At 68.9% G+C, this 54,437-nt stretch carries 59 protein-coding genes (1 of these 59 running past the window's edge); 37 read left to right on the plus strand and 22 right to left on the minus strand.

Going from position 1 to position 54,437, the window contains the following annotated elements; translation table 11 throughout:
* Positions 1-381: 381 nt before the first annotated feature.
* From OXS49_RS00005 to OXS49_RS00015, 3 genes are all read left to right on the plus strand, one after another.
* Positions 382-855, plus strand: coding sequence for a response regulator (locus OXS49_RS00005; protein ID WP_243921057.1), 474 nt, complete (start codon positions 382-384; stop codon positions 853-855).
* A gap of 110 nt (positions 856-965) precedes the next feature.
* Positions 966-2,048: a Ppx/GppA phosphatase family protein gene (locus tag OXS49_RS00010; protein WP_244003060.1), complete on the plus strand. Its 1,083-nt coding sequence runs from the start codon at positions 966-968 to the stop codon at positions 2,046-2,048.
* 25 nt (positions 2,049-2,073) lie between these two features.
* Positions 2,074-2,799 carry an RlmE family RNA methyltransferase gene (locus OXS49_RS00015; protein ID WP_244003058.1) on the plus strand — a complete coding sequence of 242 codons (726 nt, stop codon included), beginning with the start codon at positions 2,074-2,076 and terminating at the stop codon, positions 2,797-2,799.
* A 286-nt stretch (positions 2,800-3,085) separates the two neighbouring features.
* On the opposite strand, the gene OXS49_RS00020 is transcribed toward OXS49_RS00015, so the two are convergent.
* The 5 genes from OXS49_RS00020 to OXS49_RS00040 form a co-directional block, all read right to left on the minus strand.
* Positions 3,086-4,204 carry a DUF4167 domain-containing protein gene (locus tag OXS49_RS00020; RefSeq protein ID WP_267420909.1) on the minus strand — a complete coding sequence of 373 codons (1,119 nt, stop codon included), beginning with the start codon at positions 4,202-4,204 and terminating at the stop codon, positions 3,086-3,088.
* A gap of 494 nt (positions 4,205-4,698) precedes the next feature.
* The gene (gene prmC, locus OXS49_RS00025) at positions 4,699-5,613 is read right to left on the minus strand and encodes a peptide chain release factor N(5)-glutamine methyltransferase (RefSeq protein WP_267420760.1); all 915 of its coding nucleotides are present in this window, start codon (positions 5,611-5,613) and stop codon (positions 4,699-4,701) included.
* A gap of 7 nt (positions 5,614-5,620) precedes the next feature.
* On the minus strand, positions 5,621-6,706 hold the full coding sequence (prfA, locus tag OXS49_RS00030) for a peptide chain release factor 1 (protein WP_267420761.1): 1,086 nt from the start codon (positions 6,704-6,706) through the stop codon (positions 5,621-5,623).
* A gap of 213 nt (positions 6,707-6,919) precedes the next feature.
* Positions 6,920-9,181, minus strand: a complete 2,262-nt coding sequence (gene ptsP / locus OXS49_RS00035) for a phosphoenolpyruvate--protein phosphotransferase (RefSeq protein ID WP_244003051.1) — start codon at positions 9,179-9,181, stop codon at positions 6,920-6,922.
* Positions 9,182-9,370: 189 nt separating this feature from the next.
* Entirely contained in the window at positions 9,371-10,606 is a 1,236-nt protein-coding gene (locus OXS49_RS00040) for an aspartate kinase (RefSeq protein WP_267420762.1), read from the minus strand.
* Between the two features lie 189 nt (positions 10,607-10,795).
* Here OXS49_RS00040 and ubiG point away from each other — a divergent pair, with 189 nt between their 5' ends.
* The 6 genes from ubiG (at position 10,796) to OXS49_RS00070 (ending at position 14,956) form a co-directional block, all read left to right on the plus strand.
* Positions 10,796-11,557 carry a bifunctional 2-polyprenyl-6-hydroxyphenol methylase/3-demethylubiquinol 3-O-methyltransferase UbiG gene (ubiG, locus tag OXS49_RS00045; RefSeq protein WP_267420910.1) on the plus strand — a complete coding sequence of 254 codons (762 nt, stop codon included), beginning with the start codon at positions 10,796-10,798 and terminating at the stop codon, positions 11,555-11,557.
* 46 nt (positions 11,558-11,603) lie between these two features.
* Positions 11,604-12,173 (plus strand): YbhB/YbcL family Raf kinase inhibitor-like protein, encoded by a 570-nt coding sequence (locus OXS49_RS00050; protein WP_244003222.1) that lies wholly within the window; start codon positions 11,604-11,606, stop codon positions 12,171-12,173.
* Positions 12,174-12,308: 135 nt separating this feature from the next.
* Positions 12,309-12,917 carry a PAS domain-containing protein gene (locus OXS49_RS00055; protein ID WP_267420763.1) on the plus strand — a complete coding sequence of 203 codons (609 nt, stop codon included), beginning with the start codon at positions 12,309-12,311 and terminating at the stop codon, positions 12,915-12,917.
* Between the two features lie 164 nt (positions 12,918-13,081).
* Entirely contained in the window at positions 13,082-13,207 is a 126-nt protein-coding gene (gene ykgO, locus OXS49_RS00060) for a type B 50S ribosomal protein L36 (RefSeq protein ID WP_003601867.1), read from the plus strand.
* Between the two features lie 124 nt (positions 13,208-13,331).
* Positions 13,332-13,943 (plus strand): tetratricopeptide repeat protein, encoded by a 612-nt coding sequence (locus OXS49_RS00065; protein WP_244003045.1) that lies wholly within the window; start codon positions 13,332-13,334, stop codon positions 13,941-13,943.
* A 5-nt stretch (positions 13,944-13,948) separates the two neighbouring features.
* The gene (locus OXS49_RS00070; RefSeq protein ID WP_267420764.1) at positions 13,949-14,956 is read left to right on the plus strand and encodes an alpha/beta hydrolase; all 1,008 of its coding nucleotides are present in this window, start codon (positions 13,949-13,951) and stop codon (positions 14,954-14,956) included.
* Positions 14,957-15,015: 59 nt separating this feature from the next.
* On the opposite strand, the gene pyk is transcribed toward OXS49_RS00070, so the two are convergent.
* The 3 genes from pyk to OXS49_RS00085 form a co-directional block, all read right to left on the minus strand.
* Positions 15,016-16,452, minus strand: a complete 1,437-nt coding sequence (gene pyk / locus OXS49_RS00075) for a pyruvate kinase (protein WP_244003041.1) — start codon at positions 16,450-16,452, stop codon at positions 15,016-15,018.
* A 108-nt stretch (positions 16,453-16,560) separates the two neighbouring features.
* The gene (locus OXS49_RS00080) at positions 16,561-16,983 is read right to left on the minus strand and encodes a DUF1036 domain-containing protein (RefSeq protein ID WP_244003219.1); all 423 of its coding nucleotides are present in this window, start codon (positions 16,981-16,983) and stop codon (positions 16,561-16,563) included.
* A 127-nt stretch (positions 16,984-17,110) separates the two neighbouring features.
* On the minus strand, positions 17,111-18,430 hold the full coding sequence (locus tag OXS49_RS00085; protein WP_267420766.1) for a glycerate kinase: 1,320 nt from the start codon (positions 18,428-18,430) through the stop codon (positions 17,111-17,113).
* A gap of 178 nt (positions 18,431-18,608) precedes the next feature.
* Here OXS49_RS00085 and OXS49_RS00090 point away from each other — a divergent pair, with 178 nt between their 5' ends.
* The 3 genes from OXS49_RS00090 (at position 18,609) to OXS49_RS00100 (ending at position 20,120) form a co-directional block, all read left to right on the plus strand.
* The gene (locus OXS49_RS00090; protein WP_267420767.1) at positions 18,609-19,373 is read left to right on the plus strand and encodes an N-formylglutamate amidohydrolase; all 765 of its coding nucleotides are present in this window, start codon (positions 18,609-18,611) and stop codon (positions 19,371-19,373) included.
* Positions 19,374-19,429: 56 nt separating this feature from the next.
* Positions 19,430-19,738 (plus strand): DUF1244 domain-containing protein, encoded by a 309-nt coding sequence (locus tag OXS49_RS00095; protein WP_267420912.1) that lies wholly within the window; start codon positions 19,430-19,432, stop codon positions 19,736-19,738.
* A gap of 103 nt (positions 19,739-19,841) precedes the next feature.
* Complete coding sequence (locus tag OXS49_RS00100; RefSeq protein ID WP_243921361.1) at positions 19,842-20,120, plus strand: DUF2312 domain-containing protein; 279 nt, start codon at positions 19,842-19,844, stop codon at positions 20,118-20,120.
* A 58-nt stretch (positions 20,121-20,178) separates the two neighbouring features.
* Here OXS49_RS00100 and OXS49_RS00105 read toward each other — a convergent pair whose 3' ends face one another.
* Both OXS49_RS00105 and OXS49_RS00110 read right to left on the minus strand, forming a co-directional pair.
* Positions 20,179-22,011, minus strand: coding sequence for a nucleotide pyrophosphatase/phosphodiesterase family protein (locus OXS49_RS00105; protein ID WP_267420768.1), 1,833 nt, complete (start codon positions 22,009-22,011; stop codon positions 20,179-20,181).
* A gap of 351 nt (positions 22,012-22,362) precedes the next feature.
* Positions 22,363-23,400, minus strand: a complete 1,038-nt coding sequence (locus OXS49_RS00110; RefSeq protein WP_243921087.1) for an aspartate-semialdehyde dehydrogenase — start codon at positions 23,398-23,400, stop codon at positions 22,363-22,365.
* Positions 23,401-23,768: 368 nt separating this feature from the next.
* Between OXS49_RS00110 and OXS49_RS00115 the strand changes: the two genes are divergently transcribed.
* From OXS49_RS00115 to OXS49_RS00125, 3 genes are all read left to right on the plus strand, one after another.
* On the plus strand, positions 23,769-24,569 hold the full coding sequence (locus OXS49_RS00115) for a hypothetical protein (protein WP_267420769.1): 801 nt from the start codon (positions 23,769-23,771) through the stop codon (positions 24,567-24,569).
* A 136-nt stretch (positions 24,570-24,705) separates the two neighbouring features.
* Positions 24,706-25,122 (plus strand): hypothetical protein, encoded by a 417-nt coding sequence (locus OXS49_RS00120; RefSeq protein ID WP_244003030.1) that lies wholly within the window; start codon positions 24,706-24,708, stop codon positions 25,120-25,122.
* Positions 25,123-25,277: 155 nt separating this feature from the next.
* Entirely contained in the window at positions 25,278-26,897 is a 1,620-nt protein-coding gene (locus OXS49_RS00125) for a gamma-glutamyltransferase family protein (RefSeq protein WP_267420770.1), read from the plus strand.
* A gap of 4 nt (positions 26,898-26,901) precedes the next feature.
* On the opposite strand, the gene OXS49_RS00130 is transcribed toward OXS49_RS00125, so the two are convergent.
* From OXS49_RS00130 to ruvA, 7 genes are all read right to left on the minus strand, one after another.
* Positions 26,902-27,864, minus strand: a complete 963-nt coding sequence (locus OXS49_RS00130) for a hypothetical protein (protein ID WP_267420771.1) — start codon at positions 27,862-27,864, stop codon at positions 26,902-26,904.
* An 88-nt stretch (positions 27,865-27,952) separates the two neighbouring features.
* Positions 27,953-28,627, minus strand: coding sequence for an alpha-ketoglutarate-dependent dioxygenase AlkB (locus OXS49_RS00135; RefSeq protein ID WP_267420772.1), 675 nt, complete (start codon positions 28,625-28,627; stop codon positions 27,953-27,955).
* A complete protein-coding gene (locus OXS49_RS00140) occupies positions 28,628-29,263 on the minus strand; it encodes a 2,3-bisphosphoglycerate-dependent phosphoglycerate mutase (RefSeq protein ID WP_244003021.1) in 636 nt (211 codons plus the stop codon).
* An 11-nt stretch (positions 29,264-29,274) separates the two neighbouring features.
* The gene (gene dapB / locus OXS49_RS00145) at positions 29,275-30,072 is read right to left on the minus strand and encodes a 4-hydroxy-tetrahydrodipicolinate reductase (RefSeq protein ID WP_244003019.1); all 798 of its coding nucleotides are present in this window, start codon (positions 30,070-30,072) and stop codon (positions 29,275-29,277) included.
* A 328-nt stretch (positions 30,073-30,400) separates the two neighbouring features.
* Positions 30,401-30,898 (minus strand): bacterioferritin, encoded by a 498-nt coding sequence (gene bfr / locus OXS49_RS00150; RefSeq protein WP_267420773.1) that lies wholly within the window; start codon positions 30,896-30,898, stop codon positions 30,401-30,403.
* A 43-nt stretch (positions 30,899-30,941) separates the two neighbouring features.
* Positions 30,942-31,214 carry a (2Fe-2S)-binding protein gene (locus OXS49_RS00155; protein WP_244003215.1) on the minus strand — a complete coding sequence of 91 codons (273 nt, stop codon included), beginning with the start codon at positions 31,212-31,214 and terminating at the stop codon, positions 30,942-30,944.
* Positions 31,215-31,421: 207 nt separating this feature from the next.
* Positions 31,422-32,039, minus strand: a complete 618-nt coding sequence (ruvA, locus tag OXS49_RS00160) for a Holliday junction branch migration protein RuvA (RefSeq protein WP_244003015.1) — start codon at positions 32,037-32,039, stop codon at positions 31,422-31,424.
* Between the two features lie 147 nt (positions 32,040-32,186).
* On the opposite strand from ruvA, the gene OXS49_RS00165 reads away from it, so the two are divergent.
* The 17 genes from OXS49_RS00165 (at position 32,187) to OXS49_RS00250 (ending at position 46,744) form a co-directional block, all read left to right on the plus strand.
* Positions 32,187-32,816 (plus strand): YceI family protein, encoded by a 630-nt coding sequence (locus OXS49_RS00165; protein ID WP_244003013.1) that lies wholly within the window; start codon positions 32,187-32,189, stop codon positions 32,814-32,816.
* A 163-nt stretch (positions 32,817-32,979) separates the two neighbouring features.
* A complete protein-coding gene (locus OXS49_RS00170; protein ID WP_244003011.1) occupies positions 32,980-33,345 on the plus strand; it encodes a hypothetical protein in 366 nt (121 codons plus the stop codon).
* A 193-nt stretch (positions 33,346-33,538) separates the two neighbouring features.
* Positions 33,539-33,853: a 50S ribosomal protein L21 gene (rplU, locus tag OXS49_RS00175; protein WP_238286425.1), complete on the plus strand. Its 315-nt coding sequence runs from the start codon at positions 33,539-33,541 to the stop codon at positions 33,851-33,853.
* Between the two features lie 86 nt (positions 33,854-33,939).
* Positions 33,940-34,206, plus strand: coding sequence for a 50S ribosomal protein L27 (gene rpmA / locus OXS49_RS00180; protein WP_243921109.1), 267 nt, complete (start codon positions 33,940-33,942; stop codon positions 34,204-34,206).
* A gap of 186 nt (positions 34,207-34,392) precedes the next feature.
* Positions 34,393-35,004 (plus strand): GNAT family N-acetyltransferase, encoded by a 612-nt coding sequence (locus OXS49_RS00185; protein ID WP_267420774.1) that lies wholly within the window; start codon positions 34,393-34,395, stop codon positions 35,002-35,004.
* A gap of 86 nt (positions 35,005-35,090) precedes the next feature.
* Complete coding sequence (gene obgE, locus OXS49_RS00190; RefSeq protein ID WP_267420775.1) at positions 35,091-36,119, plus strand: GTPase ObgE; 1,029 nt, start codon at positions 35,091-35,093, stop codon at positions 36,117-36,119.
* A 51-nt stretch (positions 36,120-36,170) separates the two neighbouring features.
* Positions 36,171-36,488 carry a hypothetical protein gene (locus OXS49_RS00195; RefSeq protein ID WP_267420777.1) on the plus strand — a complete coding sequence of 106 codons (318 nt, stop codon included), beginning with the start codon at positions 36,171-36,173 and terminating at the stop codon, positions 36,486-36,488.
* Between the two features lie 438 nt (positions 36,489-36,926).
* Positions 36,927-38,042, plus strand: a complete 1,116-nt coding sequence (proB, locus tag OXS49_RS00205) for a glutamate 5-kinase (RefSeq protein WP_244003003.1) — start codon at positions 36,927-36,929, stop codon at positions 38,040-38,042.
* Positions 38,043-38,201: 159 nt separating this feature from the next.
* Positions 38,202-39,500: a glutamate-5-semialdehyde dehydrogenase gene (locus OXS49_RS00210; RefSeq protein ID WP_267420778.1), complete on the plus strand. Its 1,299-nt coding sequence runs from the start codon at positions 38,202-38,204 to the stop codon at positions 39,498-39,500.
* Positions 39,501-39,552: 52 nt separating this feature from the next.
* The gene (locus OXS49_RS00215; RefSeq protein ID WP_244003213.1) at positions 39,553-40,194 is read left to right on the plus strand and encodes a nicotinate-nucleotide adenylyltransferase; all 642 of its coding nucleotides are present in this window, start codon (positions 39,553-39,555) and stop codon (positions 40,192-40,194) included.
* A 60-nt stretch (positions 40,195-40,254) separates the two neighbouring features.
* Positions 40,255-40,641, plus strand: a complete 387-nt coding sequence (rsfS, locus tag OXS49_RS00220) for a ribosome silencing factor (RefSeq protein WP_267420913.1) — start codon at positions 40,255-40,257, stop codon at positions 40,639-40,641.
* A gap of 8 nt (positions 40,642-40,649) precedes the next feature.
* The gene (gene rlmH / locus OXS49_RS00225; protein ID WP_244002999.1) at positions 40,650-41,144 is read left to right on the plus strand and encodes a 23S rRNA (pseudouridine(1915)-N(3))-methyltransferase RlmH; all 495 of its coding nucleotides are present in this window, start codon (positions 40,650-40,652) and stop codon (positions 41,142-41,144) included.
* A gap of 200 nt (positions 41,145-41,344) precedes the next feature.
* Entirely contained in the window at positions 41,345-42,697 is a 1,353-nt protein-coding gene (locus tag OXS49_RS00230) for a peptidoglycan DD-metalloendopeptidase family protein (protein ID WP_244002997.1), read from the plus strand.
* Positions 42,697-44,037 carry a S41 family peptidase gene (locus tag OXS49_RS00235; protein ID WP_267420780.1) on the plus strand — a complete coding sequence of 447 codons (1,341 nt, stop codon included), beginning with the start codon at positions 42,697-42,699 and terminating at the stop codon, positions 44,035-44,037. Before OXS49_RS00230 ends, OXS49_RS00235 begins: the two co-directional genes overlap by 1 nt.
* A 171-nt stretch (positions 44,038-44,208) precedes the next feature.
* Complete coding sequence (locus tag OXS49_RS00240) at positions 44,209-45,444, plus strand: divergent polysaccharide deacetylase family protein (RefSeq protein ID WP_267420782.1); 1,236 nt, start codon at positions 44,209-44,211, stop codon at positions 45,442-45,444.
* A gap of 95 nt (positions 45,445-45,539) precedes the next feature.
* On the plus strand, positions 45,540-46,091 hold the full coding sequence (locus OXS49_RS00245) for an RNA pyrophosphohydrolase (RefSeq protein WP_244002991.1): 552 nt from the start codon (positions 45,540-45,542) through the stop codon (positions 46,089-46,091).
* Between the two features lie 23 nt (positions 46,092-46,114).
* Complete coding sequence (locus OXS49_RS00250; protein WP_267420785.1) at positions 46,115-46,744, plus strand: DUF2939 domain-containing protein; 630 nt, start codon at positions 46,115-46,117, stop codon at positions 46,742-46,744.
* A gap of 47 nt (positions 46,745-46,791) precedes the next feature.
* Here OXS49_RS00250 and OXS49_RS00255 read toward each other — a convergent pair whose 3' ends face one another.
* The gene (locus tag OXS49_RS00255; RefSeq protein ID WP_244002987.1) at positions 46,792-47,148 is read right to left on the minus strand and encodes a photosystem reaction center subunit H; all 357 of its coding nucleotides are present in this window, start codon (positions 47,146-47,148) and stop codon (positions 46,792-46,794) included.
* 24 nt (positions 47,149-47,172) lie between these two features.
* A complete protein-coding gene (locus OXS49_RS00260; RefSeq protein ID WP_243921130.1) occupies positions 47,173-47,601 on the minus strand; it encodes a response regulator in 429 nt (142 codons plus the stop codon).
* 207 nt (positions 47,602-47,808) lie between these two features.
* Here OXS49_RS00260 and OXS49_RS00265 point away from each other — a divergent pair, with 207 nt between their 5' ends.
* The 4 genes from OXS49_RS00265 (at position 47,809) to OXS49_RS00280 (ending at position 51,429) form a co-directional block, all read left to right on the plus strand.
* Complete coding sequence (locus OXS49_RS00265) at positions 47,809-48,483, plus strand: YoaK family protein (protein WP_267420788.1); 675 nt, start codon at positions 47,809-47,811, stop codon at positions 48,481-48,483.
* Positions 48,480-49,493 carry a WD40 repeat domain-containing protein gene (locus OXS49_RS00270; RefSeq protein ID WP_267420789.1) on the plus strand — a complete coding sequence of 338 codons (1,014 nt, stop codon included), beginning with the start codon at positions 48,480-48,482 and terminating at the stop codon, positions 49,491-49,493. Before OXS49_RS00265 ends, OXS49_RS00270 begins: the two co-directional genes overlap by 4 nt.
* A 69-nt stretch (positions 49,494-49,562) precedes the next feature.
* A complete protein-coding gene (locus OXS49_RS00275) occupies positions 49,563-50,087 on the plus strand; it encodes a DUF2937 family protein (RefSeq protein ID WP_244002980.1) in 525 nt (174 codons plus the stop codon).
* Between the two features lie 103 nt (positions 50,088-50,190).
* Positions 50,191-51,429: a peptide ABC transporter permease gene (locus tag OXS49_RS00280; protein ID WP_244002978.1), complete on the plus strand. Its 1,239-nt coding sequence runs from the start codon at positions 50,191-50,193 to the stop codon at positions 51,427-51,429.
* Between the two features lie 4 nt (positions 51,430-51,433).
* On the opposite strand, the gene OXS49_RS00285 is transcribed toward OXS49_RS00280, so the two are convergent.
* Entirely contained in the window at positions 51,434-52,441 is a 1,008-nt protein-coding gene (locus OXS49_RS00285) for an alpha/beta hydrolase (RefSeq protein ID WP_267420790.1), read from the minus strand.
* 80 nt (positions 52,442-52,521) lie between these two features.
* Complete coding sequence (locus tag OXS49_RS00290; protein WP_267420914.1) at positions 52,522-53,823, minus strand: RsmB/NOP family class I SAM-dependent RNA methyltransferase; 1,302 nt, start codon at positions 53,821-53,823, stop codon at positions 52,522-52,524.
* 211 nt (positions 53,824-54,034) lie between these two features.
* On the opposite strand from OXS49_RS00290, the gene OXS49_RS00295 reads away from it, so the two are divergent.
* Positions 54,035-54,220 (plus strand): hypothetical protein, encoded by a 186-nt coding sequence (locus OXS49_RS00295; RefSeq protein WP_244002974.1) that lies wholly within the window; start codon positions 54,035-54,037, stop codon positions 54,218-54,220.
* An 11-nt stretch (positions 54,221-54,231) separates the two neighbouring features.
* On the opposite strand, the gene panE is transcribed toward OXS49_RS00295, so the two are convergent.
* A protein-coding gene (gene panE / locus OXS49_RS00300; RefSeq protein WP_267420792.1) for a 2-dehydropantoate 2-reductase crosses the window boundary here: on the minus strand, positions 54,232-54,437 show its 3' end. Its footprint extends 739 nt past the window's final position; 206 of the gene's 945 nt are visible here — the last part of the coding sequence; the start codon falls outside the window, past its right edge; its stop codon occupies positions 54,232-54,234.

The following is a 54,437-nucleotide window of genomic DNA, read 5'->3' on the forward strand; positions in this document are numbered from 1 at the left end:
CCATCTCGGCTCGCCACTCTCGTCGAAGCCACGCTTCTGCGGCCCCCTGAAATCACGACCACGTCCCATCGAAAGCTCGCAAAAACCGTCCGCCGCCCTTGTCTCGAATACCGCGTGCGCGCCATCCCAGACAGCCCACGCCCCGCACTATCATTACCCCAGGTCGCGGTAACCAAGAATAACGCCCCAGTCCTGACGCAATCGGGCCTTGACTGCAAGGACCTTGTTGTCTCAAACGCGCCCGTTCCGTTACTTTCTTGCGGTAAACAACGCAGATGCCGCAAGCGGCCTGCGTGACCTTTCACATGTGAGAGAATGCGTTAGCGAAACGCAAACGGTGTCCAGGTAGCGTCGACATCCTGTTCCGCACTGCGACAGGCCATGATCGCGACCCCGACCTTCCCCGATCTCTCGGCCCTCGTCGTCGACGAGAGCCTCTACATCCGTCGAATCGTGCGCGACATGCTGATGCGCGTGGGCATCAAACGCGTTCTGGAGGCGCCGGACGGCGCGGAGGCGCTCGGCGTCCTCGCGGAAAGCAAGCCCGATCTCAGCATCATCGACTGGGACCTGTCGATTCTGTCCGGCGAGGAGTTCATCCGGCTGGCCCGCACACCGACGACCTCGCCCTGCCCCACCATCCCGATCATCCTGATGCTGGCCCAGCCCCGCCGGAACGTCGTGGACCGCGCGGTCGCACTCGGCGTGAACGAGATCATCGCCAAGCCCTTCTCACCCAAGACGCTCTGGTCGCGTCTCGACGAGGTGATCAACCGACCCCGCCCCTACTCGCAGGTGAAGAGCCTATTGCGACCGATCCCGCGCCGGGTCGGCATGATGAAGGCCGTCGCCTGATCACGGCCGCGATCGGACGTTGCAGTTCCCCGCCGAGCCTGTAGGGTCGTAGATCAGCTCAGGCCGAGCACAGCGCTCCTGGCCGACCCGAAGGATCGACGGCCGCGCCGATGAGGGACGAGACCGCCGCGGCCGCGCCGTCCCGAATTCAGATCGGCGCAGGGCCGCATCAGACCTCCACCCCTCTCCCGGGCCGCGAGCGCCGTCGCCCGGCCTACGCCGCGCTGGACCTCGGGACCAACAATTGCCGTCTGCTCGTGGCGGAGCCGACCTTCAGCGGCTTCCGCGTGATCGACGCGTTCTCGCGGATCGTCCGGCTCGGCGAGGGTCTCGGGACATCGGATCGGCTGAACGAGGCGGCGATCGAGCGTACCGTGGAGGCCCTGCGCATCTGCCGGACCAAGATGCAGGCCCGCGGCGTGCAGCGCGCCAAAGTGATCGCCACGGAAGCGTGCCGCCTCGCGATCAACGGTGCGGCCTTCGTCGAGCGCGTCCGGCGTGGTGTGGGCCTCGACCTCGAGATCGTCGACCGCCAGACCGAGGCCTATCTCGCGGTGACCGGCTGCGCGGCGCTGGCCGATCCGCTCGCCGAATCGGTCGTGATCTTCGATATCGGCGGGGGCTCCACCGAGATCGCGTGGCTCGACGGCGCGGCCGCCAACCCCTCCACCGACCCGACGCTGCGGATCCGGGCCTGGGATTCGTTGCCCGTCGGTGTCGTGACCCTGGCCGAACGCCATGGCGGCGCCGAGGTCACGCGGCGCATGTTCGAGGGTATGGTCGAGGAAGTGGCCGAGAAGCTCTCGCCCTTCGCGATCCGTGCGGCCGCCGCCGCAACAGCGCCGAATTTCCACCTGCTCGGCACGTCCGGCACAGTCACGACGATCGCCGCGATGCATCTGAGGCTGGTGCGTTACGAGCGGCGGCGCGTCGATGGTCTGTGGATGAACGACGCCGCCGTCACCACCGCGATCGACGATCTGCTCGACACGCGGCTGGAGCAGCGGGCCGACAATCCCTGCATCGGTCGCGACCGGGCCGACCTCGTGCTGGCCGGCTGCGCGATCCTGGAGGCGATCCGCCGGGCCTTTCCGTCCGAGCGACTGCGCATCGCCGACCGAGGCCTGCGCGAGGGCCTGTTGATGAACATGATGCGGGAGGACGGGGTCTGGAACCGGAAGTCCGTGAGATGAAGGCCTTGCCGAACAGGGGATCACGATGAGCGACCGGCGCGGCGGCGCGAGTTCCGGCGGCGGCGTGCGCGGGGAGCTGAAGCAGCGGGTCAAGACCGGCCGCGGACGGACCCTCTCGCAGAAGCGCTGGCTGGAGCGACAGCTCAACGATCCCTACGTGGCCCGGGCCAAGCGCGAGGGCTATCGCTCCCGGGCGGCCTACAAGCTGCTGGAGATCGACGAGCGCTACAAGTTGCTGCGGCCCGGTCAGAGGATCGTCGACCTCGGCGCCGCCCCAGGCGGCTGGTCGCAGGTGGCTGCCCGTATCGTGGGGGCTTCCGGCAAGATCGTCGGCATCGATCTCCTCGAGATCGAGCCGATGGCCGGCGTCGACTTCATCACCCTCGACTTTCTCGATCCCGAAGCGCCGGCCACGCTGACCGCACTGCTGGGCGGCCCGGCCGACCTCGTGATGTCCGACATGGCGGCCAACGCCACCGGCCACAAGAAGACCGATCACCTCCGCATCATCGGCCTCGCCGAGACCGCGGCCGAATTCGCCCGCGAGGTGCTGGGGCCGGGCGGCGCCTATCTCGCGAAGGTGCTGCAGGGCGGCACCGAAAGCGCGCTGCTCAGCGACCTGAAGCGTGACTTCGCCACCGTCCGCCATGTGAAGCCAGCGGCGAGCCGGGCTGATTCGAGCGAACTCTACGTCCTGGCGACCGGCTATCGCGGGACGCCGGACGGTACCCGCGCCGCCGACGAGGACTGAGAGCACAGCCGGCGGGATCTACCTGATTACCGACACAGTCCAGTGCTTGGAGGATTGGGCCGGTCGGGTCACCGGCAGCTCCAAGCTGATATACGGGGTCGACCTGCAATCGCCGGACGCGGCGTGGGACGGGAAGATCGCGCCCTTTGGTGAGATCGGCTGGTCCATCGGATGGACGCCGATCGAGACCGGTGTGCTGCCCGGGCGTGACCAGCGAATACGAAAAAAGCCGCCCCGATTGTCCGGGACGGCTCTTCCAGATCGCCGATCGCGGTCGGCTATTCTTCTACTCGGTTGTCGTGTCGTCGGACGACGTCTGCGGTCCGCCCTCCTCCGCCACGCCCTCGAAGCGCGGACGGCGGCGGCGACGCGGCTTGGCGGCCGGGGCTTCCTCAGCGGCAACCTCCGGCTCCGGCGCTGTCGGCGGCTCGGCCGCAGCGACGGGGCGGGCCGGAGCCATCAGGAATGCCGGCAGGCCGGCGGGATCCTCGGCAACGACCGGTGCAGCCTCGCGCCGGCGTTCGCGCCGCGGGGCGGCCTCGCCACGCGGAGCCCGCTCAGGACGTGCGTCTGACCGGGGTTCCTGACGCGTCTCCGTACGCTGTTCGGCACGCACCGCCTCACCGCGACCGTTCTCGTAGCGCCCCTGATCGACACGGGCATCCTGCTGGCGGTTCTCTTGACGGTTCTCTTGGAACCCCTCCTGCCGGTTGTCGGCTTGCCGATTGTCCGGGCGATCCTGCCGGTAGTCCGGCCGGCTATACTCTTGGCGGTCCGGCCGGTTGGTCTGTCGATCCTGCCGATCCTGACGGTAGTCAGGGCGCTGATAATCCTGCCGCTGGTAGTCCTGCCGTTGCTGGTCCTGGCGCGGCTGATCGTGACGTTGCTGATCGTTGCGTTGCTGGTCCTGGCGCGGCTGATCCTGCCGGCGGTAATCCTGCCGGCCGTTGTTGTCGAAGCGGCGCTGGTCGCGGTTCTGGAACCGGTCGCGATTCTGGCGTCCGTCCTGGTTCGTGTCGCCACGGGTATCGTAGGGCTGAGGCTGCTGTCCCGGATCACCGTCGTCGTAGCCATTGTAGGCGTGACCGTTTTGGGACGTGCCGTTGCCCTGGCCGTCCTCATCACCCTCGTCCATCTCGTCGTCATCAGACCGGCTGGCGTAACCGCCGGTATTTGAGGGACGGGTCTGGTCTTGAGCACCAGACACGATCCGGAAGTAGTGCTCACCATGCTGGAAATAGTTCTCGGCAGCGACCGGATCGCCCGCCGCCAGAGCGTCACGCGCGAGCTGTGCGTACTTGTCGGCGATGTGCTGCGGGGTGCCGCGAATTTTGACGTCGGGACCGTTGGATTCGTACGAGCGCGTCAGTGGATTCGGACCTTTCGGCCGATTCCGGCCGCGCATCCGTCGATTCTGGTTTGGTCTCATCGGTCTGTAATGACCCTCGTTCACGCAAACGACTGTTTTCGGAGGCGCAGATCAGGACTTCATGACGCGTGCCGGTCAAGCGCACCCGGCGGCGCCACGCGTACGATCGCTGTTCGACCGTCGCGTCTGTCTGACCATCTCTCGCACCGCGTACCCGGGCAAGGCACCGGAGACCAGCTGATTGTCAGGTTCAAGCGCTGTTAAACCGCCGCGCCGTCACGCGCGCTCTGGTTCAACGGTTTGGGGATCAGCGAACCCATCAGCGACACACGATCGTCACCGACCCTAACGTTGTCCGACTTAACGAACCGTTCGCGATCTTCCATCCAACACTAGCGTTCCCCGGCTCGGGCAACAAGCATTTTTTCGATGCATCCACACTCCGTCGAGGTGAGGTTCGCATGAGCGTAAGAGCGCGGGTCAATAAAAGCGCTGCGGCGCGGCCACCGACGGCGCAATTGGGCGTAGACCTATCTGCTGTCTGACGACACGTGGGGATCCTCCGGGATTTTGGGAAGACCAAAACACAGCACACGATCATGACCCGCGAGGTCGCGGGTCAGGCCGCGATCCGCGAAGCCGGTCGCGACGGCGAGGTCGCGGACAGTCTCGGCCTGATCGTAGCCGATCTCCAGGGCGAGCGCTCCCCCCGGCGCGAGCAGGTTTCGGGTGCGGACACCATCGAGAATACGTCGATAGGCGTCGAGGCCGTCCGCGCCGCCGTCGAGGGCAGCCAGGGGATCATGCGTGCGCACCTCCCGGTGCAGGGTCTGGATGACGTCGCGCGCGATGTAGGGCGGGTTCGAGACCACGAGATCGAAGCCCCCCCGGATGGCGTCGCACCAATCCGACACCGCGAAGGCCGACCGACTGCCGAAACCGTTCGCCACGATATTGTGACGGGCTATTCTGAGGGCGGGCTCCGATCGGTCGAGACCGACGCCGAAGGCGGCGGGAAGCTCGCTCAGGAGCGCTGCTAGGATGCAGCCGGACCCCGTGCCGAGATCGAGGCAGCGCAGCGCTGCGCTCCGGTCCGAAACCGCGGCGAGCGCGGCTTCGATCAGGATCTCGGTGTCCGGCCGCGGGACAAGGGTCTCGGGTCCGAGGCGGATGGGTAGGCCCCAGAACTCCCACGCGCTAAGGATACGGGCCACGGGCTCGCCGGACAGACGTCGCGTCAGCGCAGCATCCAGGGCGGCCGCCTCGTGATCGTCCAGGCACTGATCTCCTGCGACGAGAAGGTCGCACGCCTCGATCCCGAGGAGGCCCATCAGCAGGAAGCGGGCATCGCCCGCTGCTTCTCCCAGGCCGCCCGCATGGAGCACGGCCGTGCTGTGCCGAAGGGCCGCGCGGCGGGACAGGCCGTGGCTCGATCCGGATGTCATGCGCCGCTCAGGCCATGCCCTCGGCGGCGAGGAGCTCCGCCTGATGCTCGGTGATCAGGGCGTCCACCACCTCGTCGAGGGCGGTGCCGGCCATCACCTCCTCCAGCTTGTAGAGAGTCAGGTTGATCCGATGGTCGGTCACCCGGCCTTGCGGGAAGTTGTAGGTGCGAATCCGCTCGCTGCGATCGCCCGAGCCGACCTGAGCCTTGCGATCGGCCGCCCGGACGGAATCCTTGGCGCTGCGCTCCGCCTCGTAGAGCCGGGCACGGAGCACCGCCATGGCGCGGGCGCGGTTCTTGTGCTGCGAACGCTCCTCCTGAACGAACACCACGATGCCGGTCGGCAGATGCGTGATGCGGATCGCCGACTCGGTCTTGTTCACGTGCTGGCCGCCCGCGCCCTGAGCGCGCATCGTGTCGATTTTCAGATCCGCGTCGTTGACGTGGATGTCGACCTCCTCGGCCTCGGGCAGCACCGCCACGGTGGCGGCGGAGGTGTGGATCCGCCCCTGCGTCTCGGTATCGGGGACGCGCTGCACCCGGTGGGCGCCGCTCTCGAATTTAAGGCGCGCGAACACGCCCCGCCCCTTAACCTCGGCGACGACTTCGCGGAAACCGCCGGCCGTGCCCTCGCTCTCCGAGATCACCTCGACGCGCCAGCCCTTCGACTCGGCATACTTCGCGTACATCCGGAACAGGTCACCGGCGAACAGGGCGGCTTCATCGCCGCCGGTGCCAGCCCGGACTTCCAAGATGGCACTTTTCTCATCGGCGGCGTCCTTGGGCAGCAGCAGGAGCTGCAGGTCGCGATGCGCCGATTCGAGGGCGGCCTGCGCCTCCGGTTTCTCCTCGGCGGCGAGCGCCCGCATCTCGGAATCCGTGCCGGGCTCATCGATCAGCGCCTCGACGCCGGACAGATTCTCCAGGGCCGCACGGTAGTGGCGGATCGCCTCCACCACGGGACCGAGGTCGGACAGCTCCCGCGAGAGCTGGACCACAATGTCCGGGTTGCCCTCGCCGGAGGCGAGCTGCGCGGTGACGATATCGTGCCGCGCCAGGATGGCGTCGAGGCGCTCGGTTGGAAAGGGGATCATCGCCCGTGTTTCTAGAGCTCTTCGCAAGGCGTCCCGGCCGGGACGCGGATCGCGTCTCGGACGCGGGGAAGCACGGTCCGCAGGGCTTGAGACCCGGCGCCCTGTCCTTCCCCCCGCCTCCCCCGTGTGGGAGCCGACACGGCGGCGTGCCGCCCGGGAACGTCGTGGCGTTGCCGTACAACTCCGGCCGAACGGTCGGCAAGAGTCGAGACCCTAGATAGGTACGCCGTGGGCGTGCGCGAAGGCTGTGAGAGCCGGGCGCAGGGAGTCGCCGTCGTGCATCCGCACCATTTCGCTGTCGATAAGCTCGGCCACTGCGCGGGCATCGAGGCTCAGCACCATCGCCTTGACCGGACCGATGGCAGCCGGCGACATCGACAGGTCGCGATAGCCGAGGCCGATCAGCGCCATCGCGTCCAGAGGGCGGCCGCCGATCTCGCCGCAGACCGTTACCGGACAGCCGGCTGCGTTCGACCGCTCGGCGATCAGCCGGAACGCCCTTAGCGCAGCGACGCTGAGCGGATCGAAGCGGTTGGCGACGCGGCGGTTCTCGCGATCCACCGCGAACAGGAACTGCATCAGGTCGTTCGAGCCCACCGACAGGAAATCCGCCTCCTTGGCGATCTCGTCGATCTGGAACAGGAGCGACGGCACCTCGATCATCGCGCCGAGGCGGCACTCGGCCGGGAGTTCGTATCCGTGGCGCTTGAGGTAGGCCTTCTCGCGCTCGACGATGCCGCGGGCGCGGACAAACTCGTCCACCGTGGCCACCATCGGAAACATGATCTTGAGCGGATCGCCGTTGGCCGCCTTCAAAAGCGCGCGAAGCTGCATCCGCAGCAAAGCCGGCCGGTCGAGGCCGATGCGGATCGCCCGCCAGCCGAGCGCGGGGTTCTCCTCCTCGAGCTTGGCCATGTAGGGCAGGATCTTGTCGCCGCCGATGTCAAGGGTGCGCACCGTCACCGGCTTGCCCTTCGAGGCGGCGAACACCTTACGGTAGAGCTCCTGCTGCTCGACCGCCGAGGGCATCCGCTGCGCCACCATGAATTGCAGCTCGGTGCGGAACAGGCCGACGCCCTCGGCGCCGGTTTCTTCGAGGTGGCTGAAGTCGACCAGGAGCCCGGCATTCAGATGCAACCCGACCCGCACCCCGTCACGGGTCTGGGCCGGCACGTCGCGCAGAGCCCTGTATTGCTCCTGCCGGCGGGCGCGCAGGCGCACCATCTCGGCATAGGCTGCCTCGACCTCTGGGCCGGGCCGGACATGGATTTCGCCGGCCACGCCGTCGACGATGATGGCATCGCCCGCGTCGCAGAGCGCGGTCGCGTTCTCCACCTCGCCCACCGCCGGGATGCCCAGCGCCCGGGCGACGATGGCGACGTGGCTGGTGGGACCGCCCTCCTCCAACACGATGCCGCGCAGCGTCGAGGCCTCGTAATCGAGGAGCGCCGCCGGCCCCATCGTCCGCGCCACCAGGATGGCGTTTTCAGGCAGGACAAGGACCCCCGCCGCGCCGGGGCCGATCAGCGCCCGCAGCAATCGGTTCGCGAGGTCGTCGAGATCGTGCAGCCGCTCGCGCAGGTACGGGTCGGACTGGCGCATCATCTTGGCGCGGTTGTCCGACTGGACCCGCTCGACCGCGGCTTCTGCGGTCAGGCCGGAAGCCACCGCTTCGCGCATCCGCCGGAGCCAGCCCTTGTCGTGGGCGAACATCCGGACGGTCTCCAGCACCTCGCGGGATTCCGCCGTGCCGATCCGGTCGCCGCGCTCCACCAGGGCATCGATTGCCGAGCGGACCTCCTCGATCGCCGCGTCGAGCCGGGCAACCTCGCGATCGACGTTCTCGGCAATCAGCGTCTTCACGACCACGCGGGGCTCGTGCAGCACCACGTAGCCGAGGCCGATCCCGTCGGCGAGGGCGATGCCCCGAGCCAGGACCGGGCGGCGGGCGGCCGTGCCGGCGTCGGGGGCCAAGCTCTCCAGCTCGCCGGAGGCGATCATCTCCGAGAGCACCATGGCGGTGGTCTGGAGCGCCTCGATCTCCTCCTCGGAGTAGACGCGGTAGGTCTTGTTCTGAACGGTCAGCACGCCGAGCGTGTTGCCGGCGCGGAGCAGCGGCACGCCCAGGAAGGCGTGGTAAGCCTCTTCACCGGTCTCGGGCCGGTACGAGAAGGCCGGGTGGTTCTGCGCGTCGGACAGGGAGAGCGGTTCGGCGGTGCGGGCGATCAGGCCGACGAGGCCCTCGTCGGCGCGCATGCGGGTCTCGTGGACCGCCTCGCGGTTCAAGCCCTCGGTGGCGAACAACTCTAAGGTGTTGTCATCCCGCAGCACGTAGACCGAGCAGACCTCGGCCACGACGTTGGCAGCGATCAGGACGACGATGCGGTCGAGGCGTGCCTGGGGGCTGACCGGCTCCGCCATCGCTTCGCGGAGGCGGCGCAGCAGCAGGCGCGGGCCTCCGGGCGCAGCGGGCATCTGTTCGTCGTTCCAGTGTCGATGAGCGGTCCTGGCGTCGACCACCCTGCAACCTTGGCGCCAAGCTCGGGACGGCCGGCGCCGGATGAACCGTCGCGCTCTCGCCAGACGTGCTCTGGGATCGGCGAAACGGCCCGCGACTGTTCAGGTCGCACCATGCGCCCCGATCGAAACCGCCTCGTCCCAGGCTCAGGCCTGATCCAGGCCGTATAGCGAGTGGAGCGTGCGCACGGCAAGCTCCGTGTAGGCAGCGTCGATCAACACAGAGAACTTGATCTCCGACGTGGTGATCGCGCGGATGTTGATTCCCTTCTCGGCGAGCGCCCGAAACGCTTTGGCGGCGACGCCCGCATGGCTGCGCATGCCGACGCCGATCGCCGAGACCTTCACCACGTCGGTGGCGCCCTCGATCTGCGCGTAGCCGATCTGCGTCCGCGCCTCGTCGAGGATCGTCCTGGAGCGCTCGTAATCCGCGGCCGGCACCGTGAAGGTCATGTCGGTGGTCGACTGATCGCCCGACACGGTCTGGATGATCATGTCGACGTTGATGTTGGCATCGGCCAGGGGCCCGAAGATCGCCGCGGCGACGCCGGGGCTGTCCTTGACCTGACGCAGGGTGATCTGCGCCTCGTCCCGGGAGAACGCGATCCCGGTGATGATCTGCTGTTCCACGGTGTCGTCCTCGTCGCAGATGAGGGTGCCCGGACGGGCGGCGTCCGGCGGATCGAAGGAGGAGCGGACCGTGGTCGGCACCCGGTGGACCATGGCGAGTTCCACCGAGCGGACCTGCAGCACTTTGGCCCCCAGCGAGGCCATCTCCAGCATCTCCTCGAAGGTCACCCGCTCCATCCGGCGGGCCTTCGGTACGATGCGCGGATCCGTGGTGTAGACCCCGTCCACATCCGTATAGATGTCACATCGCTCGGCACCGATCGCGGCCGCCACCGCCACCGCCGAGGTGTCGGACCCACCACGGCCCAGGGTGGTGATCCGGCCGGTCTCGGCGTGGATGCCCTGGAAGCCCGCGATCACCGCGACCTCGCCCTTGGCAAAGCCTGCCTCCAGATTCTTCGGTTCGATCTCGGCGATGCGGGCCGAGCCGTGCGCCTCGGAGGTCACCACCGGGATCTGCCAGCCCTGCCAGGAGCGAGCCTTCAGCCCGTCCTTCTGGAGGGCGATCGCCAGGAGGCCGGCGGTCACGAGTTCGCCCGAGGCGACCACCGCGTCGTATTCCCGGGGATCGTAGAGCGGGTTCGCGTCCTTGACCCAGTCGACCAGCTCGTTGGTCTTGCCCGACATGGCCGAGACGATCACGGCGACGTCGTAACCGGCCGCCACCTCGCGGGCGACATGGCGCGCGACGTTGCGGATGCGGTCGACGTTGGCGACGGAGGTGCCGCCGAATTTCATCACCAGACGGGGCATGGTCTCTCGGTCGCGGGTTCCCGATGGCGACGGGGCCGGACCGACGCGGCCGGTCCGAAGGGTGCTGGGCGGGTACAAGCGGCTCGGTGAGGTGTCAACAACCGGCCAAGCATGACGCCCGCGCGCCGCAGCGACTTGGATGACGCCGTCGTGCTAAGGCCCGGCCGGACCTTCGAGGACGGGACGCACATGGACAGGGCAGCCACGGATCGCGGCAGCGGGGGCTTCGTCGATCACGGCGAGGTCGCCCGGTTCGACGCGCTTGCCGCGACGTGGTGGGATGAGTCCGGTCCGATGCGTGTGCTTCACCGGTTCAATCCGGTGCGACTCGCCTATATCCGCGACGCCCTATGCCGCCATTTTGGGCGCGACCCGCGAGCCCCCTTTCCGCTCGACGGCCTGACGATCTGCGATGTCGGCTGCGGCGGCGGCGTCCTGTCCGAGCCGTTGGCCCGGCTCGGTGCGACCGTGACGGGGCTCGATCCAGCCGAGCAGAACATCGCGGTCGCCCGGTCCCATGCCGAAGCGGCCGGCGTGCCGGTGGATTATCGCGGCGCGACGATCGAGGCGGTCGTGGCCGCCGGGGAACGGTTCGACGCCGTTCTGATCATGGAGGTGGTGGAGCACGTCTCCGACATGCCGGCCTTCGTGCGCACGGCCTGCGCGGCCGTGAAGCCGGGCGGGATGCTGTTCGCCGCAACCCTCAACCGGACGATGCGCTCCTTCGCGCTGGCGATCGTGGGCGCCGAGTACGTGCTCGGCTGGCTTCCGCGGGGCACGCATGATTGGGGGAAGTTCGTGACGCCGCACGAGCTCGGCCGGGCGATCCGGACGGGCGGCCTCTCGGTCAGCGACACGGTCGGGGTCGTCTACAACCCCCTGACCGACGGTTGGCGCACCGGCCGGGACACGGCGGTGAACTACATGGTCGCAGCCGAGCGGCGGGACTGAACCGGACGCGCCCTCCGCCGTTGGCACCGCGGCGGAGACGGTGACGATGCTCGAAAAGATACCCAGCGCTTTGGGCGAAGCCCTGTCGGGCCTCAAGGCCGGCACCGAGAAGACCGCCTTCCACGCATCCTTTCCGGACGTTCCGGCATCGCTCACCCTGAGCAGTGCGGCCTTCTCAGACGGGGCTGCGATACCGGCCCGATTCACAGCGGATGGCGAAGGCCTCTCGCCGCCCCTCGCCTGGAGCGGCCTGCCGCCCGGCACCGCATCCGTGGTGGTGCTGGTCGAAGATGCCGGCAGCCCGACGCCGCAGCCGCTGGTCCATCTGATCGTTTGGAATCTTCCCTCCGGACGCTCCAGTTTGGACGAAGGCGATGTCTCGAAGCCCAGCTCCAGTCCGGACATCCCGCTCGGTCGGAACAGTTTCCTGCAGACGGCCTGGCTCCCACCTGACCCGCCCAGCGGCCACGGCCGGCACGCCTATCTGTTTCAGATTTTTGCTCTGGCGCAGACCCTTGACCTTGATGAGAATCCTGGCCGCGGCGCTCTGCTCGACGCAATGAAAGGCCTCGTCCTGGCCAAAGGTGTACTGATCGGGACTTACACCCGCGCATGACTGTTGACGGGTGTCGAACAATTGCGGCAATGACCGCGAACAACACGTTGTGCCATGTTTAACGAGCTTCTAATATTACTCTGAGCATTCCTGAATTCGGCCAGCACCGTCGAAGCGTGATTGGGGAGCGGGCCTATGGGGGTCGACGCGCGGCCGAAGCGACGGGGCAACGAGCGCGTGGCACGCGCACTCGCGGCGTCTGACGTCGACACCTGGGAATGGCATCTGGACGACGAGATCCTGCGATGCGACGCAGTCGCGGCTGAAATGCTCGGGGTACCCAGGGCACGAGGCGGGAGCTTCGGGTCGCTCCTCAAGCGTGTTCATCCCGAGGATCAGCCGCGGATCGAGGCGCTGATCGACGATCTTCGCCGTCAGGGCGGCCTGTTCGCGGCGCAATTCCGGACCGTTCCCGAAGCGGACGATGTCCGATGGGTCCTGGCGCGCGGGCGCTTCAATCGGGACGCCGGGGATTTCGTGCGCGAGGCGCGCGGGATCGTCATCGACGTCACCGCAAGCAGCCGTGCCGGCGTTCTCGACGAGGCTACCTTCCGCGCGACGGACGTGGAGACCGGCGGGATCGACCGTGTGGCCGAGTTGGCGCTGATGCTGTTCGAGTCGGCTGCGAACCTGGGCCAGCAGCAGTTCGATCGCCTCAAGCCGGTGCTCGACGTGTTGCTGCATGAGATCGGACGCCAGCTGGCGGAGCCGCCGCCGATCCCGCATCTGGAGAGCATTCATTGAGCGTCGTGCCCTGGCGGCGCCTTGCCTTACCGGGGGAAACCCTGATATGGCGACGCCATTCCGCGATGCGTGTGCCGTGATCGCCGGGCGTGTTCGTGCGTCCAGCCCCGCGACGACGTTCCCGACACCCCTTCCATGGACGGCCCTCCGGGCTCGAGAGACCGATGAAGATCCGCAACTCCCTCAAGTCCCTGCGTGGCCGCCACCGCGACAACCAGCTCGTGCGTCGCAAGGGCCGGGTCTACGTGATCAACAAGACCCAGAAGCGCTTCAAGGCCCGCCAGGGCTGAAGCCGATCGGATAGCCCGATCCGAGCCGGAATTCAGCAGCCGCACCCACCCGGGCGCGGCTGTTTTCGCATGCGCGGCACCGCGGCACGTTGACGGGCCTGTCGACGACGAACACTCTGGCCCCATGATGCCGACCCGCCTCCTCGCCGCTCTGGTCTGCCTCTCGGCGCTGATCGTCGTGTCGCCCGCCGCACGGGCCGCACCGGAGCCGAATCGCACGGGGCGGACGGCGCCGGAAGCGAAGCCCGCGCCCAAGCCACTGAGCCTCGACGACCTGTTCGCCCGCTTGCGCGCCAGCGAGGATCCGGTCGAGGCCAAGGGCATCGCGAAGCTGATTGAGCGGCGCCTCGCCGGCTCGGGAAGTCCCACCGCCGACCTCCTCACGGATCGCGCCCGTCAGGCCGTCACCGCCCACGAGTTTCCCCTCGCCGCGGAGCTGATGGACCGGGTCACGGCCCTTGAGCCCAACTGGTCCGAGGGCTGGAACCGGCGCGCCACGGTGTTCTGGCTCCTGACCGACAAGGACGACGCCATCGGCGATTTGAAGCGTGCCTTGGTCCTCGAACCGCGCCATTTCGAAGCCTGGGCCGCCCTCGGCCGGATCTACGAATCGCAGGACGACAAGGCCCGTGCCCTGTCGGCCTTCCGCCGAGCGAAAGCGCTCTATCCGCAGATGGACAAAATCGGTGAGGCGATCGACCGCCTCGCACCGGAGGTCGACGGCCGCGACCTGTGACGCGGATGCTCGGCCTTCTCGTCACGCTCCTGGCCCTGCCCTTCGCGGTACTGAGCCTAGTCCTCGCGATCGGCGCCCTCGTAAGCTTCGCGATCACGCTGCGGGTGAACGCCACCTATCCGCCAGCCGGCCCCTTTGTCGCGGTGACCGGCGGCCGCCTCGCCACGATTCAGGACGGGCCGGCGGACGGGCCACCGATCGTCCTCCTACATGGCGCCTCGGCCAACGCATCGGACCCGATGGAAGGGATCGGTCGACGCCTCGCCGCCCGGGGGTTCCACGTCATCGCCTTCGACCGACCGGGCTTCGGCTGGAGCGACCGGATCGCGGGCGCCGAGGCCGCTGCGCCCGCCGTGCAGGCGCGCCTGATCGCAGAAGCCCTGGCCAATATGGGTATCGGCCCAGCAATCGTGTTCGGCCATTCCTGGGCCGGGTCGCTGGCTCTCGCGCTCGCCCTGGATCATCGAGAGCGGGTTTCGGCACTCGTGCTGGCGGCGCCCGTTGCGATGCCGATGCCGGACCGGGTCGCCGATCTGCCCTGGTACTGGCGGCTCGTCGTGCAGCCTCCCGTGGCGTGGCTGCTCAGCCGCACGATCGGGCCACCGCTCGCCCAGCAATTCCTGCCGGAGGCGGCACGCCGGGTGTTCACGCCCCAACCGGAAAACCCCGATTACCCGAAAGCCGCCCGCGCCACCCTCGTCCTGCGGCCCGGTACGTTACTCGCGAATGTGCAGGACCTTCTCGGCCTGACGAAGGCGCTAGCGGCTCAGGCCCCAAGTTATGGCGAGATCCGGATCCCGACCTTGGTCATCGCCGGCGAGGCGGATCCGATTGTGCGCAGCGCGGAGCAGGCGGTGCCGCTGGCCCGGACGATCGCGGATGCGCGGCTGGTCCTGCTGCCGGGGATCGGCCACATGCTCCAATACGTGGCGTCAGACCGCGTGACGGAGGAGATCGCCACGCTGTCTGACGAATTGGCCCATGCGGCGACGGCTGCACCCGCCGGACATTGAGGCGCTCTCTTCACGTCGCTCCGATGTCGCTTCCCCCGCGCACCGGGAATCAGGAGCGCTCACGCCTTCTCGGCGTGCTCGCGGGTGATGAAGGTGAGCCGCACGAGATTCGTGGCTCCGGGCGTGCCGAACGGAAGTCCCGCCACCACGATCACCCGATCGCCCACCGCCGCGAACCGCTCGCGCACCGCGAACTTGGCGGCGCGGAACGACATGTCGTCCACGTCGCTGGCGTCCTTGGTGACGATCGGATGGGTGCCCCAGGCGAGCGCGAGGCGGCGCGCAGTCTCGCGCCGGGGCGTCAGGGCGATCACCGTGGCGTTCGGGCGCTCGCGCGACAGGCGCAGGGCGGTCGAGCCGGAACTGGTCCAGGCCATGATGGCGTCGAGGTCGAGGGCGTCGACCATCTGATGCGCGGCCGCCGCGATCGCATCGTTTGCGGTGTGGTCCGGCGTGGCGCTCTGGGCGCGGATGATCGACCAGTAGAGCGCGTCCCGCTCTACCTGCTCGGCAATGCGGCTCATGGTTTCCACCGCGCCGAGCGGATGCGCGCCCGAAGCGCTCTCGGCCGAGAGCATCACGGCATCGGCGCCCTCGTAGACCGCGGTGGCCACATCCGAGACTTCGGCGCGGGTCGGGACCGGCGCCGTGATCATCGATTCCAGCATCTGAGTGGCAACGACGACCGGCTTGCCGAAACGCCGGGCCCCCCGGACGATGCGCTTCTGCACGCCGGGCACCTGCTCCAGCGGCATCTCCACGCCGAGATCGCCGCGGGCGACCATCAACCCGTCAGAGATCTCGATGATCTCGTCCAGCCGGGTCAGCGCCTGCGGCTTCTCGATCTTGGCCATCACCAAAGCGCGGCCGGCACAAACTTTCTTGACCTCCGCCACGTCCTCCGGGCGCTGAACGAAGGACACCGCGATCCAATCGGCACCCGCATTGAGACCCGCGTCGAGATCCGCCCGGTCCTTGTCAGTCATGGCCGGCACCGGGATCACCGTGTGGGGCAACGACACGCCTTTACGGTTGGAGATGCGGCCGCCGACCTCGACCCGGGTCACCGCCCGGTTCTCCGATGTCTCGACCACCGACAGCCGCAGCTTGCCATCGTCGAGCAGGATCGCGTGACCGGGCTCCAAGGCCTGTAGGATCTCCGGATGCGGCAGGTGGCATCGCGCGGAATCGCCGGGCGTCGGGTCGCCGTCGAGCACGAAGCTCGCACCGGCCTCGATCATGACGGCACCGTCCGAGAACGTGCCGAGCCGCAGCTTCGGCCCCTGCAGATCGACGAGAATCCCAATCGGACGCTTGGCCTCGCGCTCGATGATGCGGATCGCCTCGACCTTCTCTGGCAGCTTCTCCCGGGAGAGATGGCTCATGTTAAGGCGAAACACGTCCACACCCGCGCGGAACAGCCGTTCGATCATCTCGGGTGAATCGGAGGCCGGCCCGAGGGTGGCGACGATCTTCGTGCGGCGGGAACGTTTCAAGCGGGATCCTCCGGGCATTTCACCGCGAGCCTTCAGGCGTCGTCGGGTTATTGGGATGGATGCGGGAGCGAAATCCGCAGCGAATCATGCAGCGACAGCGCCGTCGCCCTACGGTTTGGCGGGGGTGTCCGCGCGGTTCGGATCGGTAAGCTGAACAGTCCAGCTTTTCTGCTCGCCGGTATCGACTTCGAAGAAGCCGTTGCGGTCGTAGCCCCTGGCGAGACAATCTTCGAGTCCGCGGATGGTGAACTCCGAATCGCGGGTACACATCAGCGAGCGTCCACTCCACTCGCCGCCGCGCGTGTAGTCCACCGCGAACACATAGTAGAACCGGGCCGCCAGCGCACCCTTCAGCAGGGTCTCGCAGGCCTTCGGTGCGAGGTCCCACCAGCCCTCCGTGACCCAGCCCTGCGGATCGCGGTAGCCCAGCGAGATACCGACCTTGCTGCCGGTCTGGTTGCACAGGCGCAGATCGGCCTTGGCCGGGCCCGCACCGAGGAGCGCGAATCCGAGGACCGTGAGTGCGGGCAGGAGCCGAGACGCCCGGACGCGGACGTTCAAGCCATGCCCGATCGCGCTGCAACCGTCCACGGCTCTAAGCCTTTGACTTGATGCGCACTTCTGCACCGAACCGGCGTCCACGTCGGCGGAGAACGCTCTAGTTGACGAGGATGATGCGGCAATCGTTGACATTGGTACAGGTCGGACCGGGATTCACGAGGTCGCCGAGAGCCGCGAAGAACGCGGTCGAGTCGTTCTGCTCCAGCATCGCGGCCGGGTCGAGGCCGGCGGCGCGGGCGCGATCGAGGGTCGTGGGATCGACGATACCGCCCGCCGGGTCGGTGGCGTGGCCTCGGCCGCCATCGGTGCCATCGGTATCGGCACTGATACCGGAGATGCCCGGCTCGCCTGCCAGGGCGACGGCGAGGGCCATCGCGTATTCCTGGTTCGGACCGCCATTGCCCTCACCCCGGATGGTGACGGTCAGTTCGCCCCCTGAGATCAACGCGACCCGCTGGCCGGCCGCCTTGTAGCGTTTGGCTGTGACCGCATGCTCGGCGGCGACTTCGCGGGCTTCACCCTCCAGATCGGCGCCCAGTATCACGGGCTCGTAGCCGGCCGCCCGGGCCGCCTCGGCCGCTGCGTTCAGGGCATCGATCGGGCGGGCTATGATGCGGTATTCCGCCCGGGCGAAAGCCGGATCGCCCGCCTTCGGCGTCTCGTTGTTCGGGTCGTTGAGCAGGCGCGTCGCCTCTTCCGGCAGCGGGATGTGGCGACGTTCGCAGATGGCGCGGGCGTCGGCCAGGGTGGACGGGTCCGGCACAGTCGGTCCGGACGCGATCACAGCCGGATCGTCGAACGGCACATCCGAGATCGCCAGCGTCAGGATCCGCCGTGCGTTGCGGGCCGCGAGCGCGAGGCGCCCACCCTTGATCCGGGAGATGTGCTTGCGCACCGTATTGATCTCGCCGATGGGCGCGCCGGAGCGCAGCATCGCGCGGGTGATCGCCTGTTTTTCGATCAGGGTCAGGTCACCGGCCGGGGCGATCCAGTTGGCCGAGCCGCCACCGGAGAGCAGCACCAGAACCTCGTCGTCCGGCCCGGCCTCCGTGGCGAGCCGCAGGGCCTCCTTGGTCGCCGCGATGCCGGCCTCATCGGGGACGGGGTGACCCGCCTCGACCATATGGATCCCGGGCGCGTCCTGTCCGTAGCCATGGCGCGCCACCGCGAGCCCTATGATCCGGTCGTCGCCGAGTCCGTGCTTCTGCCGGTAGAAGCGGCTCGCCACGGCGCTCATGCTGCCTGCGGCCTTGCCGGCGGCCAGGATGATCAGCCGGCCCGGGCTCGGCTCGGGCAGGTGCGGCGGCAGGGCGAGATCGGGATGGGCGGCCCGGATTGCCGCCGTGAGGAGGCTGTCGAGGAGCGCGCGCTGCGCCTGAATGGCGGGATCGGCGGCGGGCGGGACGGTCTCGGTCATGGCGTCGGACGGGCTCCTCTCTCGACCCGATCGCACGATCCCCACCCGTTTCTTGCCGGGGCGGCGGGCCCGTTTCTTGCCGTGAGCGCACGATCCTTGATAGGTGATCTGCCCGAGCCTTCGCGCCACGGCAAGCGCCTTCGGCGCCCCCGCACAGATTGGAAGACCTCGGAGCCCCGTGACCCGTCCGGAGAATGAAGCCGCCGCCCAGGTGCCGCATCCCTGCGAGATCATACCGGGCGATCCCGCCTGCGGCCTCGTCATCGTTTGCGATCATGCCTCGAATTTCGTCCCACCGGACATCGAGCTCGGCCTGCCGCCCTCCGAATTCGCCCGGCATATCGCCTATGACATCGGTGCCGCGGCGGTGACCCGGAGCCTGGCGGCGCAACTCGGCGCGCCGGCGATCCTGACGAATTTTTCGCGGCTGATCATCGATCCGAACCGCGGCCGGGCCGACCCGACGCTGGTGATGCGCCTCTCCGACGGCGCGGTGGTTCCCGGCAATGCTCGGATCGACGCAGCCGGCAAGCTGGCCCGGATCGCCCGGTTCTACGCGCCGTTCGACGAAGCCATCGACGCCGCGATCAGCGCCGCCGAAACAGCGGGGCGGCCGGCTAAGATCCTGACCATGCACAGTTTTACGCCCTACTGGCGCGGCATCCCGAGGCCCTGGCAGGTCGGCATCCTGTACGATCACGACGCGCGCTTCGCCCGCCCGCTGATCGACGCGCTGGCAGCCGATCCGGCCGGGCTGACGGTCGGCGACAACCAGCCCTACGGCGGGGGCCTGCCGGGCGACACGATCGACCGCCACGCCACGGCGCGCGGGCTTCCGAACGCCCTGGTGGAGATCCGTCAGGATCTGATCACCGACGAGGCCGGTCAGGCGGAATGGGCCGCGCGCTTCGCCCGCATCCTGCGTCCGCTGATGGCGGCTTGATCCCGGCGCTTCCGATTCCGAAATTCGAGTTCGTACGCGAAGAAGGCACGCGATTGATGAATGATCTCGAAGCACGCACGCAAATCGAACTCGAAGCAGCGGTGTTTCGCCGGCTGGTGGCGCATCTGCGGACGCGCACGCACGTGCAGAACATCGATTTGATGAATCTGGCGGGCTTCTGCCGGAACTGCCTGTCCAACTGGTTGAAGGACGCCGCCGACGAGACGGGCGTGGCGCTCACCAAGGACGCAAGTCGGGAGGCGGTCTACGGCATGCCGTATGAGGAATGGAAGGCGAAGCATCAAACCGAGGCCAGCGCCTCGCAGCAGGCGGGCTTCGCGGCGAATCAGGCGAAGGGGCATTGAGCAGCCGCGAATCGGTTCAGCTTCCGGTAAGTTCGCCCCATTAACCACGGGTCAGGGCGCAACTGCGCCGTGTAGTCCGGAGAGCCCCATGAACGCCCATTCGATGCCCAGCGCCGCGCAGCGGCCCGGCGGCGACGTCTCGTCGGCCGAAGGTGTGGCCGCCGACGAGCTGAAGCAGTTCATCGAGCGGCTCGAACGGCTGGAGGAGGAGAAGGCCGGCATCATGGGCGACATCAAGGAGGTGTTCGCCGAGCTGAAGGGCCGGGGTTTCGACTCCAAGGCGGTCCGCACCATCCTGCGGATCCGCAAGCAGGATCACAGCGAGCGCCAGGAGCAGGAAGCCATTCTGGAGCTCTACATGCAGGCGCTCGGCATGGCGTAGGCCGCCGACACCGCGCCGGATCTTGGATCCGGCACGGCAACGGGCGTCGCCGGAATCGTCAATGGGCTTCGGCTGACCCCGGATGGCCTTCGTCGATCAGACCCAGCGTCCGCCCCGGATACCCGGCAGCGTCGAAATAGCGGGTCTGTCCGACCGTCTGATAGCGCAGGATCGTGGTGAGGCCGGTCGTGTCCGGCTCCGAGCGCAGGACATGCGTCTCGGCGTTCGACGTGGCACCGTTCGCCAACGCCTCCGTGAGCACCCGCCCGACCAGCGTGCCCTTGTCGAGGATCCTCAGATCGAGGATCGAGGCGATGGTCTTGCCGAGATCGGCATTGCTCGCCGGGACCGGGCTTTCGAGGCCGGCGCGGAAGCTCGGGCCGGCCGCGCCCATCACGTTGCGCGTATCGGCCCGCGAGAAGCTCCCGTGCATGCCCTGGCCCTGCTGCAGCCCGGTATCGGAGACTTCGACACCACAGGTGGTCGGATCGGCGCAGCCGGTGGAGAAGCTCCGGAAGTTGACCACGATGGCCGGCATCGGCGTCAGGGCCGAGCCGTCCAGCGCGATCGCCGAAAGGGGCAGCGTGCCCGGGATCGGGCCCAGGGCGGCGCTGACGAACAGGCCGCTGACGTAGTCCTGCCGGGACAGGGCTTCGACGACCCGCTGGGCCAGGGCATGGTCGCCGTTCGGAATGTAGACAAGGTCCGAGCCGCCATTGGCCGCCACGACCACGTCGGGCCTGGCCGGATCCGTGCCGATCAGGCCGTTCGCGCGGCTTGGGTAGTTCCCGGCACCGAGCTTGGCGCCCTTGGCGTCCGGATCGAACAGACCGAGGTCGAGCGCGTGCGCGATGTCGATGGCGACAAAGCCCGGCGGCAGCTGACGGCTCGGGACGCCCTTGTAGCTCTGGCTCGCGGAAAAACTCGTCGCGCTCTCCTTGGAGATGGTCGAGAAGCCGTGGTCCGAGGTTAGGATCACGTCGGTCGACTCCGCGAGGCCCTGGTCCTTCAATGCGGCCAGCAGCGTGGCGAGGTTGGTGTCGGCGTTGCGGATGGCGGCGAGGCTGGTCGGTCCGTTGATGCCTGGGACCAGCCGGCCGAGACTGTCGCCTTGGTTGTGCTGGGTCCCGTCCGGATCGCGTGACCAGAACACCAGCACGAACGGCGTCTTGCGCGTCTTGAACAGCGGCAGCACCGCCTTGGCGGCAACCTCGGCGAAATAGGCCTGCTGATCGACGTTGGCGGCGAGCGTCCCCGGCGCGTCGGCATTGCCGGCCGCACCGTTGGCGCCGCGGTTCGGCGCCTGGACCGGCAGGCCGGCGGTGCCGAGGCGGGCCTTGAGCTCCTCGCTCAGCGGGATCCCGGCCGGGCGGCCGGTGCTGTCGTCGATCAGGATCGTCTCCTGGCCGGATCGGGCCGTGTGATCGAAAACCAGGGACGGCCCGAGCTTGCCGATGCTGGCGGTCGACAGACCCTTGGCGTGCGCCGCCCGCAGGATCGTCTCCTCGTTCAGGTAATTGCCGGCGAAATGCTCATCGACATCGCCGAGCACCGGGTCGCTTTCCAGGAACGGCGTGAGGCTCTCGCCCGCCCCCGGCACCGGGAAGGCGGTGTAGATCGTGTTCCCGTACTGGCCGGTATCGCCGAGCATGTGCCCGGTCGCCATCGCGGTGGCATTCGGCATCGTGAAGGTCGGGAACAGGGAGTGGGTGTTGGTGAAGCGTACGCCGGCCTTCATCAGCCGGTCCATGGTCGGGGCATTGGCGGCGGTGACCATGCCGTAGCGCAGGCCGTCAGCGACGAAGAGCACGACGTTGCGGGGCTCGGCCTGTGCGTTTGACGCAGCCAGGAGCCCCAATCCGATCAGGCAGGAAGTGAGTGCGCGCTGCACGACGAATCTCCGATGGTTCCGCCGAGGGGCGTGATCGGAGGCTGTGACAGGCGCGTGACAGGGTGGCTTGGGGGCGAGCGGGTTCGCAGATCGTCCGCTGCGCCGACGATCGCGGTTGAGCCCCTTACCCCGCTTGCCGGGAGAGGGCTTCGGCGACCCTGTCGTCGCCGAAGCGAGGCGGCAGGCGAGGGTGAGGAGGTGATTCAGGACGAGACTTTTCCGGAGCCGCCCCCTCACCTTCGCTCCGGCTTCGCCTGCGCTTCCCGCGGGGACCGCGAGGTCCGTGCGGGCCCCTCCCCGCAAGCGGGGAGAGGGGTGGCGTCGAGCTTCTCTTTGGAAAAACGAGCCGCTTCAGGCGGCGCGCTTGGACCGGTTGAGCAGCTTCCGGTTGACCAGCACCTCGGCGATCTGCACCGCGTTGAGCGCTGCGCCCTTGCGCAGGTTGTCCGAGACGCACCAGAAGTTCAGACCGTTCTCGATCGTCGCGTCCTCGCGGATGCGCGAGACGTAGGTCGCGTCCTCGCCGGCCGCCTCGTGGGGGGTCATGTAGCCGCCGTTCTCGCGCTTATCGATCACCAGCACGCCGGGGGCGGCGCGCAGGATCTCGGTGGCCTTCTCGGGCGAGAGCGGACGCTCGAACTCGACGTTCACAGCCTCGGCGTGGCCGATGAAGACCGGGACGCGGACGGCAGTGGCCGTCAGCTTGATCTTCGGGTCGAGCATCTTCTTGGTCTCGGCGACCATCTTCCACTCTTCCTTCGTGTAGCCATCCTCCATGAACACATCGATGTGGGGGATGACGTTGAAGGCGATGCGCTTGGTGAACTTGCCACCCTCCTTGATCTCGCCCGCGGTGAACACCGCGCGGGTCTGATTGAACAGCTCGTCCATCGCCTCCTTGCCGGCACCGGAGACCGACTGGTAGGTCGAGACCACGACGCGCTTGATCGTGGCCGCCTCGTGGAGCGGCTTCAAGGCGACGACCAGCTGCGCAGTCGAGCAGTTCGGGTTGGCGATGATGTTGCGCTTGGTAAAGCCCACCACCGCGTCGGCGTTCACCTCGGGCACGATCAACGGCACGTCGGCGTCGTAGCGGAACGCCGAGGAGTTATCGATCACGACGCAGCCCTGCTGGCCGATCCGCGGCGACCACTCCTTCGACGTCTCGCCGCCGGCCGACATCAGGCAGATGTCCGTGTCGGAGAAGTCGTAGGAATCGAGTGTTTTGACCTTAAGCGTCTTGTCGCCGAAGGAGACCTCCTGGCCTTGGCTGCGGCGCGAGGCCAGCGCCACGACCTCGTCGGCGGGGAAAGCCCGCTCGGCCAGGATATCGAGGATTTCGCGGCCCACGTTGCCCGTGGCGCCGACGACGGCGACCTTGTAACCCATCTCTCGTCTCCGCGCGGAAAACCCCGACCGATCCGGGTGCCACGCTCAAGCCAGACACATCGGCCGAAGGATCGTTCCGGCCGGACAGCGCCCGCCGAACGGACGCGGCCGCGGATCGCATCCTCGACGGGGGTGGGATCGACGGCCTGCCCGAGCAAGGCGCGCCCGGAACAGCGCTGTCAAGGCCGGGCCCGATGCAGCGATCGATTCACCCTGACGCGGGGAAACCGGTGACGATCGTGGGATCGCCAGGGGAATTCAATCCTTTGCCCTGACGATCAAGGACGGAACACGCGGTTCTCTGTTCGCAGGGTGTCATTGTGGCTGGATCGGGGGAGGCACTGGACGGGCGCGCGCCCGCCGGTCTGATGTCGGGTCTCACGGGTTGGGTGACGCTGTCGCGGGGCGCCCTTGGCTGGCGTCTGGTGCTGGCCTCGGCCGTGATCGCCCTGCTGTGCGTCGCCGCATGGCGTCCGGGTCGCGGATCGGGTTCGCCCGGGGGCGCACCTGCTGTGGCGATCGAAGCCAAAATCGGGTTCAAGCCCAGGATGCCGGCCGCGCCGGCAGCGCCGCCGATTCCCGTCGCCCTGTTCGATCTTGCGCAGCCCGGGATCGATCCGGTGCACGTCACCGCCGGGATCGAACCGCGCACGGGTTTGCGCGAGGATGTGCTGAGCCGTGGGGATGTGGCTGCCGTCGAGGCCCCGGCGCTGCGGCTGACGCTCACGCGCGGCATGAATGCCGGCGCCGCCCCGACCCTGTTCATCCTGATGGCCCGACGCGCCGCATCCGGCCCGTCCCTCGACCGGCCGGCGCTCGCGGTGGTCCGGACCGGATCACGCGGCCGGATCCAGACCAAGTTCGGTGCGGTCGATACACTGGAGGTCACGTTCGCCAATCCTGCGCCGCGGGCCTGCCTGGGATTCGTCACCCTGGAGGCCGGGTTCCGGCTCGACGGCTGGTCCTGTGCACCGCTGGGGCAGCCGCCCGAGGCTCAGGCGTTGGCCTGTACGATCGATGCGCTGAGCTTCGTCGACCTCGCCGATCCCGAGACGACGGCCGCCTTCTCGGCGACAGCGCCCGCGTCCCGATCCTGCCCCGTGACGAAGGTTGCGGAGGTCTCCGTTCCGATCACACCGACCGGGAAACGGGCGCGCAACAAAAAATAAGGCCTCAATGTGGCAAATCGCACAAGCTCAGCCATAAAGGTGGAACAACAGCTTCGCCCAAGCGTCTTATCGTGAAAGGCGTCGAACTGTTAAGCTTCGGTCGCCATACTGGTGGCACTCACACGCAAGGTTAGCCATGCGCTCGCTCAGGATCGCACTTCTCGGCGTCATCGCCGCTGCCGGCTTTGGCGCCTCTGCGCCGGCTCAAGCGCAGGACGGCTTCGTCCCCGGCCCGATCTATCGCGTCAGCCGTCCCCTTCCGATCCGGGTTCGCCCGCGCAGCTGGCTCGATGCCGGCAACGTGCCGCTGACCTCGAACGTTCCGGGCGCCGGCGGTTCGCGCAACCCGGCCCTGAACCCCTACCTGATCGCGGCGTCGAACCAGCTGACCCCGCCCTACGGCCCGACCGATCGCTTCGGCCGCGGGATCCTGCCGGATCCGATCACCAACGGGCCGTTCATCGGCGCCCGCTCGTCGGCCATCCGCAACGTCGACCTGTCCTTCGTCGACCGGCTGGACCCGACCTCGCCGCTCTACGGCCGCCCGTACTAAGGCGACCCGTCGCAACATCACGTTCTTTCAAGCGCGGGCCTTCGGGTCCGCGCTTTTCGTTTGCCAACTCGCGGCTTCGGGCCTTCACCGATACCGGTAATCCTGTATGCCAAGCGGTGCAGAAGCCGACAGGTTGCCGAGGCGGGATCCGAGCCATGAAGCCGTTCGATTGGGCGACCGGGTATCCGTCGCTGCGCATGCCGATGTTCGGGCGCAATTGCGTGGCGACCTCGCACGCCCTGGCCGCACAGGCCGGGATCCAGATGCTCCAGGCGGGCGGCAACGCCGTGGACGCCGCCATCGCGACGGCCGCCGCCAAAACCCTGACCGAGCCGTGCAGCAACGGACTGGGTTCGGACGCCTTCTGCATCCTGTGGGACGGGAAGCAGCTGCACGGCCTCAACGCCTCAGGCGGGGCACCGGCGGCCTGGACCCGGGACTACTTCCTGAACAAGTACGGACCGGCCGAGCGGCCGCCGATGCGCGGATGGGATTCGGTCACCGTTCCGGGCGCGGTCGCCGCCTGGGTCGCGCTGAGCGAGCGCTTCGGCCGCCTCCCCTTCGCCGACCTGATGCAGCCGGCGATCCGCATCGCCGAGCGCGGCTACCTCGCCCCCGTCGTCGTGCAGCAGAAATGGGCAGCCGCAGCCCGGATCGAGGCGATCACCCGTCAGCCGGGGTTCTCGGATTTCTTCCTGCCGAAGGGTCGGGCACCGGAGGTCGGCGAGCTGGTGACCTTCCCCGGCGCCGAGAAGACCCTGCGGCTGATCGGCGAGACCAAGGGTGAGGCCTTCTACCGGGGCGAGATCGCCGCGGCGATCGCCGCACATGCGCAGGCCAACGGCGGCGCCATGACGGCCGCCGACCTCGCCGCCTACAAACCCGAATGGGTCACGCCGACGGCGCAAGGCTATCGCGGCTCCACGCTCCACGAGATCCCGCCGAACGGCCAGGGCATCGCGGCGCAGATCGCCCTCGGCATCCTGGAGCATTTCGACCTCGCGGGCCTGCCCGTCGACGGGCCCGAGGCGCAGCACCTCCAGATCGAGGCGATGAAGCTCGCCTTCAGCGACACCTACCGGTACGTCGCCGATCCGCGCGGGATGGAGCTGACGTCCGAGGCGATGCTCGATCCCGCCTATCTGGCGAGCCGCGCCAAGCTGATCGACCTCGGCCGCGCCCAGGTGTTCGGCCCCGGCAAGCCGCCCGCCGGTGGCACGATCTACCTCACCGCGGCCGACGAATCCGGCATGATGGTGAGCTTCATCCAGTCGAACTTCATGGGCTTCGGCTCCGGCGTGGTGGTGCCCGGCTGGGGCATCTCGTTGCAGAATCGCGGCTACGGCTTCGTGCTCGATCCGGACAGCCCCAACGTCGTGGCGCCGGGCAAGCGGCCGTTCCACACCATCATCCCGGGCTTCCTCACGCGGGACGGGGCGCCGGTGATGAGCTTCGGCGTAATGGGCGGCAACATGCAGCCGCAGGGCCATGTCCAGACCCTGGTGCGGATGCTCGACCACGGCCAGAATCCGCAGGCCGCCTGCGACGCGCCGCGCTGGCGCGTGAGCGAGGGCCTCGACATCAACGTCGAATCCGCGATGCCATCCGCGACCGTCGACCGGCTGAAGGCGCTGGGCCACCGGATCGAGGTGATCGAGGACAGCTACCAGGATTTCGGCGCCGGCCAGTTCATCTGGCGGATGGGCGATCCGGCGACCGAGGGCTACGTGGCGGCGAGCGATCCGCGCCGCGACGGGCAGGCGGCGGTGTGGTGAGGGTCTACTTCAGCTGCACGCTGTCGACCAGCTCGCGGAACTTCGCCAGCACCCCGGTCCGCTGGTCCTCGCGGACCACGCCCAGCGCGCGCAGATAGCCATCCGGGTTGAAGCGGATCGTCTGCGAGACCACCACCGGTAGGTTGGTGGGCTGGTCGACCGCGCGGGCCACGATCTCGTGCCAGTCGACGCCGTTCGACCGGTAGCTCTGCGCCCGCTCGATCACGAAATCCTTGAGCGTCTGGTTGGACGCCAGGGCGGCGCGGGCGAAGCCGTCGCGCTGCTCGGCGGTCGGCGGCTGCTGCACCGCCTGAGCCAGGACCAGGATCGGCTGCGCCAGATTCTGCATCTGGTCCTTGGGGCCCAGGGTCAGCAGGACCGAATTTCCGGCCAGCACCCGGACGGGGCGGAAGCCCGCCATATCGCCGATCCGGAACGGCAGCGCGTCCACCTGCTCGGTCAGCGTAAGCGCGGGGCGCAGGGAGACCCCGGTCACCATCCGGCGCATGGTCTCCTCGGTCTCGGCATCGGGCAGCGCCTGGGCGATGACGAGGCCGGTCACGCCGGGGGCGCCGATCACGAGGATCCACTTCCGGATCGGCGGCGCGGAGGCGTTCGGATCCGCGGGCTGCTCGCCGGTGTAGAGCATGCCCTCGTTGTCGCCGATCTTGATCTCCTCGCGCTTCTCGACCGCGAAGCCTTGGCTCAGGAGGTTCGCGTCGGTGAAGCCGCTGACCATCTCGGCGAAGGCGTTCGGCGGCAGTTCGACCACCGATACGGTGGCGCCGCCCTCCTTGCGCTCGAAGCCCGTGAAGCGGCGCGACAGCGACATGTCGGCGGGCGGCTCGAAGCCAAAGCGGGAGCCCGGCGGGAAGACCGGCTCCCCGGCCCAGGCCGCGGTGCCGAAAATCAGATTCCCGAGGACGAGGGTCCACCCGAGACGCAACGACAGGTTCCGCACCAGCATCAGCCTTCGTGTCACCAGGGCGGCCGATCGGGCTGCGCCTCCCGCGATGCGTCGGACGCCGCGTCGCCTCTGTCAAGCGCTTGAGCAATCAGGACATTGGGAGCCCCGGTTCGCCCGCTCGGCCGATCGTCGCACGCACCCGGCGCAGCGTCAGGTTGCAGCGGCCGCCGGCCGGCAAAAACCCCGGCAGCGGATCCTCGGCCAGCAGATCGGCGGATGGATAGAGCCGGTCGATCCCGTGGAAGATCAGCCGCGCCGCGCCCCCAATCACGACGGCATCCCCGGCGAGCAGCCGGATCGAGCGGGTCGGATCGCCGCGCCGCAGCCCGCCGTAGCGGAACAAAGCGGGCGCCCCGAGCGACAGGGAGACGACCGGGGCCGCGAAATCCGCCTCGTCCTTGTCCTGGTGCAAGCCCATGCGGGCGGCCGGATCATAGAGGTTGATCAGGCAGGCCTCCGGCGGCGCGGGATACCGCGCCAGGTCATCCCAGGCCGCCAGCGCGGTCGACGGGATCGCGGGCCAGGGCCGGCCCGTCTCGGGATGCGTCGGCTGATAGCGATAGCCGTCCCGGTCCGAGATCCAGCCGAGCGGTCCGGCATTCGACATCCGCACCGAGAACGGTTTTTCGGTACGCGGCATCCGCGGGACGTAGGGCGGCGCTGCCTCGAGCACCGCTGCGACTTCGTCGGCGAGGTGGAGGCGGCCTGCCGGATCGAGGTAGCCCGGGTGGTGGATCAGGCCCGGCGCCAGTTCCGTCGCCACTCAGGCGCCGCCTTCGTCCCGGGGGAGCACGCGCTTCTCCGCGACTGTCGTGTCGGCGGCGAGCCGATAGATCAGCGGCTCGCCGGTCCTGATCTCCAGGGCGGCGACCGCGTCGCTGGCGAGCCCGTCGAGCACCATCACCAGGGCCCGGAGGGAGTTGCCGTGGGCCGCCACCAAGACCCGCTCGCCGCGCATCACCCGGGGCAGGATCGCCGCGATGTAGACGGGCAGCACCCGCGCGGCCGTGTCCTTCAGGCTCTCGCCGCCGGGCGGGCGCACGTCGTAGGCGCGGCGCCAGAGGTGGACCTGTTCGTCACCCCACCGCTTGCGGGCCTCGTCCTTGTCGAGGCCGGCGAGGTCGCCGTAATCGCGCTCGTTCAGCGCGCCGTCCCGCACCACCGGGATGCCGGCGAGGCCCATGGCGTCGAGCATGAGCGCGCAGGTGCGTTGGGCCCGCACGAGACCGGAGGTGAACGCGACGTCGAACGAAAACCCTTCCCGCTGCAACCGCCAGCCGGCAGCCTCCGCCTCCGCGACGCCGCGCTCGGTCAGTTCGGGGTCGCGCCAGCCCGTGAACAGGTTCTGGCGGTTGTATTCGCTCTGGCCGTGCCGGGTGAGCACCAAAAGGCGTTCCATGGGGCTCCCCGTCAGAGGCCGAGGACATCGGCCATGCTGTAGAGGCCCGGCGGCCTCGGGTGGGCCCACAGCGCCGCCTTGACCGCCCCCGTGGCGAAGAGCCCGCGGTCGGCGGCATGGTGGCTGATCGTCAGGCTCTCGCCCGCGCCGGCGAAGATCACGCTGTGATCCCCCACGACCGTCCCGCCCCGCAGGGTCGCGAAGCCGATATCGCCGGGCCTGCGCGCGCCGGTCTGGCCGTCCCGCGTGGAGACGCGGACCGCCTTCAACGCAACGCCGCGGCCGTCGGCGGCGGCCTCGCCCAGCATCAGCGCGGTGCCCGATGGGGCATCCACCTTCATGCGGTGATGCATCTCGCTGATCTCGATATCGAATTCGTCGCCCAGCGATTTCGCCACGCGCCGGACGAGCTCCGCCATCAGGTTGATGCCGAGCGACATGTTCCCCGACTGCACGATCCGCGCGTGATACGAGGCCGCCTTCAGCGCCTCGCGGTCGTCATCCGACAGGCCCGTGGTTCCGACCACGTGGACGATGCGGGCCTGGGCGGCCAGTTCGGCAAACTGGATGGTGGCCGCGGGCGTCGTGAAGTCGAGCACCCCGTCGGCGGCCGCGAAAGCGGCAAGCGGATCGTCGGTGACGGCGACGCCCAGCGGCGCGAGGCCGGCCAGGATCCCCGCATCCTGCCCGAGGGCGGACGAGCCGGGGCGCTCGATCGCAGCCGAGAGCATGCACCCCTCCGCCTCCGCAACGGCGCGCACCAGAATCCGTCCCATGCGCCCATCGGCGCCCACCACGACGAGCCGCATCCTGATCTGTGCCCTCATATCCCGACAGAAGGGGAGCCGGCCTTGGGGCCCCCTCCCCGCTGCCTAACGGATTCCGACGTGCCGGTCTAACACCAACATCCTGAGAAAAAGGCGCTTTTCCCCTCCCTCTTGTGGGGAGGGGCCAGGGGTGGGGGTGGTGCAGAAGGCATCGTAACGACGCATCCTGCACGACCCCCACCTCCAACTCCTCCCTACAAGCTCGAGCGATCCAGGGCCGGCCCGGGATCGCCGGGGAGGAGAGAGTGCCTCGGCTCACGAAGTAGACATATCGGAGCCGGGCTCCAGCGGTGCCGGAGCCCGTTTCAAATCAATCTTTCTCGGGGGCGATCGGCTCAAGACCGCCGATGTGGCGCTGCGCGTAGAGCGGCAGGCCGATCTGCTTGATCAGGTCGAGCTGCGTCTCGAGGAAGTCGATATGGCCTTCCTCGTCCTCGGCCAGTTCCTCGAACAGGCGCATGGACACGCGATCGTTGATCGAATCGCAGTACTGAGCCGCCTCGAGATAGAGATTGCGCGCGCCGTGCTCAGCCGCGAGGTCGCACTCGATAACCTCCGTGACGTTCTGCCCGATACGCAGGGGCTCGAGTTCCTGCAGGTTCGGGAAGCCCTCGAGGAACAGGATCCGATCGATGAACCGGTCGGCGTGGTTCATCTCCTCGATCGACTCCTTTCGCCAGAACTTGGCAAGGTCGATGTAACCCCAGTTGTTGAGCATACGGAAGTGGAGCCAGTACTGGCTGACCGCGGTCAGCTCGCTGCGCAGGCCATGATTCAGATACTCGATGACCTTGGTGTCGCCCTTCATAGCCCCCGAACTCCTTAGATTAACTCAGGCGGGGGCAGTCACGTCAGGCGGCGACTCCCTCATCCGCAGTTTGGAATAAAACCAAACTGCATGCTTGAGCGCAAGACGCGGAGCAGGCATGGCTGCTGTCCGGTGCGCCGTCCTGACCCAGGGCCGTGCGCATGATATCCCGGATGGTCCGGGCGCAGCGCCCGCATTTCGGGCTGCATCCGAGACAGGCATAGACCTGCGCGGGGGTCCGCGGACAGCCCGGACCCGGTGCCAGACAGGACCGAACGGCGCCGTCGGAGATGACATTGCAAGAACAGACGATCATGCGCCCCGCAGATCCCGCCTTTTCCGGCGTGACCCGCATGTCCGGGCCGCGCCACTCCTGTCCGCCAGTTTAGAAAAGTTGAAAAGTGGCGACTTTTCAATATCTTACCGGTCTTGCCTGGACATGTCACTCAGCGGCCGATCGGTCAAGGGAATGGATTTGGCGTATGCGAATCACCCTGCGGGCGCCCGGCCCCGCGGCGTGCCGTCAGCGGGCCAGTTCCCGCAGGCCCAACCGGATCAGCACCTTGGCCTCGGCCTCCGGTCCGGCTTCCTTCAATGCGGCGGCGATCGCGGTCGCGGCCTGGACCTGCGGGTAGCCGAGATTGACGAGCGCCGACACCGCGTCGGCGACGGGGCCGGCGGGGGCACCCGCCTCGACGGCGCCGGCCAGGGCCACGAGGGCCGGATCGAGGGGCGAGAAGGCGGGCGCCTTGTCCTTCAGCTCGGCCGTAAGTCGGGCCGCGAGCCGTGGGCCGACGCCGGGCGCGCGGCTGATCGCGCTCTTGTCCCCCGTCGCGATGGCGCCGGCCAGGGCATCGGGTTCCATGACCGAGAGCACCCCAAGAGCCACGCGGGCGCCGACGCCCTGTACGGTCTGGAGCAGGCGGAACCATTCCCGCTCGGCGTCGGACCGGAAGCCGTACAGGCGGATCATATCCTCGCGCACATGGGTCTCGATGGAGAGTTCGGCCGGCTCTCCGACCTTCGGCATGCGCTGGAGGGTCCGTGCCGAGCAATGCGCGATGTATCCGACCCCCGAAACGTCGAGGATCACGAAATCCTCGCCGAACGAATCCACGATGCCCTTGAGTTTACCGATCATTTCACGCCTGCCCGCTGCTTCGGATGGCCTACAGAAGCGCGGGCGCGTCCGCCAGACGCGCTTGAGCGGGCCGGGACTTCGTGAAATCAGGGTCGCCCCGCCGGCCGAGCTTGGCCGGCCGCGGGGTGACAAGTCTGGGGGACGACCATGCGCGCGCCACTTCTCGCCCTGCTGGGCCTGCTCGCCCTCGCGCCGGCCCGGGCGGCCGACGATCCCGCCGCGCCCGTTCCAATCGTGCCGAGCGCGGACCCCACCCAGGTGCGTCCGGGGGCCTATGTGCTCGATCCCGACCACGGCAAGATCACGTGGTCTGTCTCGCATCTCGGCTATTCGACCTATTACGGCCAGTTCGCCGGCCTGACCGGAAACCTGACCCTCGACCCGAAGAGCCCGGAGACGAGCCAGCTCTCGGTCAGCGTGCCGCTCGGCGGCGTGATCACCGGCAGCACCCGCCTGAACGAGCATCTCGCGGCGCCGGACTTCTTCGACACGACCAAGTTCCCGACGGCGAGCTTCACCGCCACCAAGGTGGAGCCGACGAGCCCGACGACGGCGCGCATCAGCGGCAACCTGACCCTGCGCGGCACCGTGCGCCCGCTGGCGATCGACGCGACCTTCAATCAGGCCGGCATTCACCCGGTGGACCAGCGCTACACGGTCGGATTCGATGGGCGGGCGGTGATCAAGCGCTCGGAGTTCGGCATCAACGCCTACCTGCCACAACTCGGAGACGAGGTGACGCTGCGGATCGAGGGCGAGTTCAAGGCGGCCCCGTAATGCCACCGGGTTCATGTTTCTCCGCGAAGGGGAGATGAACGGTTCCGCGCATCTCCTTCCCCCCGCACGGTGGGGAGCGGCAACGCTCGGTAGATTGGGACCGTTGGCTCTGTCGACCGGACCAGCATCGCAAAACCGACTTCCGGAGACCTGTACGATGCGGATGGCCTTGATTCTTCTGCCACTGGTCCTGGGTGGCCCGGCCGTCGCGCAGGTACCCGCTGCGCCCGTTCCGGCCTCGCCCCTCGACAATTATGCGGACGCCGCGACCACGACGATCATCGCCGAGCAGGCCTGTCCGGGCGTGCAGGTGAAGGCCGGCCAGCTGACGAACCTGCGCCTCGCCGCGCGGGTCAATACCGGCCAGGAACCGGTGCTTCAGGAGAAGCTGCGGACCCGCGCGAGCCAGGTCCGCCAGCAACTGGCCACCGTGGGCCGGGACGCGTGGTGCGCGAATGCGCTCCAGGCCTTCGGGCCGGACGGCTCCGTGGCGAAGGGCATCCTGGTAACCGGCGCGCGGTTCCGCTGACGCAGACCGCGCAGGCAGACGGCAAAGGATTGACACGCGGCCGCACGGCCCCTAGTGACCAAACATGGCGCGCGGCCTCTCTTCGGGGTCTGCGCGTTTCGCGTTGTCCGGGCTCAAGCCCGGCAATGACTTCAAACAAGAAGCCGGTCCAGGGGCAGCCGCCCCGGAGGCCGTTCGAGAACACGAGAGAACGATGTTCGCAGTCATCAAGACGGGCGGTAAGCAGTACCGCGTCGCCGCCAACGACACCATCACCATCGCCACCCTGGCCGGCGAGGCCGGCGAGGCCGTGACCTTCGGCGAGGTCCTCCTGTTCGCGGACGGCGCGGGCGCCACCCAGGTCGGCGCGCCGACCCTGTCGGGCATCAGCGTCACGGGCGAGATCGTGCGCCATGGCCGCGACAAGAAGGTGATCGCCTTCAAGAAGCGCCGCCGGCAGAACTCGCGCCGCAAGCGCGGCCACCGGCAGGACCACACGGTGGTCCGCATCACCGGCATCTCGGCCTAAGGCCGGCTCAACGCTGGGCGCGTCACGGTCCCCGGGGACCCGATCCGCGACCGCATCGCAGCAGATCAGAATTCGGAGCGCATCCCATGGCACACAAGAAAGCAGGCGGCTCGTCCCGCAACGGCCGCGACTCGGCCGGCCGTCGTCTCGGCGTCAAGAAGTTCGGCTCGGAAGCCGTCATTCCGGGCAACATCATCGTGCGCCAGCGCGGCACCAAATGGCATCCCGGCGCCAATGTCGGCATGGGCAAGGACCACACGCTGTTCGCGCTGGTACCGGGCCATGTCCATTTCGAGACGCGCCGCGGGCGCGACTTCGTGACCGTAGCACCGCTGGCCGAGGCCGCGGAATAACAGGCGGGCGCCCAGAGTGGCGAAGCTGGCGTCCCGCCCGGTGTCCCACACCGGACCGGCAACGTCGTAGCCCAGCCCTTGACGGGCCGGATCGGACGGAACACCGGGGAGGATGGGACGCCATCCTCCCCTTCGTCGTCTTGAGGCGGTGCCCCGGAGCCGGGCGCATCGCCCTGCGAGGGCACGATGTTCCCCGATCTGACCCGTGACGATGTCTTCCGGATCGAAACGCAGCGGCTGTGGCTGCGCTGGCCGACCGCGAAGGATGCGCCGGCCATCGTGACGCTCGCGGGCGAGCGGGCCGTGGCCGAGATGACGGCCCACATCCCACACCCGCTCGACCGCCGCGCGGTCGACGATTTCCTCATCGAGATCCGCGGCGCCAACAGCGCCGGAACGGGCCTGACCCTGGCCCTCGCGCGCCGCGAGAGCCCCGGCAGCCTGATCGGACTGATCGCGATCACCGAGGCCGACGGCACGCCGCATCTCGGCTACTGGCTCGGCCGGCCCTGGTGGGGGCACGGTCTGATGAGCGAGGCGGCGACAAGCCTAGTCCACGCCTTCTTCGCGTATGCTTGTGGGGAGCGGCTGACGGTCGGTGCCCTGCCGGAGGACCAAGGCACGCGGCGGGTGATCGAGAAGGTCGGCTTCCGCTGGACCGAACGGCGCGCGACACCGAGCCCGGCGCGGGGTGGCCCGCGGCAGCTGGACTGGTTTGCCATGGAGCGCGCCGAATGGGTCCGCCACCGGGCCATGGCCGAGCCGCGTCCGGCCTCGGACCTGGCCCTGGCCTCCTGACGATCCGGATCGCCATAGGGCGGCCCCGCATATCCATATGTCGCGCGGGGCCGCTTCCGGGCGACCCGTAGCATGAGAGACGAACCGTGAAATTCCTCGACGAAGCCAAGGTGTATGTCCGCTCCGGCGACGGCGGTCCCGGCTGCGTCTCGTTCCGCCGGGAAAAATTCATCGAGTTCGGTGGCCCGAACGGCGGCGATGGCGGGCGCGGCGGCGACGTCTGGGTGGAGTGTGTCGAGGGGCTCAATACGCTCATCGACTACCGCTACCAGCAGCACTTCAAGGCCAGGAAGGGCGAGCACGGCATGGGCTCGAACTGCCACGGCGCCAACGGCGCCGACACGGTGCTGAAGGTCCCGGCCGGCACGCAGATCTTCTCCGAGGATGGCGAGACCCTGTTGGCCGACCTGACCGAGGTCGGGCAGAGGATCCGGTTGGCCAAGGGCGGCAACGGGGGATTCGGCAACGCCTATTTCACCACCTCGACGAACCGCGCCCCGAAGCACGCCAATCCCGGCCTGGAAGGCCAGGAGATGTGGATCTGGCTGCGGCTGAAGCTGATCGCCGATGCCGGCCTCGTCGGCCTGCCCAATGCCGGCAAGTCGACCTTCCTGGCGAGCGTCACGGCCGCCAAGCCGAAAATCGCCGATTATCCCTTCACGACCCTGCATCCGGGGCTCGGCGTGGTGCGCTCGGACGGGCGCGAATTCGTGCTCGCCGACATTCCCGGGCTGATCGAGGGGGCGCACGAGGGCGTCGGGCTCGGCGACCGCTTCCTCGCCCATGTCGAGCGCTGCCGGGTGCTGCTGCACCTCGTGGATGGCACGACCGAGCATGCCGGCAAGACCTACAAGCTGGTCCGCGGCGAGATCGAGGCCTACGGCAACGGGCTGGCCGAGAAGCCCGAGATCGTCGCCCTCTCCAAGGCCGACGCGCTCGATGCCGAGACGCTGAAGAGCCAGGTGGCCAAGCTGAAGCGCGCCGCCGGTCGCGCGCCGCTGGTCCTGTCCTCGGCGAGCCGCAAGGGCGTGCCCGAAGCGCTGCGGGCGCTCCAGGCCCAGATCGATGCGAGCGTCGAGGCTGATCGGGCGCCGGTTGCCGCGTGGCAGCCGTGAGTGACGCGCACAGCGGACGGGAGTTAGGCTCGCCCTCGGCGTGAGGCGTGAATGAAGACCGAAGTCTTGGTCCTCGATAGCGGTGAGGCGATCCGCCTCGCTCATGAACGCGCAGAACGGCGCGGTGTCACGGTCGATGCGGCCGTCATCGAATCGCTGCGCCTCGCGCGGGCTGCTCTAGCCACGGACAAGTCGGTGCTGGAAACTGCGCCGTCCATACCGCTCGCCCCGGAGCAGCAGAAGCGCGACGACTGCCTTCTCGAACTCGCCCAGGACCTCGAACTGGCCCAAGACTTGGCGCCGTTCCGAAAGCCGGGCCCGGGATCCGATCACAGCGACATGTACGACGACAGCGGACTCCCCCTCTGAACGGCTGTCATGATCGCACGCGATACATCGGAGATTGTCCGGCTTACGCGGCAGCGAAATGCCGATCTCTTCCGCTTCTCCATAAGGGCAATGATTTCATCCACACCGACCTTCGGGCGGCTATGGCCCAATACTGAAAACGATGCGACCGCAGACACATGTCCGATGATCGGAGGCGGAATTCGCGCAATGAGCATCCCGCAGATTCAGGCGGTCCTGCAACGCCGCTCAGCTTCGCCTCAACGGGGCGATCGTCTCCGTTCGCCACGCGGCAATTCGGGCCGGCCCTGATCCAGGCATCGAGGTCGATCGCCTCGGAATTGCCGGCGTTCCAGCTCTGAACGCTCTCAAGACCCGCGCCACAGGCGCCCGCCTGCGGCTGGTCAAGGGATGCCGCTTCGTTCAAACCGCGCCCATGCATCCGTGTTCGCCCGAATCATGATCCCGACCCTCGAAGATTTCCGCCGTGTCGTCATCAAAGTCGGGTCGGCACTCCTGGTCGACCGGACCGCCGGGCGTCTCCGGCACGCCTGGCTCGCGGCGCTGGCCGAGGACATTGCCGAGTTGCACGCGCGCGGCGTCGACGTGCTGGTCGTGTCCTCCGGCAGCATCGCGCTGGGACGTACGGTGCTGGGCCTGCCGCCCGGACCCCTGCGGCTGGAGGAGAGCCAAGGCGCGGCCTCGGTGGGGCAGATCACCCTGGCCCGGCACTGGGCCGAGGCGCTCGGCCATCACGGCATCGTGGCCGGCCAGATCCTGGTGACGCCGCAGGACACGGAGGAGCGCCGCCGCTACCTCAACGCCCGGGCGACCGTGCTGAAGCTGCTGGAAATGCGCGCCGTGCCGGTGGTCAACGAGAACGACACTGTGGCGACCTCCGAGATCCGCTACGGCGACAACGACCGCCTCGCCGCCCGCGTCGCCACGATGATCGATGCCGACGTGCTGGTCCTGTTCTCCGATATCGACGGCCTCTACACCGCACCGCCGAAGAGCGATCCGGATGCGCGCCATCTGGCTGTTGTCGAACGCATCACCCCGGAAATCGAGGCGATGGCGGGCGGGCCGGCCTCCGAGCTGTCGCGGGGCGGCATGCGCACCAAGGTCGAGGCCGCCAAGATCGCCGTGTCCGGCGGCACCCATCTGGTGATCGCGGATGGGCGCGGGAAGAACCCGCTGAAGGCCCTCCGGGAGGGCGCACGCTGCACGTGGTTCCTGTCCGGTTCGACGCCGACGGCGGCGCGCAAGACCTGGATCGCCGGCTCCCTCGAACCGCGCGGAACGCTCACGATCGATTCTGGTGCCCTGAAGGCCCTGCAGGGCGGCGCCAGCCTGCTTCCCGTCGGCGTCCGGGCGATCGAAGGCAGCTTCTCCCGCGGGGATGCCGTGGTGATCCGCGACCCCGAGGGCCGTGTCCTCGGGCGCGGTCTTGTCGCCTATGACAGTGCCGAAGCGGCCCTGATCATCGGTCATCCGAGCGCGCGCATCCCGGACTTGCTGAACTATCCCGGCCGCGCCTGGATGGTGCATCGCGATGACTTGGCATTATTCTAAGACTGTTGTGATCGATCTGCATTCAGCCCGCATGACCCCGATCAAGTATAGTTGTCCTGCGTGCCGCGGCACACTTGTCGGCGCGCGGCACGATGTGCAAATACGGCTCCCTTGCCCTGTCGCGCCGTTGAGCGGCCGTCGCCAAACGAGGACGCCAGCGTGCCCGTTCTGAACCTGAGATCGGACTTCGCCGAGGCTGAGGCCCTGCCGGAGCAGATGGCGGCGATCGGCCGGCGCGCCCGGGCCGCCGCCCGGCAGATGGCGCTGGCCTCGGCCCAGACCAAGGACATCGCCCTGAAGGCGATCGCCGCACGCCTCCGGGCCAGCGGGGACGAGATCCTGGCGGAGAACGCCCGCGACGTCGCGGCCGCGCAGAAGGCCGGCCAGACCGCAGCCCTGCTCGATCGGCTGACGCTGGATCCCGGCCGTCTGGCCGCCATGGCGGACGCGGTGGAGAAGATCGGGTCGCTGGCCGATCCGGTCGGCCGCCAGCTCGCCGCCATCGAGCGGCCGAACGGCCTGCTGATCGAGCGCATCACCGTCCCGCTCGGTGTGATCGGCGTGATCTTCGAGAGCCGGCCCAACGTCACGGCGGATGCCGGCGCGCTCTGCCTGAAAGCCGGCAATGCCGCGATCCTGCGCGCCGGTTCCGACAGCCACCGAAGCGCCATGGCGATCGCCCGTGCGATGAGTCTGGGGCTGGCCGATGCCGGCCTGCCCGCCGAGGCGATCCAGCTCGTGCCAACCCGCGACCGGACGGCGGTCGGCCTGATGCTGTCCGGCCTCGACGGATGCGTCGACGTGATCGTGCCCCGGGGCGGTCGCGGCCTCGTGGCCCGCGTCCAGCAGGAAGCGCGGGTCCCGGTCTTCGCCCATCTCGATGGGATCAACCACGTCTACGTCGCCGCCGACGCCGACCTCGACATGGCACGGAGCGTGTTGCTGAACAGCAAGATGCGCCGCATCAGCGTCTGCGGGGCCGCCGAGACCCTGCTGGTCGATCGAGCCTGCGCCGGCACGCATCTCGCGCCGCTCGTATCCGCCCTGCTGGATGCGGGCTGCGCGGTCCGCGGCGACGCCGCCGCCCGCGCCGTCGACCCCCGGGTCACCGCCGCCTCCGAGGAGGACTGGCACACCGAATACCTCGACGCCGTCATCGCGGTCCGGGTGGTCGAAGGGATCGGCGCGGCGATCGAGCATATCGAGACCTACGGCTCGCATCACACCGACGCGATTATCACTCAGGACGATGCCGAGGCGACGCGTTTCCTGGCCGAGGTCGATTCCGCGATCGTGACCCACAACGCCTCGACGCAGTTTGCCGACGGCGGCGAGTTCGGGTTCGGCGCCGAGATCGGGATCGCCACCGGGCGGATGCACGCCCGCGGCCCGGTCGGCGTCGAGCAACTCACGACCTTCAAGTATCGGGTGCACGGCAGCGGCCAGATCCGTCCGTGACAGCGGTTGAAGGTCCGGCGTGCGGCTGAACCTGCCGCCGAACGCCCCCGGCATGCGGATCGGCCTGTACGGCGGATCCTTCAACCCCGCCCATCTCGGTCACCGTCACGTGACCCTGATGGCGATGCGCCGTCTCGGGCTCGACCGCGTGTGGTGGCTCGTGAGCCCGGGTAATCCGCTGAAGAGCCGCAACGCCCTTCCGGCCGTCGCGGACCGGTGTGCCCTCGCCCGCCGGATCGCCCGGCATCCGCGCATCGCGGTGACCGGGTTCGAGGCGGCGCTGGGCGTGCGCTTCACCGTCCAGACGCTGCGCTTCCTCACGCGGCGCTGCCCGGGCATTCACTTCGTCTGGATCATGGGCGCCGATTCGCTCGGCAATTTCCACCGCTGGAAGGGCTTTTCGGAGATTGCGCGGCTTATGCCGATCGCGGTGATCGACCGGCCCGGCTGGACTATGACTCCGCTGAGTGCCCGGGCTTCACAGCGGCTTGCAAAAGCGCGTATCCCCGAGGAGGCCGCCTCGACGCTCGCGCTCCGCCGCCCGCCCGCCTGGACCTTCCTGCACGGGCCGCGTTCGAGCCTGTCCTCGACAGAGATCCGTAACGGTATGCGGGGACGCGACCGGGACGCGGCACCGGCGCAGTTGCAATCGCCGCCCGATGCCGCCAATTTCAGGAACGACCGCGGAGCGTGACATCGCCGCGCGGCACCACGAGGAATCAGGACGCTGCCCGAAACGAACCCCACGGAGACGATCCGCACTCCCGTTCCTGCCCCGGGTGAGCCCGGTCAGGCGCGCGCGGACGACCTCAAGGCCCTCGCCCTCGAATGCCTCGATGAGATGAAGGCTGAGGAGACGATCGCCATCGATCTCGTCGGGAAGACGTCGCTCGCCGACACGATGATCATCACGTCGGGCCGTTCGCAGCGGCACGTGGGCTCGATCGCCGATAAATTCATCCAGGAGATGAAGAACCGGGGATACGGCAATGCCCGGGTCGAAGGCATGCCCGCATGCGACTGGGTGCTGATCGATGCGGGCGACGTGCTGGTGCACGTCTTCCGGCCGGAAGTGCGCGGCTTCTACAATCTCGAGAAGATGTGGGGCGCGGATCGGCCGGTCGGCCTCGCGGTCGGTTAGGCCGGCGGTTGCGCCTCCTGCTGGCGGCGGTCGGGCGGCTCAAGGCAGGGCCCGAGCGCGAGTTGGCGTCACGATATCGCGAGCGCGCTGGTCAGTTGGGCCGCGGGCTCGGCTTCCCCGCCTGTGATAGCGTCGAGATCCCGGAATCCCGCGCGCGGCGCGCCGTCGACCGATGCGCGGAGGAGGCGACGGCGCTCGGCGCTCTGCTTCCACCCGGTGGGGTCCTGGTCGCCTATGACGAGCGCGGCCGTGCCGATCTCTCCAGCGAGACCCTCGCCGAGCGATTCGCCGGCTGGCGCGATGCGTCCCGGCCGGCGCTGATGGTGGCGATCGGCGGCCCGGACGGCCTCGATGCCTCAATTCGGACGAAGGCCGAGCTGATTCTGTCGTTCGGGGCGGCGACCTTGCCCCACGGACTCGTGCGCGTGCTCGCCCTCGAACAGATCTATCGCAGCCTGACCATCCTGGCCGGCCACCCCTATCACCGGGGCGAGGCGGGCTGACCGGCGTGGCGTGGATGGACATCGAGACCGATTGGGCACGGCGGGCGGTGGAGGCTGCGCGCCGGCTATGCACCGCCACTGCCACCCAACCCCCTCATCCTGAGGTGCCCGCATCAGCGCGCCTCGAAGGAGGACTCCAGAAGTCGCGACGTCCCCTGGAGCCCTCCTTCGAGGCCTCTGCTGCGCTTCGGCACCTCAGGATGAGGGGGTTGAATGGGAGCGACCTGAGCCGAGCCCTACCCATCCTTCTTCTTCTGGCAACCGCTTGCCTCGCTGCGCCCGTGCACGCCGAGCCGCCCTCCCCCGCGGACGCCGAGGCCACGCAGCGGGCCAACGAGGAACGCGACCGGCGCGCCGAGAACCTGAAGCGCGTGCAGGACGCGCTGGCCGCGAGCACCAGCCAGCGCGCGCAGTTCGAGACCGAGATCGCGGCGATCGGGTCCGACCGGTCCAAGCTGGATAGCGCCCTCCTCGACGCGGGCCGTCAGGCGCAGGCGACCGAGGAGCGGCTGAGCCGCCTGGAGGAGCGCCTGAAGGCCATGACCGAGAGCGAGTCGGCGATTCGGCGCTCGCTCCAGGCCCGCCGGGGCGTCGTCGCCGAGATCCTGGCCGCGCTGCAGCGCATGGGCCGGCGCCCGCCGCCCGCGGTGCTGGTGAGCCCGGAGGACATGCTCGCGGCGATCCGAACCTCGATGCTGCTCGGCGCGGTGGTGCCGGAGCTGCGCGGCGAGGTCGATACGCTCGCCGCCGATCTCGCAGAAATGATCCGCCTGCGGGGGCTGATCGCCCAGGACAAGGAAGGCCTGAGCAACGATCTCGCCGGCTGGGCGCGGGAGCGGCAGCGGCTCGAAGCCCTGGTGGCGGCCCGGCGCGCCCGTCAGGCCGAGGTCGAAAGCGGCCTCAATGCCGAGCGTCGCCGCGCCGCCGAACTGGGCACCCAGGCCAAAAGCCTGAAGGACCTGATGGACCGGACCGAGGCGGAGGCCGTTGCGGCGAAGCGCTCGGCCGAGGAGGCCAAAGCGGCGGCTGAGCGCGAGGTGAAGGCGACGCAGGAGCGATTTGCCGCGGCCGGCTTCCGCGACCCTGCCCGGCTGGCACCGAAGGTGCATTTCGCCGAGGCGCGGGGCGAAGTGCCGCGGCCGGTGAGCGGGAGGCTGGCGCGGGCCTTCAATCAGCCCGACGGCAATGGCGGAACCACCCGCGGCGTGTCGTTTTCGACCCGTCCGAAGGCGACGGTCTCCTCACCGGCCGACGGTTGGGTGCAGTTTGCGGGTCCGTTCCGGTCTTATGGCCAACTCTTGATCATCAACGCGGGCGACGGCTACTATCTCCTGCTCGCGGGGATGGAACAGATCAGCGTCGAGGTCGGCCAGTTCGTGCTCGCGGGCGAGCCGGTTGGCAGCATGGGCGAGAAGGGCGCGGGCCTCAACGGGTCCGAGGGCGATCCCACGCTGTACGTCGAATTCAAGAAGGACGGCGGCTCCATCGATCCGGAGCCGTGGTGGGCAAAGAGCCCGAATAATACGGTACTTGGCGAGAAGGTTCGCGGCTGATGCGCAAGACTTCCCTGATCATGCTCGGCGCCTTCCTGGGTGCCGGCACCTCCATGGTGGCCACCCAGACCGACTTCCTGTCGGGTCCGCGAGCCGTCGCCGCCTCGGCCGAAACCTATCGCCAGCTCAGCCTGTTCGGCGACGTCTTCGAGAAGGTCCGGACCGACTACGTCGAGAAGCCGGACGAGTCGAAGATGATCGAGGCGGCCGTCAACGGCATGCTGACGTCGCTCGATCCGCATTCGAGCTACATGGACGCCAAGGCGTTCCGCGACATGCAGACCACCACCCGCGGCGAGTTCGGCGGCCTCGGCATCGAGGTCACGATGGAAGACGGCCTGATCAAGGTCGTCACGCCGATCGACGACACCCCCGCCGCCAAAGCGGGCCTGCTCGCCAACGACGTCATCACCCAGATCGACGACGATCAGGTCCAGGGGCTGACCCTGAACCAAGCGGTCGACAAGATGCGCGGCCCGGTGAACTCCGCGGTGAAGCTCAAGATCAGCCGTAAGGAGTCGAAGGAGCCGATCGACGTCACGCTCACCCGCGATGTGATCAAGATCAAGCCGGTGCGCTCCAAGGTCGAGGGCGGCGACGTCGCCTATATCCGCCTGACCCAGTTCAACGAGCAGACCTTCGACGGCATGCGCGCCGCCATCGACAAGCTCACGAGCGAGATCGGTGCCGACAAGATCAAGGGCTACGTCATCGACCTGCGCAACAACCCGGGCGGCCTGCTCGATCAGGCCGTGATGGTGTCGGATGCGTTCCTGGATCGCGGCGAGATCGTCTCGACCCGCGGCCGCAACCCGGACGAGACGCAGCGCTTCTCGGCCAAGTCCGGCGACCTGACCAAGGGCAAGCCCGTGGTGGTGCTGGTGAACGGCGGCTCGGCCTCGGCCTCCGAGATCGTGGCCGGCGCCCTGCAGGATCACAAGCGCGCGACCATCATGGGCACGCGCTCCTTCGGCAAGGGTTCGGTGCAGTCGATCATCCCGCTCGGCGGCTCCGGCGCCCTCCGGCTGACCACGGCTCGCTACTACACGCCGTCCGGCCGCTCGATCCAGGCGAAGGGCATCGAGCCCGACGTCGAGGTGCTGCAGGAGGTGCCGGACGAGCTGAAGGGCAAGGACGAGACCAAGGGCGAGGCCGGCCTGAAGGGCCACCTGAAGCAGAAGGATACCGACGAGCGGGGCGGCTCCTCCGCCTACGTCCCGCCGGATCCGGCCAAGGACAAGCAGCTCATCTCGGCCGTCGACTTCCTGCACGGCATCCAGAAGGGCGCCGCCAACGGGGCGCCGAGCGCGCAGCAGCAGAAGCCAAGCCTGCCGAACTGATCTTCGAAGCCTGAAGCGACGTTATGCCATCCCGTCCGGCTCGAAGCCGGGCGGGATTTTTCTGTTCGGGACCGGAGCTTAGAGGATCGTTAACCATACCGGTCCGCAATGGAGTCGGAGATCCGCGCCGCTCCGGCGCGGTTGGAATCGCGATTCCGCATCGAGCGCCGCTTGACCGAATCCAACGACGATATCCTCACGCGCCCCCTCGGGGTGGCGGAGGCCCAGGCGCCGGACCAGCCCAGCGGGCGGTACGGCCGGATCGTCGCGGCCCTGCGCCGGCCGAAGGTTGCGGCTGGGGCGATCGCGGCGGCCTTCGTGGCGTCCCTCGGCCTCGTCGTGGCGCTTGGCGATCCCCAGGGCGGCGAACCCCACGCGGAGGCCGTGATCGCGATCCGCGAGGCCGTGGCGCGCCCCGCGGCTCCGGTCGCTGCCGTCGAGCCGCAGGTCGCCACCACGGCGCCCGGGCAGGGGCAGCTTCAGCGCAGCGCGGAAGAGATCGAGTCGGCTTCAGGCGTCACGGTGGTGCGCCCGCTGGGCTCCGCCCCGACCGACGCGGTGGTGATCCGTGTCCCGTCCCCGACCGCACCACGTCTGGCCGCCGCCCCGGATCCCCGGATCAGCGAGACGGGCCGGCACGGGATCATGCCGAAGCTCGGCGAAGGCCGGGTGCGCGCGCTCGATGTCTACGCCCGGTCCGAGGACACAGGAACCGGCCCCCGCATCGCCATCGTGGTAACCGGTCTCGGTGTCGGGCAGGCCGCCACGGCCGGTGCCACCGCACGCTTGCCGGCTGCCGTCAGCCTCGCCTTCCTGCCCTACGGCAGCGAGGCCGAGCGCGCCGCGGCACGAGCCCGCGACGCCGGGCATGAGGTTTTCCTTCAACTGCCGATGGAGCCGTTCGATTATCCGGACAGCGACCCCGGGCCGCAGGGGCTGCTCACCTCCCTCAAGGGACCCGAGAATGCCGATCGCCTCGCCTGGGCGCTGGCGCGCTTTCCCGGCTATGTCGGCACCGTGAACTTCATGGGATCGAAGCTGATGGCGGATGCCGCCTTCGAGCCGATCCTGCGCGAGATCGGCGCCCGGGGCCTTGGCTTCCTCGACGACGGCACCGGCCCCAAGCCCGCGACCGCCCCCGTCAACAAGACCCGCACGCCAGTCGCCCGTGCCGAGATCGTCCTCGACGCGACCCCGCGGGCTGACGCCATCGATGCCGCCCTGGCGCAGGCCGAGGCGCGTGCCCGTTCCAACGGGTTCACCCTCGTCTCGGCCAGCGGCGCTGCGCTGACGGTCGATCGAATCGCGCGCTGGGCGCGCGACCTCGATACCCGCGGGTTGCGCATCGTCCCGGCCAGCGTGGCGTTACGCGGCGCCCGCGACAAGCGCGTCTCTACGGCTGATTGAGTGCAGGCGCGCTCGACTCCCGCCAAAATGGATTTCGCGCCGGGATGGCGCCCTCCGAACCTGGGTGGCGTTGCCGCGGCCCGCGCCGCTGACCTATGGTCCGGACAATGACAACGGATCTGGATCCGGGCAGCCTGCCCTACCGCCCCTGCGTGGGCATCGCGCTGATCGCACGATCGGGCGGCGTGTTCGTCGGGCGCCGAACCAAGGATGCCGGCCCAGAGCATGTCGCCGGTCCGCATATGTGGCAGATGCCGCAGGGCGGGGTGGACCCGGGCGAGGATCCGGAGGCGGCGGCGCGCCGGGAACTTTACGAGGAGACCAATGTCCCGCCGGAGGCGATCCGCAAGCTCGCGGAGATCCCGGACTGGCTTCCGTACGATCTCCCGCCCGACGTCATGAAGCAGGCCTGGAAGGGTCGCTACCGCGGGCAGACCCAGAAATGGTTCGCCTTCGGCTTCGAGGGGCGGGAGGAGCTGATCGACGTGCTCCAGCCGGGCGGGGGTGCCCATAAGGCGGAGTTCGACGCATGGCGCTGGGCGCGGTTCGACGAACTTCGGGAGTTGATCATCCCGTTCAAGCGCCCGGTGTACGAGCGGGTGGTGGCGGCCTTCTCCGGCCTCGAGCGCTGGGCGGATGCGCGGTGACGCGGCGGCCGGGGTCCTGAGGTATGCGCTGGCTCACGGTCCTGCTCGGGCTCGCCCTCGCGTGGCTCGCCTTCACCATGAGCCCGCTCTGGTCGCTGTACGATCTGGCGCAGGCGGTGCGCCGGCACGACACCGCCTACATCGAGAACCACGTCAACTTTCGGACGCTCCGCCTGTCTCTGGTGCGGCAGATCACGGCGGCGATGCGCACCGCGTCGGAGAGCGATCCGGACATCGAGCCGCGCGACCGTCAACGCCTCGGCGATGCTGCCTACGGGCTGGCGCTGGCCCTGTCCGAGTCGATGATCACCCCCGAGACGGTGATCGACCTGCTCGCCAACGGCTGGCCCGACAAGCTCGATCTCGAACGGCCGACCGGCTCGCGTCCGGAAGGGCTCGCGATCCACAGCTTCGGGCGCCTGCTCCCGTTCTACACGGCGATGGAAATGCGCGGCTTCCGCGCCGTGGTTGTACCGATCCCGCCCGAGGCACCCCGCGGGCAGCGCACACGCATCCGATTGCGGCTGCGCGGGCTGGTGTGGCGCTTGGTCGATATCGAGATGGCCGACATGCTGCGCGACCAGATCGCCGCGAAGCTCGGGAAGGCCCTCGCCCGGGCGAAGATCGGCGCAAGTGCCGGCGAGGAGCGCTGAGGGCTTCGGAAACGACCCGCGAACGGCAACGGAATGCGCGGGGGCGACTACTTCGCCTTCGAGGTGCCTGCGTCCTTCGGCTTGCGCGCCTCGGTCAGGCTTTCGGCCTTATCCTCGTCGGTATCACCGCCCTGCTCGATGGTCTTGGCGGGATCCGCGAGAAGCGACTTGGCAACCCCGAGCAACACCTCGCATTCGCCGGGGAATTTATAGGTATCCAGCACGATCGCGGCATCGCGCAGGGTGCGCAGGTCGCGCACGAGTTGGGTGTTGGCGTCGGAGCGCAGCTCGCTCTTGGCCGCGATGGCCTCCTCGATCTGCGCGCCTTTCACGTCGCAGGCCGCTCCAGCGGGCCCCACCGAGAGCGCTGTGACAAGACCGAGTGCGGGAAGGAAGCGCCACATGGCGGAGGTCCTCGGAGATCCAGGTCAGGCGTGAAGGAGCGCGGCGTTCAGCACGTCGCGGGTGAGCACCACGAGCTGGCTCGGGCGATAGGGTTTCGGCACGAAGACGGAGCCGGGGACGGCGTCGCGGGTCGCAAGTCCGTCGCGCCCCCCGGAGGTGTAGACCACCGGAAGGTCCGGGCAGAGATCACGGGCGCGGCGGGCGAGGGCAAGACCGTTCGTGTTGCGGGCCAGATCGATATCGGTGAAGAGCATGTCGACGCTCTCGCGGGCCAGGATCGCCTCGGCCTGCCAAGCATCCGCGGCGGTGAGCACCCGATAACCGGCGTCGAGGAGCGTTTCGGCAGCCAGTTCACAGACGGTCGGCTCATCCTCGACGATCAGGATGGTGGCGGCGGCCGAGTCCGGAACAAGCAGGGACGGACAGACAAGCGCGGCGGCGAACGGAACCATGACGCAACTCCCACTCACCCGGCGGGGGAACGCTGTTCCCCGACCGGATCGCAGGGGCAACGGCCCCTCTCGACACGGCGTTCACCCTGTTTCGATCGAATTGCACGGGTTTGGTGAGTGGCGCGTTAACTGCCCTTCGATACCGACGAACGAGGGCGGTGACTTGGTTAACAGGTGGTTACCGAAACCCGACCAGGGAGCGGGATCGTGAACCGGATCCATCAGCTCGGGCTCGGTCTGCTGCTGACGGGGCTCGCCGGATACGTGGACGCCCTCGGTTTCGTGCGGCTCGGCGGCCTCTACACCTCGTTCATGAGCGGCAACACCACGCAGCTCGCGGTCTTCGGCGCGGCGGCCGATCCCCACCGGATGGTGTTGCCGGCGATCCTGATCTTCGCCTTCCTCACGGGCTCGGTGCTCGGCAGCGGGCTGGCGATCCTCGTGCCGCCCCGCTGGACGACACCCGCGGTGCTCGCCTACGAGTCACTTCTGATCCTCGGCGGCCTCGGTCTCGGACTCGAATCGCCAGAACTCGGCCTCGCCGCCTTCTTCGTCGCCGTGGCGATGGGCTCGCAGAACGCGGTGCTCGCGCAGGTGAAGGGGTTCCGCGCCGGCACGACCTTCGTCACCGGCGCCCTGTTCAGCCTCGGCCATAAGATCGCCCAGGCGCTCACTCGAACCGGGGATCCGCTCGGCTGGGTCGGCGACGGGCTGGTCTGGCTGTCCCTGTTGCTGGGCGCCTATCTCGGGGCGCACGCCTACGGCCTGTTCGCCCTCTACGCCCTGATCGCGCCGGCGGCGCTTTCCGGCGGTCTGGCGCTTGTGACCGCGATCGTGGTCTTGCGCGCGGGCCCGCATGCCGCGAAGGTCCCCGCGGCATGAGCAGCACCTTGAGCAATCCCTCCCTGACCCAGCACGTCGCCGCGCTCGATCCCGGCGCCCACGTAATCGCGGCCCATTTCCTGAAGGATATACCGGCCCTGGCACTCAGCGACGGCGCAGTCGCGCTGGCGCGGGACGGAGGCTTGGCGCGACTCGTCGCGCATCCCGAGGCCGGCATCCTGGTGGCGGCCGGAAGCGGCACGCGCCTCCTCACCGGCGGCGATGACGGCCGCATCGTCGAGGTCCGGGCCGATGGCACCCTAGAGCAGCTCGGCTCTGCCAGGGGCGGAGCCTGGATCGATGCCCTGGCGGTCCACCCGGACGGAGCCGTGGCGTGGTCGGCCGGGCGCCATGTCGTGGCGCGGGATGCCAAGGGCCGCGAGCGCACCTTCCAGGCGCCCTCGACAGCGCGCGGGCTCGTCTTCGCGCCCAAGGGCTACCGGCTCGGAATCGCGCACTACAACGGCGTCAGCCTCTGGTTTCCGAATCTCGAGACGCCCGCCGAGGTGATCGAGTGGAAGGGTTCGCATATCGACGTGACGTGGTCGCCGGACGGCCGGTTCGTCGTCACCACCATGCAGGAGAATGCCCTGCACGGCTGGCGGCTCCAGCCGGATCGCGGCCACATGCGGATGTCGGGCTATCCCGGCAAGGTGCGCTCGGTGGCGTGGTCGTCGGACGGGCACTGGCTCGCCACCGGCGGCGCCGAGGCAGCGATCGTCTGGCCGTTCGACTCGAAGGAGGGACCGACCGGCAAGCCCCCGCGGGAATGCGGAGTCCGCCCCGCCCGGGTGTCCCGCGTTGCGTTCCACCCGAAGGCACCGGTCCTGGCCATCGGCTACGAGGACGGCTGCATCCTCCTCGTCCGGTTCACCGATGCCGCGGAGTTGCTGGTGCGCCCGGCGGTTCCCGGGAGCGGGATCACCGCGCTGGCCTGGGACGGGCGCGGCGGCCGGTTGCTGTTCGGCTGCGGCGACGGACAGGCGGGTCTGCTGACGCTTCCCGCATGAGGGCGGCTGGAACCGCCCACGACGGCGTGCTCTTAGTCGATGGTCGATTCCACGGGCCGGAGATCTGACGTGTTCCGCGTATTCCGCACCCTCGGGCTCGCCCTCGGACTCCTCGGCGGCGCTGTCGCCGCGCAGGCGCCGGAATTCGCACAGCAATATGCCCAGAGGTTGGGTGGCGCCGCCGACGAACTTCGCCGTCAGGTGGCGGTGCTCGAATCCGACGCGCAGGCCTCCGGCACGACCCGCGACGGCGCCGTCGACCGCCTGCGCAGCAATCCCGATCAGCTCGTGGCCCGCCGCGGCGCGGCGGCGCAGGCCGACATCGTCCGGCTCGCCCGCTTAAGCGCGCAGCAACAAGCCATGGCGTCCGCGACGAGCCCGCTGGGCCGTGTCGTGGCGATGCTGCGCGACCCCGACATGCCGGTCGCCGAAGCGGCCTATCGGGACTTCAGCCCGGCGATCCCGACCAATGCCGACGGCCTGGCGGCCGGTCTGATCGGGTTCTTCGCCGCCTGGGGCGGCTGGCGTATCGTTTCGGATGTCGGCCGGCGGACGCTGCGGCGGCGTCCGCGTGAGACCGCCACCGTGGCTTGAGCGCGCGCGCGGCGCTGGGTGTGGCCCGGCGTCTACAGCGACTTGCGCGCGCCTTGCGTATCCAGCAGAGAACCGGCCGTCCCGGTCCGGCAGAAGGCGCAGGATGCCGCGCGCGTCGAACTCGACCCATGCCGATCCGGCGCTCGACGCCGCGGCACTGCTGCGACGCCTCGGCTTCTTCGGGCTGTTCGTGGTGCTCCCCGTCCTGGCGCAGGTCGCCCGGCGCGCCTCGGTGATCCTCGCGCCGATCGCCGTCATCCTGCTGATCATCGCCAGCGTCATCGACCGGCGGCAACGGCCGGTGCGCCCAGCCGCCCTAAGGCTTCTGACCGCCCCGGCCTTCCTGGCCGCGATGCTCGTGGTGTTCTGGTCCGCCTTGTCGCTCACATGGACGCCGTTTCTCGGACCGGCCCTGGAGCGGCTGGTGAACCTCGCGGCCACCGTTGGGCTCGCATTTCTGGGTTACCTCGCCCTGCCCGACCGGATGCGCTCGGCCAATCTGTACCTGCTGCCGTTGGGCTTGGTGGCGGGCGCGATCGTGGCGATCGTCCTCGGCCTGTTCGGCGCCCATATGGGCCCCCCCGGTGCAGAAGATGACGGCGCCCTGGATCGCGGCCTCGTGCTGCTGATCCTTCTGGTCTGGCCCGCCCTGGCCTGGCTGCGGTCCCGGCGCCGCGACCGGGAAGCACTGGCCCTGGCCCTCCTCGTGGCCCTCGCGCTCACCGTCCAGCCCGACGCGACGCAGATCGCGGCCCTGGCGGTCGGCGCCGTCGCATTCGCAGTGACGAGCTATCGCCAGAAGCTCGGCGTGCAGCTGACAGCGATCGTGTCGGCCGTCCTGCTCGCGGTGGCGCCGCTGCTGCCATTCCTGGCGCGGCCGATCGGGTCCGCCGTGCTGGGGCCGCTGGCGCCAACGGTGCTGTCGCTGAAGAGCTGGCAGAAGGTGGTGACGACCGACCCGGTGCGCCTGATCACCGGCCACGGCTTCGAGACCGCGCTGCGCGGACGCCTCGTCGGTCTTCTCCCGCTGAACGCCCCGACGACCGCGCTGTTCGAGTTCTGGTACGAACTCGGGATCGTGGGCGCACTGGCCGCCGCCTTCGCGCTCTACGCGTCGATCCGCCGGGCCGGGCGCGACGGACCTGCCCTGGTGCCCGGCGCCATGGGCTGCTTCGCGGCAGCCTTCACGGTAGCCTGCCTCAGCGTCGGATTGACTTCGATCTGGTGGCTGACGACGCTCGCCATCGCGACCGTGGTGTTCGTGGCGGTGGAGCGAGGCCAGTTCCGTACAAGCCGGCCCAAGGTCGCCAAGCTGCACCGCGTGATCGCCAGCGGCGGCTGAGCGATCAGCCCCGTATGAATCCGTGCAGGCGGATCCAGGCCAGGAACAATCCGGGCCACGCCGCCGCGGGCGTACCGGGCAGCCCAAGTCCGAATCCGTGTCCGCCGCGCTCGAACAGATGCAGCTCGGCCGGAACGCGCGCCTTCCTGAGGGCCGCGAACATCAGCAGCGGATGGTCGGCGACCGCGATCGGATCGTCGATCGCCTGCGCCAGGAAGGTCGGGGGCGTCTCGGGGCCGACTTGGAGATCGACCGAGTAGGTCTTCATCTCAAGCGCCGTCACATCGTCGCCGACGAGGATGCGCCGGGTATGGGTCCGGTCGAACGGCTTGCGCATAGTGATGACCGGATAGATCAGCCCGGCGAGCGTCGGCCGCACAGGCTGGGCGTCGATGGCATCCTCGGCCGGGTAGAGGTTCTGCGCGCTGCCGACCGCGGTCTCGCCCATCAGGTGGCCGCCGGCCGAGAAGCCCAGCACGCCGACGCGGTCCGGATCGATCCCGAACTCCGTGCCCCGCGATCGGATCAGCCGAAGCGCGCGCTGGGCGTCCTGCCGAGGCGCGTCGGGACCGGCCCCCCAGCCCTCGGCGGGTAGGCGGTAGATCAGCAGGAAGACCGTGATGCCGGCCGCGTTGAGCACGCGCCCCACCGGGACGCCCTCGTTGCCGATCGCGATGTATTCGTAGCCGCCTCCGGCCGCGACGATCATCGCGGCTCCGTTAGCGTTGGCCGGTCGCATGACCAGCAGACAGGGCCGTGCCACCCGCGTGATGTCGCCGATAGAGCCCTCGACGTAGCGGTATCCGTCCGCAACGGGTCCCGGGCCGCCGCCCGGAAGATCTCCCGGCCAAAGATCGATCACCTCAAGATCCGCGCCGGGCAGAGAGCGCGGCAGAGCCTTGACCGCCTCATGCGACGCTCGCTCCGGTCGCCCGTCGGTCGCGGCCCTTACGGGTTTCAGGCCGACGAGGCTCCCGAGGCCGGCGAGCAGGAGACGGCGGTCCAGGTGCAAGGGCGACTCCTGGCAGTGGGATCGATCGGGCCGCGGTTTCAACGCGGCTCGGCGCAATGGGGTCCCGCGACCCGCGCGACTCAGGCGTTCCGGGCGATGACCGCGACGTAGAAGCCGTCCGTTCCGGTCCGGTGCGGGCTCATCTGAATCCCGTGGGCCGTAAACCGGACCGCCTCTCGCAACGAGGCCGGGCCCGCGGCGAGGATTTCGGTCGCCGCGATCACGGTGAACCGCCCGCGCCAGCGCGACAGCAGGCCGGTAACGGCCGCATCGTTCTCGGCGGAGAGGAGCGAGCAGGTGACGTAGACGATGTGTCCGCCCGGCCTGACCAGCCGGGCCGCCCGATCGAGAACCTGGGTCTGTTCGGCCGTGCGAAGCGCGAGGCTGCCCGGACGCAGGCGCCACTTGGCATCGGGATTCCGCCGCCATGTTCCCGAGCCGGTACAGGGCGCATCGACCAGCACCCGGTCGACGGTGCCGTCGAGATCTTCCAGCACGTCGGTGCGCGCCCGTCCGCCCCGCGGCGACCGCACCTCGGCGCCGGCGCCCGACCGGCGCAGGCGTTCGTGGATCGGCGCGAGGCGGCGCGGATCGCCGTCGGTGGCGATCAGGTGAGCGCCGTTCCCAATCTCGGCCGCGAGCGCCAGGGTCTTGCCGCCGCCGCCCGCGCAGAGATCGACGATGGTCTCGCCGGCCCGCGGCGCGGCGAGCAAAGCCGCGAGCTGCGAGCCCTCGTCCTGGATCTCGTACCAGCCCTCCAGGAACTCGGCCTCGACATGGAGCGCCGGACCGCGCCCGTCCGCACCGATCGGGATCCGAAGGCCCTGGGGTGCGTGCGGCGTCGGCTCCGCACCGAAGGCCGCGAGGGCCGGCAGGATCGCGTCCCTGGAGCCGCGCAGGGTGTTGACGCGAATGTCGAGCGGCGCGCGGCGGGCGAGCGCCTTGAGCTCCGGGATCAGGTCGTCGCCGAGCGTGACCGCGAGGTCCGGCAGCACGAAGGCAGGGGCATCGCCGGCGACCTCGGGCGGCGCGTCCTGAAGCGTCGCGGTGTCGAGCCGCGCGCGCTCATCGTCGGTCAGAGGCTCCGGTGCGAAGCGCTCGCCCGAGAAGAGCGCCGCGACCGAGGCAGCGGCGAGGCCCTGCTGAAGCCGCAACGCCCCGATCAGCACCGCGCGCGGCGAATCGGAGCCCATGATCCAAGCCGCCGAGGCACGCCGACGCAGGGCGTCGTAGACGAGACTGGCGATCCCGGCCCGGTCCCCCGAGCCGGCGAACCGATGGGCGAGGCCCCAATCCTTCAGGGCATCGGCAGCCGGCCTGCGGCGCTCGGCGATGTCGGTGAGTACCTCGATGGCGGCGGAGCAGCGGGCGGCGGGTGTCAGCGGTCTGGTCCTTTGGAATGAGTCGACGGCGTCGCGAAACGGCCACGCTTGCCCCGCGATGCCGCCATCTTACGGCCGAGCTTCAGGCGCGATCCCGGTTCAGACCACGCGACCTGCGGTCCGCCAGTGGACCGCAGCGTGTCCTATGGCATCCATCGGCGGCGGACCAGGGTGGTTCGACGCCGGTTGCGTTCCGGAAGGCCCCCAGCCCATGTCGTCGTCCGTCTCGTCCGCCGTTCGTCTCGCCCTCGCGGCCTTGGTCGCAGCGTCGCTCGCCGCCTGCGCCAGCGCCCCCGCCGCGCAGCCCGATTTCTCGCCGCCGCCGCGCCGGCCCGTCGATGCCAAGACGCAGCTCGAATACGGCAACCCGCCCGCGCCGCCGCCGGGCCGGTACTGAAAGGTGGCGGCTCAGGCCGCCTCCCGCCCCCGCCGCGCCTCGTAGGCCTTGAGGCCGGTATAGACCAGCGTCAGCAGGGGAAAGGCCGTCTCCGGCGAAAGCCGTTGGCCGCGGGCGATCAGGTCGCCGATCACGTGATCGGCCTCGATCCGCCCGCCATTCTCGATGTCGCGCAGCATCGAGGCCGTGAAGGTCGATCCCGCCGCCGTGAGCTGCG

Origin of the sequence: Methylobacterium sp. GC_Met_2 (assembly GCF_026540795.1) — a bacterium.
Lineage (GTDB): Bacteria > Pseudomonadota > Alphaproteobacteria > Rhizobiales > Beijerinckiaceae > Methylobacterium.

What these genes read in the sequence shown, in the direction of transcription:
- OXS49_RS00115 (WP_267420769.1), top strand. Translation starts at nt 23,769, where the DNA reads ATGTCGGGTCTCACGGGTTGGGTGACGCTGTCGCGGGGCGCCCTTGGC.
- OXS49_RS00185 (WP_267420774.1), top strand. Translation starts at nt 34,393, where the DNA reads ATGTTCCCCGATCTGACCCGTGACGATGTCTTCCGGATCGAAACGCAG.
- OXS49_RS00295 (WP_244002974.1), top strand. Translation starts at nt 54,035, where the DNA reads ATGTCGTCGTCCGTCTCGTCCGCCGTTCGTCTCGCCCTCGCGGCCTTG.
- ubiG (WP_267420910.1), top strand. Translation starts at nt 10,796, where the DNA reads ATGGACAGGGCAGCCACGGATCGCGGCAGCGGGGGCTTCGTCGATCAC.
- prfA (WP_267420761.1), bottom strand. Translation starts at nt 6,706, where the DNA reads ATGATCCCCTTTCCAACCGAGCGCCTCGACGCCATCCTGGCGCGGCAC.
- OXS49_RS00170 (WP_244003011.1), top strand. Translation starts at nt 32,980, where the DNA reads ATGGCCTTGATTCTTCTGCCACTGGTCCTGGGTGGCCCGGCCGTCGCG.
- OXS49_RS00050 (WP_244003222.1), top strand. Translation starts at nt 11,604, where the DNA reads ATGCTCGAAAAGATACCCAGCGCTTTGGGCGAAGCCCTGTCGGGCCTC.
- OXS49_RS00250 (WP_267420785.1), top strand. Translation starts at nt 46,115, where the DNA reads ATGCGCTGGCTCACGGTCCTGCTCGGGCTCGCCCTCGCGTGGCTCGCC.
- prmC (WP_267420760.1), bottom strand. Translation starts at nt 5,613, where the DNA reads ATGACATCCGGATCGAGCCACGGCCTGTCCCGCCGCGCGGCCCTTCGG.
- OXS49_RS00130 (WP_267420771.1), bottom strand. Translation starts at nt 27,864, where the DNA reads ATGCTGGTGCGGAACCTGTCGTTGCGTCTCGGGTGGACCCTCGTCCTC.
- OXS49_RS00110 (WP_243921087.1), bottom strand. Translation starts at nt 23,400, where the DNA reads ATGGGTTACAAGGTCGCCGTCGTCGGCGCCACGGGCAACGTGGGCCGC.
- dapB (WP_244003019.1), bottom strand. Translation starts at nt 30,072, where the DNA reads ATGCGGCTCGTCGTGGTGGGCGCCGATGGGCGCATGGGACGGATTCTG.
- OXS49_RS00100 (WP_243921361.1), top strand. Translation starts at nt 19,842, where the DNA reads ATGCCCAGCGCCGCGCAGCGGCCCGGCGGCGACGTCTCGTCGGCCGAA.
- OXS49_RS00140 (WP_244003021.1), bottom strand. Translation starts at nt 29,263, where the DNA reads ATGGAACGCCTTTTGGTGCTCACCCGGCACGGCCAGAGCGAATACAAC.
- ykgO (WP_003601867.1), top strand. Translation starts at nt 13,082, where the DNA reads ATGAAGATCCGCAACTCCCTCAAGTCCCTGCGTGGCCGCCACCGCGAC.
- OXS49_RS00055 (WP_267420763.1), top strand. Translation starts at nt 12,309, where the DNA reads ATGGGGGTCGACGCGCGGCCGAAGCGACGGGGCAACGAGCGCGTGGCA.
- OXS49_RS00270 (WP_267420789.1), top strand. Translation starts at nt 48,480, where the DNA reads ATGAGCAGCACCTTGAGCAATCCCTCCCTGACCCAGCACGTCGCCGCG.
- OXS49_RS00095 (WP_267420912.1), top strand. Translation starts at nt 19,430, where the DNA reads ATGAATGATCTCGAAGCACGCACGCAAATCGAACTCGAAGCAGCGGTG.
- OXS49_RS00230 (WP_244002997.1), top strand. Translation starts at nt 41,345, where the DNA reads ATGAGGGGGTTGAATGGGAGCGACCTGAGCCGAGCCCTACCCATCCTT.
- OXS49_RS00010 (WP_244003060.1), top strand. Translation starts at nt 966, where the DNA reads ATGAGGGACGAGACCGCCGCGGCCGCGCCGTCCCGAATTCAGATCGGC.
- OXS49_RS00255 (WP_244002987.1), bottom strand. Translation starts at nt 47,148, where the DNA reads ATGTGGCGCTTCCTTCCCGCACTCGGTCTTGTCACAGCGCTCTCGGTG.
- OXS49_RS00120 (WP_244003030.1), top strand. Translation starts at nt 24,706, where the DNA reads ATGCGCTCGCTCAGGATCGCACTTCTCGGCGTCATCGCCGCTGCCGGC.
- ptsP (WP_244003051.1), bottom strand. Translation starts at nt 9,181, where the DNA reads ATGCCCGCTGCGCCCGGAGGCCCGCGCCTGCTGCTGCGCCGCCTCCGC.
- ruvA (WP_244003015.1), bottom strand. Translation starts at nt 32,039, where the DNA reads ATGATCGGTAAACTCAAGGGCATCGTGGATTCGTTCGGCGAGGATTTC.
- OXS49_RS00005 (WP_243921057.1), top strand. Translation starts at nt 382, where the DNA reads ATGATCGCGACCCCGACCTTCCCCGATCTCTCGGCCCTCGTCGTCGAC.
- OXS49_RS00015 (WP_244003058.1), top strand. Translation starts at nt 2,074, where the DNA reads ATGAGCGACCGGCGCGGCGGCGCGAGTTCCGGCGGCGGCGTGCGCGGG.
- bfr (WP_267420773.1), bottom strand. Translation starts at nt 30,898, where the DNA reads ATGAAGGGCGACACCAAGGTCATCGAGTATCTGAATCATGGCCTGCGC.
- OXS49_RS00245 (WP_244002991.1), top strand. Translation starts at nt 45,540, where the DNA reads ATGGTCCGGACAATGACAACGGATCTGGATCCGGGCAGCCTGCCCTAC.
- proB (WP_244003003.1), top strand. Translation starts at nt 36,927, where the DNA reads ATGATCCCGACCCTCGAAGATTTCCGCCGTGTCGTCATCAAAGTCGGG.
- OXS49_RS00155 (WP_244003215.1), bottom strand. Translation starts at nt 31,214, where the DNA reads ATGATCGTCTGTTCTTGCAATGTCATCTCCGACGGCGCCGTTCGGTCC.
- OXS49_RS00165 (WP_244003013.1), top strand. Translation starts at nt 32,187, where the DNA reads ATGCGCGCGCCACTTCTCGCCCTGCTGGGCCTGCTCGCCCTCGCGCCG.
- rpmA (WP_243921109.1), top strand. Translation starts at nt 33,940, where the DNA reads ATGGCACACAAGAAAGCAGGCGGCTCGTCCCGCAACGGCCGCGACTCG.
- OXS49_RS00070 (WP_267420764.1), top strand. Translation starts at nt 13,949, where the DNA reads ATGCTCGGCCTTCTCGTCACGCTCCTGGCCCTGCCCTTCGCGGTACTG.
- OXS49_RS00215 (WP_244003213.1), top strand. Translation starts at nt 39,553, where the DNA reads ATGCGGATCGGCCTGTACGGCGGATCCTTCAACCCCGCCCATCTCGGT.
- OXS49_RS00260 (WP_243921130.1), bottom strand. Translation starts at nt 47,601, where the DNA reads ATGGTTCCGTTCGCCGCCGCGCTTGTCTGTCCGTCCCTGCTTGTTCCG.
- OXS49_RS00020 (WP_267420909.1), bottom strand. Translation starts at nt 4,204, where the DNA reads ATGCGCGGCCGGAATCGGCCGAAAGGTCCGAATCCACTGACGCGCTCG.
- OXS49_RS00085 (WP_267420766.1), bottom strand. Translation starts at nt 18,430, where the DNA reads ATGACCGAGACCGTCCCGCCCGCCGCCGATCCCGCCATTCAGGCGCAG.
- OXS49_RS00235 (WP_267420780.1), top strand. Translation starts at nt 42,697, where the DNA reads ATGCGCAAGACTTCCCTGATCATGCTCGGCGCCTTCCTGGGTGCCGGC.
- OXS49_RS00040 (WP_267420762.1), bottom strand. Translation starts at nt 10,606, where the DNA reads ATGCCCCGTCTGGTGATGAAATTCGGCGGCACCTCCGTCGCCAACGTC.
- OXS49_RS00065 (WP_244003045.1), top strand. Translation starts at nt 13,332, where the DNA reads ATGATGCCGACCCGCCTCCTCGCCGCTCTGGTCTGCCTCTCGGCGCTG.
- rplU (WP_238286425.1), top strand. Translation starts at nt 33,539, where the DNA reads ATGTTCGCAGTCATCAAGACGGGCGGTAAGCAGTACCGCGTCGCCGCC.
- OXS49_RS00280 (WP_244002978.1), top strand. Translation starts at nt 50,191, where the DNA reads ATGCCGCGCGCGTCGAACTCGACCCATGCCGATCCGGCGCTCGACGCC.
- OXS49_RS00125 (WP_267420770.1), top strand. Translation starts at nt 25,278, where the DNA reads ATGAAGCCGTTCGATTGGGCGACCGGGTATCCGTCGCTGCGCATGCCG.
- OXS49_RS00195 (WP_267420777.1), top strand. Translation starts at nt 36,171, where the DNA reads ATGAAGACCGAAGTCTTGGTCCTCGATAGCGGTGAGGCGATCCGCCTC.